Here is a 57,671-nt window from a genome sequence, read left to right as displayed (position 1 = left end):
GAACTCGCGGCCCGTCTCGCCGGGCTTCCCCGCGTGGGGCTCGCTGCCGTCATCGAACAACTCCTTGGGTTCGGTCTCGCCAAAGAACATTCCGCCGCAGACTGGTCCACCCGGCCGTTGCCGGAACCGTGGCTGCGCTACGCTGCCCTCGACGTCGAAGTCCTGGCCGAACTACGCGAGGAACTTATCGAACTTCTGGAGGCCGACGGCAAGCTCGGATTCGCCGAGGAAGAATTCGCGGGAATCCTGGCTGCGGGCATCGCACCCCCGCGGGTGGATCCATGGCGGAAGACATCCGGACTCCACCAGATCCGTGACCGCCGCCAGTTGGCCGCCGTTCGGGAACTGTGGCAGGAGCGGGATCAACTAGCCCGCAAGCGAGATGTCGCTCCCGGCCGGCTCATCCCGGATTCCGCCCTCGTCGCAGCAGCCAAGGCTCTTCCCACCACCGTTCCACAGCTCCTGGCCACCAAGGGCTTCCATGGCAGGTCCGCCCAGCGCGAAGCCCCCAGATGGCTGCGGTGCATAACGACCGCCCGCACGCTCACCGAACTGCCTCCCCTGCACTTGGCTACCAACGCCCCGCCCCCGCCACGCGTGTGGGTGGACCGGGATCCGGCCGCTGCGGCACGCCTCGCCACGGCCCGCCCCGCGCTCCAGGAGAAGGCCGACGAACTGAAACTTCCCATTGAGAACCTGCTCACCCCGGACTACCTGCGGCGCGTGGCGTGGCGCCCGCCGTCGGACGTTTCTTTGGAATCAGTGGCCGAGGAGCTACGCACCCTTGGTGCGCGGGAATGGCAAATCTCTTTCGCCGCACCCATCCTGACCGAGGCGTGCCTGAACCCGAAGCCACTCCCCGGCAAGGAGTCCAAGCCGAGGGAAGCACAGCAGTCCAAGGACTCTGACTGAACCACTACCTTGCCTCCGGGCCCGTCACGCGAACTCCGGTTCGAGGTGGCGGGCCTTTTGCGTCCCAGGACCCCCTGGCATTCCCTTGCATATTCCAAGCCCAGCACCTCGCAGGCCAGCACCATGCAGACCCAGCACCTTGCACCCTAAGTTACTGGCGAGTAACATTGCATCAATGCCAGCCGGAGATCCGCTCTGCGGGATCCGGCACCATGTCTCAACGAGGAGTTAACACATGAGTCCATCACGCAACGCCCAGAGGAGCGTCCGCGACGTCGTGTTCGTGGATGGTGTGCGGACCCCCTTCGGTAAAGCCGGCGAGAAAGGCATCTATGCGGGGACGAGGGCTGATGACCTGGTAGTGAAATGCATCCGGGAACTGATGCGCCGCAATCCGTCATTGCCTGCTGACCGCATTGATGAGGTAGCCATCGCCGCGACAACCCAGACAGGCGATCAAGGGCTAACCATCGGCAGGACGGCTGCCCTCCTGGCGGGCCTTCCCCGCACGGTGCCCGGCTTCGCAATAGACCGTATGTGCGCCGGAGCCATGACGGCAGTGACGACGACGGCGAGTGGCATCGGCTTTGGCGCGTACGACGTCGTCATTGCCGGCGGCGTGGAGCACATGGGCAACCACCCCATGGGCTCAGGCACTGATCCCAATCCCCGGTTCATGTCCGAGCGGCTCGTAGATCCAGCAGCGCTGAACATGGGCAACACGGCCGAGAACTTGCATGACCGCTTCCCGGCCATCACCAAGGACCGAACGGACGCCTACGCGGCCGCGTCGCAGGCGAAACTGGCCGAAGCCTATTCCCGCCAGCAGATCCAGGACGACCTTGTCCCGGTCGCCACCATGAAGCCAGGCCAGGGTTGGGCACTTCACACCCAGGATGAGCCGCCCCGCCCAGGAACCACAGTGGAGGATCTCGCCGAACTGCGTACGCCCTTCCGGGCCCATGGGCGGGTTACGGCGGGCAACGCAGCAGGCTTGAACGACGGCGCGACGGCTGCGGTGCTCGCTTCGGCAGAAGCCGCGGCGGAATTGGGCCTACCGGTCAAGATGCGTTTGGTTTCCTATGCCTTCGCGGGAGTAGAACCTGAAGTCATGGGAATCGGTCCCGTGCCAGCCACGGAAAAGGCCCTCAAGAACGCGGGCCTCGCAATCGAAGACATCGGGTTGTTCGAGATCAACGAGGCCTTCGCAGTCCAGGTCCTGAGCTTCCTTGACCACTTCGGCATCGCGGATGACGACCCCCGGGTCAACCGCTACGGCGGGGCGATCGCCGTCGGACATCCGCTCGCTTCCTCAGGCGTTCGGTTAATGAACCAACTGGCGCGGCAATTCCAGGAAGACCCCACTGTCCGTTATGGCATCACCACCATGTGCATCGGCCTGGGCATGGGTGCCACAGTGATCTGGGAGAACCCGAACCACGCTGACTTCGAATCCTCCGACCCGGCTTCAAGCCACGCCACCACAGAAGGAGCCGCCGCATGAGCGCCGCAGAATTCCAGAAGCTCGCCTCCCTCTTCCCTGACGAGATCGTGACGCATTCCTATGTCCAGGACATCCAGCTTCCAGGCGGTGCAGGCACCTTCGCCCTCATCACTCTGGACAACGGACTGGACCACTCCAAACCCACCACCCTGGGTCCAAACACCCTGGTGGAATTGGGACAGGTCCTGGAAGGGCTCAAGGACCGTGCCGCCAAGGGCGAGATCGTCGGCGTCGGCGTAACCGGCAAACCCTACTTCCTGGTGGCCGGCGCAGACCTGTCTGCAGTGAAGACCCTCAAGGAACGCGAACATGGCTTGTGGATGGCCCAGCTTGGACACGCGGTGTACTCCACCCTGGCCAACCTCGGCGTGCCCAGCTTCGCCTTCATCAATGGCCTGGCCCTTGGCGGAGGACTGGAGATCGCCCTGCAATCCACCTACCGTACCGTCTCCACCGGCGCCGGCGCCCTCGCACTGCCTGAGGCGTTTATTGGCCTTGTTCCGGGCTGGGGCGGCGTATACATTCTCCCCCGCTTGATCGGACCCGAAAATGCCGTCAAGGTAATGATCGAGAACCCGCTCAGCAACAACCGCACACTCACCGGCCCGGAGGCCTTTGAGCTCGGCATTGCCGATGCCCTCTTCGAGCCGGCCGACTTCGTGGAGCAGTCCCTGGCATGGGCTGCCCGTGTCATTGCCGGCGAAGAAACACCAGCACGGAAGAACGCCGTCGACCCCTCGGACGAGGACGTCGCCCGCCGCTGGGCTGCAGCGGTCTCAGCAGGCCGTGCGTTTGTGGAGGCGAAGACGTCCAATGCCTCTCCCGCGCCTGCCAAGGTGCTTGACATCATGGAAGCAAACCGCACCATGAGCCAAGGCGAATCGGCCGAACTGGAATGTGAAACCCTTGCCGGCCTGATGCAGACGGATGAGTTCCGCTCCACCGTGTACGCCTTCCTGGACCTCGTCCAGAAGCGCTCCAAGCGGCCTGCAGGCGCACCGGACCGCAAGCTGGCGCGTCCGGTCACCAAGGTGGGCGTGGTAGGTGCAGGGCTCATGGCAAGCCAGTTGGCGCTACTTTTCGCGCGCCAACTCAAGGTGCCTGTCGTGATGACAGACATCGATCAGGCCAAGGTGGACAAGGGCGTTGCGTACGTCCACGCAGAGGTCGACAAATTGCTGGCAAAGAAGCGGATCAAGGCCGACGCCGCCAACCGCACCAAGGCGCTGGTCACCGGTTCGGTATCCAAGGAAGTCTTCGCCGATGCCGACTTCGTCATCGAGGCCGTGTTTGAAGAACTGAATATCAAGAAGCAGGTATTCGCCGAAGTCGAAGAGATCGTCTCCCCCGAGTGCATCCTCGCCACCAACACTTCCTCGCTGTCTGTTACCGCCATGGCCGAGGACCTCCGTTACCCGGAGCGGCTGGTGGGCTTCCATTTCTTCAACCCTGTTGCCGTCATGCCCCTCGTGGAAATTGTCAGGGCGCCGAAGACTGACGACGCCGTTCTTGCCACGGCTTTTGAACTCGCCAAGGGCCTGAAGAAGACCGCGGTCCTCGTTAAGGACGCGCCGGCGTTCGTCGTGAACCGCATCCTGCTCCGCCTCATGGGCGAAGTTATCGCAGCCTTCGACGAAGGCACCCCCGCCGAAGTGGCAGACACCGCTTTGCGGCCCATGGGCCTGCCGATGACTCCCTTCACCTTGAGCGCCATGGTGGGACTGCCGGTCGCACAGCATGTGCAGGAGTCCCTCCACAATGCCTTCGGAGACCGTTTCCCCGTTTCACAGAACCTGCAGAAGCTCATCGACAACGGCGTAAAATCCCTCTGGGTCCCAGGTCCGGATGGACAGCCAATCATCCCGGCTGAGACCCTGGCCATCATGTCCTTCGGCAACACTCCCTCCACACGCGAGGACGTGCTGCGGCGAACCCAGGATGCACTGGCCGAAGAAATCGGACTGATGCTCGAGGAAGGCGTAGTTGCCGGGCCTGAGGACATCGACCTCTGCGTCATCCTGGGAGCGGGCTGGCCCATGTTCCTGGGTGGCATCACTCCATATCTGGACCGTGTTGGTGCCTCCGAACGCGTCAATGGCAAGCGTTTCCTGGCACCGGGCGTCGCCTCCGCCCCAGCCTAAATCGGCATCGGGGCCCCAGCCTGAATCGGCATCAGGGAGGGCAGTGGCCGGAGCGAAGGCCCCCGCCACTGCCCTTTCCTGTTTGAGCCTTTTGCCGTCTAGAAGAGAGCCACTTTGGGAGCACGCGGGAAGATGTCGTCCAGTTCCTCGCGCTCCTCCTGGCTCGGGACCCAGCACACTGCTTCAGCGTTCTCACGAATCTGCTCCGGACGCGTCGCCCCGGCAATAACACTGCTGACGCCGGGTTGGGCTGCCAACCAGGAGAACGCCAGCTGGAGTTCGGTGATGCCCCGCTCCTTGGCGAACTGGCCAAAGCGGCCCAGCTGCTGCCAGTCGGCGTCATGCACCAGATTGGTTCGCGTGTGGCTCAGGCGGGAGCCCTCGGGGGCATGACCTGCGGAGTACTTGCCGGTGAGCAGGCCGTTGGCCAGGGGGAAGTAAGGAAGCACGCCAAGCGCGAAGGCGCCCGCGGCAGGCAGTACTTCGAGCTCGGCGCGACGGTCCAGCAGGTTGTAGTGGTTCTGGGTTGAAATGAAGCGAACCCCTCCAGACTGCCGCCCAACGTACTCGGCCTCGGCGATCTGCCATCCGGCGAAGTTGGAGTGTCCGATGTAGCGGACCTTGCCGCTGCTGACCAGGACATCCAACGCTGCAAGGGTTTCCTCGATGGGCGTCTGTGGGTCCGGGGTGTGGAACTGGTAGAGGTCGATCCACTCCGTGCCCAGCCTGCGCAGCGAGGCTTCCACCGCTTTGAGGATGTAGCGCCTGGAACCGCGCGCGCCAAAGTCCTTGCCATTGGCCCCGCGCATGTCCATACCAAACTTGGTGCCGATGACGACGTCGTCGCGATGTCCCTTCAGCGCTTTGCCCAGCATGGTCTCGCTGAGGCCAGGTTCCCGGCCGTAGACATCCGCGACGTCGAAGAACGTGACCCCGGCATCGATCGCGGCGTGGACAACGGCGTCCGTGCCTTCCTGCGACTCCGTGGGAGTGTTGGCGCGCCCCAGATTGTTACAACCCAGCCCTACAGCTGAGACGGTCAGTCCGGAATGGCCAAGGCGTCGATATTCAGTCATGGAACCCAGCCTATAACGCCACTCCGGGGCCCATGGCCGACGTTTAGCGCAAGCCGAAAGTGATGCCGGATTCCTCCATTGCCTCCTCGAGCTGGGCTATGGCCACCGGTCCCATGCCGTGGAGCTTGGAGGCTTTCTGTTCGCCGAACTCGGCCAGCTGTTCCAAAGTTTCGATGCCTTCGTGGGCCAGCGCGCGTTTTGCCGGCGCCGCAAGACCCTTGGGCAGCGGCGTATGTCCGGGCCAATTGCTCTTGGACGACATGGAACATCCCTCCTGAGTGCGTTAGGTCCTACTTAGAGGGTAAAGCCCACACCTTGCTTGGGCGAGTGCTTCAGGCGGAATGCCGTGGGGTCGCTGTGCGGAGCCGCTGCGATGGAGAGCTTGGTGAAGTCCAGGTCCTCATTGCGAACGCAGATCTTGATGGCATTGACGGCCTTGTTGACATCCGGGCAAAGGCAAAACACGTTCAGGCGCGAGTTTCCGATCTCCGTGCGGTCCACGATTCCCAATCCCCGCCAAGCCAGTTCACCAGTCAGCGCCGCCTTCGCCTTGCGCTCGAAGTGACGGTCACGTTCCGTGCCGTCCTTGGTCTTCAGAGCGAATTGTGCCACTACCCAAAACTGCTCGGACTCGGGGATCTCAGCGAATCCGTCCTCTTCACACTGGGCAGCGAAAGCCGCCATCAAGCCGTCTACGGAAGAGTCGTCGTCGACCCCTGTTTCATCCGTCTTGCTTTGGTGGCCCACCACCCCGTGATTGATCACGAACTGGTGGTCGTCGTCGTCGTACCAGGCCTCACGGAAGTGAAGTACTCCCTCGTCGTCGCGCTTGTATGTGCGGATAATGCCGCTCATGTTCGTCCTTTCCTGAACCACTCTGCACTGGTGTTGCTGGTGCCCTCGACGTCGAATGGAGCCTTCATGGCGTCCACTGCTTCACGAAGGGCTGCGCACTCCGCGCGCATGGTTTCCACGGTTTCTGCGGGATATCCCATGCCTACCCTGTGGTCCTCAAACTCATCCTCGTCATCGACGAACACACCGTGAAGGGTGGATCGGATGACGTCCAGGTCCATATCGATCATGTGGAACTCGGTGACGCCTGGCCTGATCGTGTTCCACCCATGGCCGGTTGCCAGGTCTACGTAGATCCGGAAGTCACCCGGGTACGTGTCGTCATAGAACGTGGCTACGAATTCGCCGGTCCGCGGTACCAGCAGGACGGCATCCGAAGCTGTGTAGAAGGCAGCACCGGGACGCGAACAGAACTCCCCCGCGCCCTGGAAAATCCACCACCCGTGGATGTCCTCACCCAGGTAGCGGCCGGGCACAACCCAGTGTGCCTTGCCGTTCCATTTCCTGTTTCTCGCCACCACGAGGTCACCGGGCTGCAGCGAGCCCGGCTCGCGATCGGGACTCACAGCTTGGGCAGACTGCCGGTGGTGGGGTGTTCCTGACCTGGCAGGGGCCGCGCAAAGGGGACCTTTGTACCCAGGACCTGGGCTACGACGTCGTGGGCTATTTTCTGGGCCGTCAGTCCGACGCGTTCCAGGACCTGGCTCCTGGATCCGTGCACCAGGAACTCAACAGGCAAGCCCACCTCGTTCAAAGCCGTATCAACACCGGCTGCGCGCATTTCCTGGCGGATGCGCGAACCCACGCCGCCGGCCCGGACGCCGTCTTCGATGCAGATGACCAGACGATGCCTGGCGGCAAGGGCGATGATTGACCTGCGGACAGGCAGGAGCCAACGGGGATCAACCACCGTCGAGCTGATTCCCTGGGCGCCAAGTCGGCCGGCGACATCCAGGGCGAGTTCGGACATGGCGCCAACGCTGATGATGAGGACGTCGTTTTCGCTGGAACCCTCGGGACGTCGTGCGAGGATATCCACGCCATCGTGGAGCCGCTCAATAGCCTCCACTTCAGAACCGACGCTGCCCTTGGAGAAACGCACCACCGTGGGGGCGTCATTGATGGCGACCGCCTCGCGCAGTTCTTCCCTGAGCCGGGTGGCGTCGCGCGGTGCGGCCAAATGGAGTCCGGGGACAATCTGGACCATTGCCATGTCCCACATACCGTGATGGCTGGGACCGTCCGGCCCTGTAACGCCTGCACGGTCCAGGACGATCGTGACCCCTGCCTTGTGGAGTGCCACATCCATCAGGAGCTGATCGAAGGCACGGTTCAGGAAGGTTGCATAAACCGCCACCACCGGGTGCAGGCCACCGTAGGCCATCCCCGCAGCAGACGTGAGTGCATGCTGTTCGGCGATACCGACGTCGATAACGCGTTCAGGATGGCGCTCCGCGAATTTATGCAGACCGACCGGTATCAGCATTGCCCCGGTGATACCGACAATGTCAGGACGTTCATCAGCGATGTCGGCGATTTCCTCGGCGAAGACCGAGGTCCAGGATCTGGCGCCGGGCCTTTCGGTCGGCTCACCTGTCTCTGGATCAATGATTCCCACAGCGTGGAATTGATCGGCCTCGTTGGCAAGGGCGGGGGCATAGCCATGGCCCTTTTCGGTCATCGCATGCACGATCACCGGGCCACCGTAGGCCTTGGCCGTTGTGAGGGCGTGCTCCATGGCCTGGAGGTTGTGGCCGTCCACCGGACCGATGTACTTCATGCCCAGGTCTTCAAACATTCCCTGGGGCGCCCACCAGTCCTTGATGCCCTTCTTCATGGCGTGCAGGCTCTTGTAGGTGAACTGGCCTACGGGACCACCGTTCTGGAGCTTCTTCTTCCACCAGTCAAGCATCCGCTCATAGGCCGGCGTCGTCCGCAAAGTGTCGATGGTGGGACGCAGCGATGCCAGGTAGTCGGCAAAACCGCCCACAGTAGGTGCATAGGAGCGGCCGTTGTCGTTGACAACAATCACCACGCGGCGCCGCTTATCAGCGGCAATATTATTGATTGCTTCCCAGGTCATGCCACCCGTGAGGGCACCGTCCCCTACAACCGCGACGACGAACCGGTCGCCTTCGCCTGTCAGCTGCCGGGCGCGGGAAATGCCGTCCGCCCAGGACAAAGACGACGATGCATGGGAGCTTTCGACGATGTCATGCTCGGATTCGGCGCGGTCAGGGTAACCGGAGAGGCCACCCTGCTGCCGGAGCGTACTGAAGTCCTGCCTGCCCGTGAGGAGCTTGTGGACATAGGACTGGTGCCCGGTGTCAAAGACGATGCTGTCCCGGGGAGACTCGAAGATTCGATGCACGGCAAGCGTGAGCTCGACGACGCCGAGGTTGGGACCCAGGTGTCCACCCGTGGCGGCTACGTTGGTAATCAGGAAATTCCTGATCTCGCCGGCCAGCTGTTCCAGCTCTTGGCCGGACAGTTTTGCCAGGTCCTGTGGATCCTTGATGGTTTCCAAGAGTCCCAACGGCCCTCCTTAGGGTGAATGACGTGCTTGTTAACTCTAGCGCGTGCCCGGGGCAGGCGTTTTCGCGCCTGTGGAGGATGAATAGTCATCCACAGACGCAGCAGCCCCGGCTGGTCGGGCGACCAGCCGGGGCTGCCTGCATTGGAGAATCAGCTGGAAACCAGCAGGTTCACTATGCTGCGGAGATCTGACGCAGGACGTACTGCAGGATGCCGCCGTTGCGGTAGTAGTCCGCTTCACCCGGGGTATCGATGCGCAGGACAGCGTCGAAGGACTTGGACGTGCCGTCCTCGGCCTTTGCCGTGACCTTGAGCGTCTTGGGCGTGGTGCCGTTGTTCAGCGCCGTGACGCCTTCAACCGAGAACGTCTCCGTACCGGTCAGGCCCAGGGTTGCCGCAGACTCGCCAGCGGGGAACTGCAGGGGAAGAACGCCCATGCCGATGAGGTTGGAGCGGTGGATGCGCTCGTAGCTCTCGGCAATGACGGCCTTGACACCCAGGAGGGCCGTGCCCTTGGCTGCCCAGTCACGGGATGATCCGGAACCGTATTCCTTGCCTGCAAGAACAACCAGCGGCGTTCCCGCAGCCTGGTAGTTCTGCGCAGCATCGTAAACGTACGCCTGGGGTGCACCTTCCTGGCTAAAGTCGCGGGTGAAGCCACCTTCGACGCCGTCCAGGAGCTGGTTCTTGATGCGGATGTTGGCAAACGTACCGCGGATCATGACTTCGTGGTTGCCACGGCGCGAGCCGTAGGAGTTGAAGTCCTTGCGCTCCACGCCATTGGCGAGGAGGTACTGTCCTGCCGGTGTGTCCGACTTGAAGGAGCCGGCCGGGGAGATGTGGTCCGTGGTGACGGAATCGCCGAGCTTGAGCAACACGCGGGCACCCTGGATGTCCTTGACGGGGTCCGGCTGTGCCTTCATGCCCTCGAAGTATGGGGGCTTGCGGACATACGTGGAGTCCTCGGCCCAGGCGAAGGTGTCGCCTGCAGGAGTGTCCAGTGCCTTCCAGCGCTCGTCGCCGTCGAAGACGCCCTCGTAACCCTTGGCGAACATGGCCTTGTCGATGGAGGAGTCAATGACTTCCTGCACCTCGATGGGGTTGGGCCAGATGTCCTTCAGGAAGACTTCGTTGCCCTCGGAGTCCGTGCCCAGGGCATCGGTATCGAAATCGAAGTCCATGGAACCGGCCAAGGCGTAAGCGATGACCAACGGCGGGGAAGCCAGGTAGTTCATCTTGACGTCCGGGTTGATACGGCCTTCGAAGTTGCGGTTGCCCGAGAGGACAGCCGTCACGGAGAGGTCGTTGGCCTGGATGGCTTCCGAGATTTCCGGCTCCAGAGGGCCGGAGTTGCCGATGCACGTTGCGCAGCCGTAGCCAACGATGTAGAAGCCCAGCTTTTCCAGGTACGGGGTCAGGCCGGACTTCTCGTAGTAGTCCGTAACGACCTTCGAACCCGGAGCCACGGAAGTCTTGACCCATGGCTTGGACGTCAGGCCCTTGTCAACGGCGTTGCGTGCAAGGAGGGCTGCAGCCAACATGACGGACGGGTTGGAGGTGTTGGTGCAGGAAGTGATCGAGGCGATCGATACTGCACCGTGGTCCAACTCAAACTCGCGGCCGTCAGCGGTCTTGATGTGCACCGGAGCGGACGGGCGGCCCTGCGCGCCGTTGGCGGCGGAAGCAACGCGTGCGGTCTCCGTGGTGTGCGAATCAGCGTGCGTGAAGGAAGGAGCATCCGAAGCCGGGAACGATTCGTCCAATGCCTCGTCAACGCTGCCGTCTTCAATGGCGACGTAGTTGTGGATGTCCTTGCGGAACTGCTCCTTGGCATCGGTCAGCTCGATGCGGTCCTGGGGACGCTTCGGGCCGGAGATGGAGGGAACAACCGTTGAAAGGTCCAGCTCGAGGAACTCGGAGAAGCGCAGCTCGCGGGAAGGATCGTGCCAGAGGCCCTGTTCCTTGGTGTATGCCTCCACCAGGGCGACATTCTCTTCGGAACGGCCGGTCAGGCGCAGGTAGTCCAAGGTGACATCGTCAATCGGGAACATGGCAGCCGTGGAACCGAACTCCGGGCTCATGTTGCCGATGGTTGCACGGTTTGCCAGCGGCACAGCGGCAACGCCTTCACCGTAGAATTCGACGAACTTGCCAACAACACCGTGCTTGCGCAGCATCTCGGTGATGGTCAGCACAACGTCCGTTGCGGTGGCACCGGCCGGGATGCTGCCGTTGAGCTTGAAGCCCACGACGCGGGGAATCAGCATGGAGACGGGCTGGCCAAGCATGGCAGCCTCGGCTTCGATGCCGCCGACGCCCCAGCCCAGGATGCCCAGACCGTTGACCATGGTGGTGTGGGAGTCGGTTCCGACGCAGGTGTCCGGGTAGGCACGAAGCACGCCGTCGACCTCACGGGTCATGACTGTGCGGGCCAAGTACTCGATGTTGACCTGGTGGACAATGCCGGTTCCCGGGGGAACAACCTTGAAGTCATCGAAGGCCGTCTGGCCCCACCGCAGGAATTGGTAGCGCTCACCATTGCGCTGGTATTCGATCTCCATGTTGCGCTCCAGTGCGCCGGAGTTACCGAAGGCGTCGATCTGGACGGAGTGGTCGATGACCATTTCGGCGGGTGCCAGGGGGTTGACGCGCTTGGGGTCGCCGCCAAGTTCTTTCACGGCCTCGCGCATGGTGGCGAGGTCTACAACGCAGGGTACGCCGGTGAAGTCCTGCATGATGACCCGGGCAGGGGTGAACTGGATTTCCGTGTCGGGCTCCGCATTGGGGTCCCAACCGGCCAGGGCGCGGACGTGGTCAGCCGTTATATTGGCGCCATCCTCAGTCCGCAGGAGGTTTTCAAGCAATACCTTGAGGCTGAACGGAAGGCTGTCTGCGCCCTCTACGGAGTTCAACCGGAAAATTTCATAATCGGTGCCGGCTACATTCAGTACGCCTTTGGAACCGAAGCTGTCCACAGTGCTCATGGCAGGACTCCTCTCGCAACAGTTTCATCTTTGTCGCGTGGTTGGCCGCTAGCCAGTTAGGCGCACCTTACTTAGCCGGGCGGCACTCTCAGTTGGTCAACCCCTGCCCCCGCGCGGAACAATGCGGAGTGGGGCTGCTATGTGGGACTACTATGCCCATCGTAGTGGCTTCGATCACGTTCAAGCACCGCTGCCAGGCAGCTCCGTCAAACGCGGCAACCCACGCATCGCCCGCCATCGGTGGCGTGACGGGCGATAACCGGCCTAACCGGCGGGAACGATGAGGCTGACGGTTTCCAGGTGATGGGTGTGGGGGTACAGGTCAAAGGCCCTCAATGACTCCAAGCGCCAACCCCCTTGCTGGAAGTAACCCAGATCACGTGCAAAAGAAGCCGGATCACAGGACACATAGGCAATTGCCCTGGGATGTGAGGCCATGAGTTGGTTTACCACTGCTTTTCCAGCACCCACGCGCGGTGGGTCCAGGACCAGGGAATCGAAGTTCCGTGGTCGCTGGTGCAATACCCGCTCCACTCGTCCCTGGACGATCTCGACATGGGATTCTCCATGCAGGTTCTTGCGCGCATCACGGCTGGTGCCAGGTGATCCTTCAACGGACAAAACCGAACCGGTAACGCCCACCGCATCAGCCAAAGGAGCAGTAAACAGGCCGGCACCGGCATAGAGGTCGGCCACCGCCGCACCGGGTTGGAGATACCCGCCGCCTGCGAGGTAGCCCGTCACCGCGTCCACCAGGGTGTCCGGCGCGTCCTTATGAATCTGCCAGAACCCTTCGCCCGTCACACGGTATTCATGCCCTGCCGCCGATTCCTGCACCCAGGTCCTCCCCCGAAGCTGCAGCACCTGGCCCTTGCCGGGATCGAAGCTGGCTACGGAGAGATCATGCGGCAACTGCGAAAGGACGCTGTGCAGCCGCTTGGGACTGGTCGTTTCCTCCGGCGCCAGCAACACCAGCGGCCTGGAGCCATTGGCAGGTGTCGCCACTTCCACGCGCGCTATCCCGCTGAGATCGAGGTCCCACAACCTGAGGTCGTTGATTCCGGGAAGTGCCAAGGGCATCTCCCGGATCGGCACCACGACGTCGGAACGGTGGGCATGCATACCCAGCCGCCCCTTGGAGGTCACGGCAAAGCTGGCGCGCGTACGCCAGCCGAGTCCGCCGTCGTCGTTGGCACCTACGCCCTCAACCTCGACCGCAAGGTCCAGGCCGGCGAGTCTCTTGAGCTGCTCCGACAACACTTCAGCCTTCAGGGCGCGCTGCCGCTGCAGGGAAATGTGGCCGAGCTCGGCACCTCCCACGGGCGGATTTCCGTGCTGCCAGGCCGCCAGCGAATCTGCCGGCTTCCAGAAGTGCGGCACGCGGTCCGGCGAGGCTTCCAGGACCTCCACGACGTCGGCACGCCAGAAGCGCGACGAGTCGCCGGAGTCGGTCAACCGGATCCGGACCCTCTCCCCCGGAATGCCGTGGCGTACGAAGATGACGCGGCCCTCATGGCGTGCGACGAAATGCCCGCCATGCGCGATGGGGCCAACGTCAACGGTCAGTTCGGTGCCGGCTGTACCTTGGCCTCCGCTGTTGTCAGTAAGGGGTGAAATGCTGTGGGAGGTCATTGGGTATCCTGCAGTGCCTTTGCTTCTTCGGAGGACTTCAGCTGCCACGGAACGCTGGCAACCATGACTCCAGGTTCAAAGTGGAGCCGCGTCTTGATTCTGAGGGCCGTCTGGTTGTGGACCAACTGCTCCCACCATTTGCCCACGACGTACTCGGGGATATACACCACGATCAAGTCGCGGGGAGAGTCGCGTCTCATGTTCTTGATGTACTCCATGATGGGAGTCACGGTCTCACGGTAGGGGCTGGCCAGTACGGTGAGGGGTACTGGAATTTCCAGCTTCTCCCAATCCCGGACGGTATGTTCTGTCTCTTCGGAGTTGATATCCACGGTGACCGCGTCGAGCCGCGAAGGCCGCGACGCCCGGGCGTAGGCCAGGGCACGCAATACAGGCTTGCGGACGTGGGACACAAGCAAAACGGCGTGCACCCGGGTGGGCAATGCGCGTGGCGATGAATCCTCGTCAACTGCCAACTCCTTGGCAACATTGTCATAGTGCGCCCGGATACTCCACATGATGAGGAACAGCACGAACATGGCCAGGAGTGCGATCCAGGCACCTTGCTCGAACTTGGTGATGAGGACGATGACCAAGACCAACCCCGTCATGCCGAAGCCCACCATGTTGATGGTCCGGGACTTGATGATCCTGCGGCGTACCGACTTGTCCCTGGCCAGTTTCAGTTCCCGGCCCCAGTGGCGGACCATGCCGAGTTGGCTGGCGGTGAAGGAAATGAAGACACCCACGATGTAGAGCTGGATGAGCTTGGTGACATCGGCGTTGAACGAAAGGATGAGGACCAGCGCTCCGGCAGCCAGGGCCAGTACGCCGTTGCTGAAGGCCAACCTGTCGCCGCGGGTTCGGAGCTGGCGGGGCAGATAGCCGTCCTGCGCCAGGATGGATCCCAGCACGGGGAAGCCGTTGAAGGCAGTGTTGGAAGCGAAGACAAGGATGACGCCAGTGGCGGCCACCACCACGTAAAAGGGAATGGAACCGGCCCCAAAAATGGTGTCTGCGATCTGGCTGATGGCCGGGTTCTGGATATAGCCCTCGGGCAACGGCTTGCCGTCAAGAAGGAATTCCTTGGCGGGATCCAGAACAATGTGGACCTTGGTGGCGTTGGCGAGGTAAAGGATGCCGGCCAGCATGGCCGCCGCGATCGCGCCCAGCAACAGCAGGGTTGTGGCAGCATTCTTGCTCTTGGGCTTCTGGAAATTGGGCACCCCGTTGCTGATCGCCTCCACACCCGTCAATGCCGCGGCGCCCGAGGAAAAGGCACGCAGCAACAGGAATGCGCCGGCAAGTCCAACGAGACCTTCATCGAAGCCGGCCTCGGGCACGATGGTGAAGTTGGCGGATGGCGCCTGGCCAAGTTGTCCCGTCAGTGCCTGGAAGATGCCCACGAGGGTCATGCCCAGGATGGACGCCATGAAAATATAGGTGGGAACGGCGAAGACCGTGCCGGCCTCCTTGATGCCCCGCAGGTTGACCAGGGCGAGAATGATCACGCCCACAGTCGCGATCATCGCCTGTTGGCCGTGCAATGAAGGGATCGCCGTGGTGAGGTAGGCGGCTGCGGAGGACATCGATACCGCAACAGTCAGGACGTAGTCCACCAAGAGCGCGGAAGCAACGGTGAGCCCGGCATATTTGCCCAGGTTGACGTTGGCGATCTCGTAGTCGCCCCCGCCCGATGGGTAGGCGTGCACATTCTGCCGATAGGAGGCAACCACTGTGAGCAACACCACCATCACGGCCAATCCGACGAACGGGGAGAAGGCCACGGCGCTGACACCGGCGAGAGCCAGGGTCAGCAAGATTTCATCGGGCGCGTAGGCCACTGAAGACAGGGCGTCCGAGGCGAAGATCGGCAAAGCGATGCGTTTAGGCAAGAGGGTGTGGGATAAGCGGTCATTCCGGACTGGCCGGCCCACAACCACACGCTTCGCAGCATTCAGTATTGTCAACACTTTCGCAAAACTACTCTGAATCCCCGGCGATGTCATGACGGCGGTCGCCGCCTTACGTCCGCCGCACCGGTAAAGTCATACGCAGCGGCACGGTAAACACACATAAGGAGACACGGTGGCTCACTTCGTGATCATGGGTTGCGGCCGTGTTGGCGCAACCCTGGCACACACTTTGGAAGACGCCGGCCATTCGGTGGCCATCATCGACCAGGACGAGCGGGCGTTCCGTCGGCTTCGCAACACGTTTACCGGCCGCAAGGTCACCGGCGTAGGTTTCGACAGGGACACGCTCAAGCAGGCCGGAGTGGAAGAGGCTTACGCCTTCGCCGCAGTTTCCAGTGGTGACAATTCCAATATCCTGGCCACCCGGGTAGCACGTGAGACATTCCATGTGGCACACGTCGTGGCCCGTATTTACGATCCCGGACGCGCCGAAATTTACCAACGCCTCGGCATTCCCACCGTGGCCGCCGTGCGCTGGAGCGCCGACCAGGTCCTCAGGCGCATTCTCCCCGAACAGCATCTCGCCGGCGATTACCGGGAGCCATCAGGGCGGCTCGTCCTGGCAGAAGTGGACCTGCATGAAGGATGGATTGGCCACAGCCTGACGTCCATTGAAGCTGCCGCGGGCATTCGTATAGCCTTCCTGACGCGTTTTGGTGAAGGCCTCCTGCCCCTGCCGGGAACGGCGTACCAGGAAGGCGATACCGTCCACGCAATGTTGAGCCTGGACAGGACCTCGGAGATCAGCCGGGTCCTCGCCAAAGCACCGGCCAAGGAGTCTTAGTGAAAGTTGTCATCGTTGGCGCAGGCAGCGTCGGCTCGTCCATTGCCCGTGAGCTCCTGGCCCACAACCATCAAATCCTGCTCATCGACCTCAAGCCTGAAGTCATTGGCCGCAGCGGCCTTCGGGGTGCGCGCTGGCTGGTGGGCGATGCCTGCGAACTCAGCACGCTGCAGGACGCCAAACTTGAGGATGCCGACGTCGTGGTTTCAGCGACGGGTGATGACAAAGTGAACCTGGTGGTTTCCCTGCTGGCCAAGACGGAATTCGCCGTGGGCCGCACTGTTGGGCGCGTCAACAACCCCAAGAACGACTGGATGTTCAACGACTCGTGGGGTGTGGACGTCGCCGTCAACACTCCCCAACTCATGACTGCGCTGGTTGAGGAAGCCGTAGAAATCGGCGACATCGTCCGGCTGTTGACCTTGCAGACCGGCGTCGCCTCGATCGTGGAATTTACCGTTCCGCACGACTCCCACGTCATTGGGAGCACAGTGGGCGCCATTGAGTGGCCGGAAGACGCCACCTTGGTAGCCATCCTGCGCGACCAGGCACCCATCACCCCAAGCCGGGACGATGTCCTCGATGGTGGCGACGAACTGTTCTTCGTCACCACCATCCAGGCAGAGGACGGCCTGCGGGCACTGTTGTCGCCGGCGTCGATGGCAGGCCAGGGACCCCGCGACGGCGATGCCGGCGTTGCGGATCAGGCCGAGGACGACGGCTTCGACGGCTGAGGTGCCGGCTTGGTCACAAGCCAGGCCACCCAAAGGCCAAGGATGTACAGCGGTGCACCCATGAGGAGCCGGGTAGTCGCCAACGCCGTCAAGCCTGGTTCACCCAGGAAGTACAGGGGCACCTGCACCACCAGCCGCAGCGCAAGCACGGCCACAACAATCCAAGTACCAAGCTGGTACGCCCGCAGGCGTTCGGGATCCTTGCGCCATTCGAGACCCTCGTTGCGGACGAATCCGAACAGCAACCCTGCAATGGGCCATTTGAGGACGATGGAAAGTACCATGCCCGCGATGTAGGCAATGTTGGTGAAGAAGCCGAGAACGTAGAAGTCCTCGGCCTTCCCTGTGGTGTTGGCCAACCAAGCAGAAATCCCGACGCCGACCACACCGGCAAGTGCCTGCGTCAACGGGCGTCGTTGGATCAGGCGGACAACAGTGAAGATTGCTGCCGTCGCCAACGCCGCGACCAGGGAAACCGTCAAGTCCCGGCTTATGGTGAAGGCCACGAGGAAAACGAGGCCCGGCAGGATACTCTCCGCGATGCCTTGCACTCCCCCGGCAGACTTCAACATGTCTACATGGCCGGCACTGTTGCGCTGAAGCCCTGCCTTTTCTGCATAGCCCGCAGCCAACTCCGCCACCCCCGGGGTTTCGGCCGCCGGGGTCTTGGCTGACCCAGTGGCCGGGGTTTCAGTCTTGCCTGGCGTCGGCTGTGCGGAATCCTTCGGCTCTGATCCGTTGGCCACGGTCATAGGTGCTCCTGACGGGAAAGTATTTCGTAGCGTGGATTGAACATCGCAGGCAAGCCGTCCAGTTGCGTCACCATGCCGTTCAGGCGCAGCTCAACTCCTGCTTCAATCCCAGGTACACGGTTCCTGCCCAACCAGATGACGCGCAACCGCGCATAGGGCCTTTTCACTCCCCCGCCACCAACCGACGGCTGGAAACTGTGCTCCAACGCGTCCACCACCACTGCTGAAAAGAAGGGTTGCTCACTTGGCGGCTGATGCGTGACGGACTCGATGAACCCAGTGCAGGTGGCCCTGCCGCGGGAAGGGAGATCACGGATAGCGACTTGCTGGGACTGCTGGCTGGACGGTCCTGTCGAGCCGGGCGTATCAGCCAATCTGGGTGATCTCCGGTCCCCGCTCCGGCTGCTGCATGGCAGGACCGGCCTGCTGCGCATCGGGATCGGGAACCTGGGCTTGGGCTGGGGCTTGGGCGGCAGCGTCCTTGGGCAGGCGCAGTTGCAACAGTTCCCGCGGCGGCATCGGGTTGTCGCCGCGGACAACAACTACACGCCGGAAGAGCTCCTCCAGGGCGCCGGCGGCCTCCCGGTCCAGTGCGGCTTCGCCACCGAGGACTCCCCGCAGGAACCAGCGGGGGCCGTCCACACCCATGAAGCGGGCGGCGCGGAAACCCCGGCTGCCGTCGGTAGCTTCCGCGGGAAGCTTGGCGATGAGCTCTGTGCCAAACGTTCCGGATACTTCTTCTGTCTCGCCACCCTGGCTGGCTACCGATTGGCCGATCTGCTCGCGGATCTCGTCCCACAGGCCCTCCGAACGCGGAGCGGCGAACGCCTGGAGCTGAAGGCTTGAGCCGGCCAGGTCCATGGTCACTGCCACCACGCGCTGGGTAGCTTCTTCTACTTCCAGCCGCAGCTGGAGTCCGTCGGCGGGTGCGATCAGCAGTGCGCCGAGATCCACGTATCCGTCGCGGTCCTCGATCTCATCGATGTCCCAGGGACCTTTGCCAAGCCGGAAATCACCCTTGGTACCGGACGCGCCGGTTGCAGGGGCTGTTGCCTCAACGGCGTCGTTTTCCTCGACGGTGCCAGCGGTTTCCAGCCGCTCGGCCTTGGACTTTTTGCCGCGCCCAAAAAGCATTGGGTTGTCTCCTTAGTAGTGGTCTATCCCCAAGTAAACCGCAACCCCGTGGGTTATCAGGCCACCGGTGCGTTGAATCCGCCAGTGGAACCAAAGCCGCCCGTACCGCGGGCGGAGTCGGATAGATCATCAACCATCACGAAGCGCGCGTACTCGACGCGCTGAATCACCATTTGGGCAATTCTATCGCCGCGCTTGAGCTCAATGGCGTGGTTCAGGTCAGTGTTCAACAAGGTGACCGCGATTTCGCCGCGGTAACCTGCGTCCACAGTCCCGGGTGCATTGACAACGGTGAGGCCATGTTTGGTGGCGAGCCCGGACCGCGGGTGGATCAGTGCCACAAAGCCATCCGGGAGGGCAATCGAAACGCCCGTAGGAACCAATTTCCGTTCACCCGGGGCAAGTTTCACGTCCTCGCGGGCCCGCAGGTCCGCGCCGGCATCGCTCGGGTGCGCGTAGGACGGTGCTTCCAGCCCGGCGTCGAGCATTTTCAGCTGAACGTCCAAAGTGGGCGCGCCATACGCTGCGGTGGTGTCATTACTGAATACTGCGGTCTCGTTGCTCACAGTGGACCATTCTACGTGGGGCACATCCCTGCGGGCACTCCGGGCAGATAGCCGGCCCAAGGGCCGATAAGCTGGACCCATGCCTACGCCTGACCAGTCCGTCCCCATGCCTGCCCGGAACAGTCCCTCCGCCTCCCAGGTGCTGTTCACCGAGAAATTATGGCCGACCATCTGGATCTGGGTTGTCGTCGTGGGCCTCTCGAGCGCCGGAATCCTGATGTTCGCACCCATCAGTGCCGCCGCGGGTATCACGGCCGCCCTGGTGCTTCTGGCCGTCATGACCACCCTGCTGGTGGTTTCAACACCCACCATCACCGTTACGCGGGACAGCCTTAGGGTGGGACGGGCCACTATCGACCGTAAATTCGTCGGCAGCGTCGAGGCCTTCAAAAAAGAGGCGGCCACCGCCGAACGTGGAACCCGCCTCAATGGCCTCGCCTACATGTGCTTCCGCGGGTGGATCGATGCCGTCGTGAAAATCGAGATCACCGATCCCGCCGATCGAACACCCTACTGGCTGGTGTCTTCGCGCCGCCCGGACGAACTCGTCGCTGCGCTGGGCGCGCGCTAGCTGCTAGCTCTCACATTCCGTGCAGTACAGGTGCCCGTTCCTCTCAGCTGCAATCTGGGAGCGGTGCTTCACAAGGAAGCAGTTGTAGCACGTGAATTCGTCAGGCTGTGGTGGCATGACTTGAATAAGGAGCTCTTCTCCGGAGAGGTCCGCGCCGGGGAGCTCGAAGCCATCGGCAAGATCGGTCTCATCGACATCCACCGCAGAGGATTGCTTCCCCGACTGGCGCGTCTTGAGTTCCTCAATCGAGTCCTCGCTGACGTCTTCCTCGGTCTTTCGAGGGGCATCGTAATCCGTGGCCATGGTCCTTCTTCGTCCTGTCGTACTTGCTCCGGGTAGGATTCCGGCCTGGCGGATTTCCTGCCCGCCGCCGGTCTAAGGGTGTAACGCCGGACGCCCCGGATTTGTGCCCGATATCGGCCAGATTGTCCTCCCCTGTCCAGCGATTGTCCAGAGGCAGCAATTTGAGCTCGGATTGCAGGGACGGAACCGGCCGGTAATCTGCCATTTTCGCCGGAATATCACGGCACGCCCTTTGTCCTAGTAGGAAAAGGGCAACGGGGGTGGCAGAGTTTCGAATGTCAGTTATGCCATGTGGTGGAGGGTGTTATGCAGGATCTACGGCTGGTAGGCGTCCACGACGACGGCGGGCATCTGCTCCTGAGCGGACCCGGCGGTGCGATGTTCCAGCTTCCGATCGACGAGGCACTTCGTGCCGCGACGAGCAGGACCCCCGCCCAGGTTGCTGCGCGGGCGTCAAACACCCCGATTGCCATGTCCCCGAGGGATATTCAGTCCAGAATCCGCAGTGGAGCGACGGCGGCCGAGGTAGCGGAGTTGTCCGGGCTGCCCCTTGCCAACGTGCAACGTTACGAGGGCCCCGTCCTGGCAGAGCGTGAGTACGTTGCGCAGCAGGCCAGGAACATTGAAGTAGCTTCCCCGGCCCCGGGCCAGGACATCTATCGTTCCGCCTTTGGCGACAATCCAGCGACACTCGGCGAAATGGTAGCCCACCGCCTGTCCGCGCACGGCATCGATTCTTCAACGGTTGAATGGGACTCGTGGCGCCGTTCGGATGGTTCCTGGACCGTCGTCGCGCGCTTTGAGGCGGTCCCCGGTACGCACGGCAGCATCGGCGAGGAGCCGCCCGCTATGTGGACGTTCAGTCCGCAGCGGAAATCCCTGCAGAACGCCAACCGCTGGGCCCAGCAGCTCAGTGAACTGGAGCCACTGGACGGGCCCGTTCCTACGCGCCGGCTTGCCGCTGTCTCGGATCGTCCTTTTGACTTTGAGACGGACGCCGAAACCGCGGCACGCGCGTCTGCGAAAGAGTCCGACAGCCTCTTGGAAATGCTCCGCTCACGCCGCGGGCAGCGCCTGGGCGTGGACGAGGACGGCGATGACGCCCTGGCCGTCCTGCTCAGCAACGTCCCTGCAGCCCACCCGCGTTCAGCCGGTGAAGATCAACACCCGGCCGAGGAACCCGCCGCAGATCAACCGGAACCGGAAGCTTCTCCCGTGGCCGAGCCTGCGCGGAAGGACGGACGCCCGTCCATGCTGTCCCGGCTTAGCCTCGCGCCCCGGAACCATGACTCAAACGACGACGACTCCCTGAAGCTCCACGACGGCGTCAGCACGGAGACGCGGGAAATAACCGTTGTCGCCAGCCCACTGAGGCCCGTGACGTCCTTAACCGACCGCAAGCCGGGGGCGGCCAGCGCTCCTGATCCCAAGGATGCGGATCGAATTGATTCCGGGGCCAACCAAACGCAACGGGCAGGGCTGGACGAGCTGCTTGGCGGTGCCACGACCCCGCAAACACAGTCCGATCGTGCTGTCTCGCGTACAGAGCCAGCCGCGCAGGACAAGGCAAGCCTTGAGGCCGGGGACCATAACACGCACAAGGATGCCGAGGCACCCGTAGAGCGCCAGCCCTCACGTCCAAAACGGTCAAGCATCCCCAGTTGGGACGAGATCGTCTTCGGCGCCCGCGGCGACTAGCATCCAGCGCGGCGACCAGCACCCAGCGCGGCGACCAGCACCTAGCTAGGCTTCAGGTCGGAGCCAGTGCCGGAGCCCGCTCCGGGCCACAGGCAGGCATCGACGTCGAACGGCAGAGTTTGGTCTCCGCCGGCCATCAGGTTGGCCCCGTGGGCTGTCACGCGGCGCATGTAATGGCGTCGGCACAACGTCTCATAGCCAACCACCGGTTCATGGCCGGCAGCTTCCCCTGTCCGAACTTCATTGCTCATGGCCTGGGCCTCGCCGGCGGTCTGGGGAGCAACATCGCCAACCATGACCTGGTCCCCTTCCACCACCATGATGCCGTCCACGGTTCGGGCATTTTGAGTTGCCCGGCGCCCGCACCAGCACAGTGCCTCGACCTGTAGCACCTGTACTTTGTCAGCGAGTTCGATCAGACGTTGGGAGCCGGGAAACAGGGTGGTTCGAAAGTCCGAGGTGATCCCGAAGGCGAAGACGTCCACCTCCATCTCATCCACCAGGCGTGCCAGTTGCTCCACCTGGGCAGCGGAATAGAACTGGGCTTCATCGCAGATCAGATAGTCCACACGGAGCCCACTGGTCCGGCGTACAACCACTTCGTCCCAGAAGTCCGTGTCCGCACGGACTTCAACGGCGTCCGTCCGGAGGCCCAACCTGCTGGAAATCGTCGAATCACCTGCGCGGTCGTTGCAGCTGAAACGTGCCCCGCCCCTGCCCCGCGCGCGGTGGTTGTAGTCCATTTGCAAAGCCAAGGTGGACTTACCGCAGTCCATGGTGCCCGAGAAGAAGACGAGTTCAGCCACGTTTGCCCTTTTTGCCGGCCGCCGGGAAGCAAAGGAATGGCACTTCGCGCTCCGCCTTCGTCAAGGAACCATGTTGGCCGACTACTTCCAACGATGCCGGACGGACCCTGCGGGTGTCGTAAAGGGCAAGGGTATCCCGGGCGGCGATCATGACATCGCCGATGCGCGGCGCCACCTCCGGCTGGACGTCACCGAACAATCCGGCGCCTATCGCCTGCTCACGGGTGAAAGCCCAGATGCGTTCGCCAAACCTTGCCCGCCAGGCAGAGATCAGTAGCTCGCGCTGGGTTTCAGGAAGGCCGGGCTCAAGGTAGAGATGCACCATGCGGGGCTCGCCTGCAGTGTGGCGGACCCCGGCGACGAGTGAGGCATCAGCTGAGAAGTCAATCCGCTGGGACTCGGGAACGTCCAGCATTCCGTGATCCCCGGTCAGCACGATAGTGGTTCCCGGGGGCAGCGTCGCGGACAGTCTCTTGACGGTGGAGTCGAGCTCTTCAAGTTGGTGTTCCCAGCGGTCGGACTGGCAGCCGTAGCGGTGACCGGCTTTGTCCAACTCGTTGACGTAGAAGTACATCAGGGATGGGCCGCCGCCGGACATTGCCTCTGCTGCGGCGGCTGTGCGCGCATGCAGGCTTGTGCCGCCTACGAAACGGCTGCCCCGGAGGGCTGCTTGGGTCATGGGGGAATTGCCGAACTGCGGGAGGCTCACGGTAACGACGTCGGCTTCGGCACCAATGCGTTCGAACACGGTAGCGTGCGGCTGCCAAAGCGCAGGGTCCACGTGGGCGTCCCAGTTGCCAAGCAGGTTCACTACTTTGTCCTGGGAAGGATCCAGGACGTCATAGCCCACCATGCCGTGCTGCCCGGCAGGAAGCCCTGTGCCCAGGCTGGCGAGGGAAGCCGCTGTGGTGCTTGGAAAAGCGGAATCAATCCAGTTGGGGACGCTGCCCTGTCCGCTGGACAGGATGGACCGCAGGAATGGTGTGTGCGAAGCCTTCTGTTTGAGCAGGCTGCGGCCCAGCCCGTCGGCGAGGACTACACAGACACGCTGCGCGGCAGGCAGGTGAAGCTGGTTGGCAAATCCGGGGATGCCCATGCTCGCGGCCGCACTGGTGAAGACTTCGGCGATCGATCTGCTCCCAAAGAGCGGGGGCGAAGGGAGGTCCAGGGCCGGCGTCGTACCGGACGTTGGCTGCGTGTGCTCCTGTGCAGTCACCCTCAACGCTGGTGTCCGCGGCTCAAGCGGTTGCTGAAGACCCCCGAACGTGGCCGCGGCGCGGGGATGCCGGTGTGTGGGACGGGTGTGGGATTTGCCGTGTTCACGGCACGAAGGGCGCGTGCGAAGACCTTGGCATCCTGGACCGCTTGGAGGCCGTCCGCTTCGGCACTGATGCGCAGGACGATGTCCTCCTGGGCGATGGTTCCGCTGTAGCCGTGGTCCGCTTCGCACTGCGGATCACCGCAGCTTGCCGGGCCCATGTCCAGGCGCTGCCCCCCGGACCAGGCAATGGACACCGTCATTTCCCGAACGGGATCCGACGGCTTGTAGTCCTGCGGCTGCGAATACATGTAGCTGAGGACAACGGAACGGATCTGTGCCACGGGTACGGACTCCGTGGAAATCTGGGCGACGATCTGCTCCCCGGCTTCATCCAGTTGCTGATCGTCAACGTGGGTGATCACCAGCATGTCTTCGGTGAGCACCAGCACTGTGATGTGGCGGCGAACCTCGGCGCGATCGAAGTGCGTCTCAAGGTGCACCAGGTGTGACAGGCAGTCGCGGCCATCCAAGGCGTCATCCACGACGTCGGCCACCAGCCGAGGGTAGAAACCAGCCTGTTGCAGCGCCTGGTCCAGGCTCTGTCCCTGCAAGCTGTGGTTATGGGCGCTGTGGTGCCCGGCGTTGGACGGACGGGACTGAGGCGTCGGAGACTGGGTGCTCATTCCCCCATTTTCACAGATCCACTGGGGACTTCCTAACTGCGTGCCCGGCCACTGGGCCTGTCGCCGGCGTGCAGGAAGCGCCTAGCCGCGCATTGCCCTGCGAGCGCTATCTGTGCGCCTGGCCGCGTTGCCGATCCACACATCGGCACCCAGAATCGTTGCACCTTCAGGGCCTCCGAGCACAGGGTTGAACTCCACCAGGGCAATTCCGGGGTGGTCATCCTTGAGTTTGGCCAGCCTGGCAGCGATGTCCTCAAGGGCAGGAACATCCACTGCGGGGAGCCCCTGATAGCCGAACAGTTTCCTCGACGCCCGCGGTGAGCGGATGAGGTCGTGCAGGTCTGCCGCGGACAACGGTGGGACCCGGTGTGCCCAATCGTCCAGCAGATTCACTGCGTCCCCTGCCAAGCCGAAGGACACCACTGGACCCAGCAAGGGGTCCTCCATTGCGCGGAAGGTGCAGGCCTGGCCTACCGGGGCCATTGCCTGGACTTCGAGGGACGGCGAACCGTAGGGTTCCAGTGCCCGCTTCATTTGCGCGATGTTCTGCAGCAAGGACTCTGCATCCTGGATGTCCAGACGGACGCCGCCCAGGTCCAGGCGGTGCCTCAGGGTGGGGTCGGTGGTCTTCAGAACCACTGGCCAGCCCACGCGTTCGGCTGCTTCAACAGCTTCCTCCGGCGTCCCGAAGCCGATTGTCGGCACCACGGCGATACCGTAGCCGGCGAGTAGTTCCGCGGCAGCACCGGCGTCGAGCTTGCGGAGTTTCTCGCCCGTCACGCCGGTCAGCATCCTGGCCAGTGTTGCCTTGGTCCCTTCGACGTCGCAGCCACCGGGCTCGACGAAAAGACCTTGGTCGCGATCCAGCCATTGGGCGTAGCGGACGATCGCGGCCATGGCACTGACTGCGGCGCCTGCATTGGAATAGCAGGGCAGTAACGGACCATCGGAGCCGCCTACCATTCCTTCCACGGGGATGGAGGGGTCCAGAATGCCTGTGAATACAGCCACCACGGGCTTGCCGGCCTCCGCCGCACACTCGGCCAGGACACCGGCGAGCGCTTCTACCGTGAGTCCGCGTGCAGGCAGGAGTGCGGCCACGATGGCGTTGACGGATTCGTCCGCGAGGCTTGCCTGCAGGCTGGCCCGGAGCGCCGGAAGGGCGATTGACATGCCGGCGTCGAGGTCGACGTCCGTTACCAACCGGTTGACATCCAGCCCAAGGGGCCCGGCACTGTCAGCGACGACTTTCGCCAAGGCGACTGAATTGGAGTAGACAGCCAGGCCGGGGCCTGCGGGCAATGCCTGGGAGGAGACGATCTGGGCGATGTCCATCAATTGCTCAATGGTTCCCACCCTGATGACCCCTGCCTGCCTCATCATTGCGTCCACTGCTGCGGCGGGTGCTTGGGTGGTCCGGACTTCGTGTCCGGGCGGAAGGCGGAGGCCCGTGACGTCGGATTTGGCGACGATGACCGGTTTGCTCCGGGACAACCTGCGGGCAAGCCGGGAGAATTTACGGGGATTCCCGATTGACTCCAGGTAGAGCCCTACGGCGGAAGTATCGGCGTCGTCTTCCCAGTACTGCATGGCGTCGTTGCCCGAGACATCTGCGCGGTTCCCGGCGGAGAGAAATGTGGACAGGCCCAACCGGCGCCGCCTGGCCGCGGCATAGACGGCCACGCCCACGGCCGCTGACTGGCTGAAAAGGCCCAGGCCTCCTCGGGGCGGCATGCTCGGCGCCATGGAGGCGTTGAGGGATACGGCTGGATGGGTGTTCAGTATTCCCAGTGACTCCGGCCCGATAACCCGCATGCCATTGGCCCGGGCGCGCCGCACCAACTCGTGTTGGCGCGCGAGGCCCCTTTCGCCGTCGTCGGCAAATCCGGCGGTTGCCACCACGATGCCCTTGACGCCTGCTGCTGCGCAGTCGTCCACTACTTTGGGCACTTCCTCGTAAGGCACTGCGATGATCGCCAGTTGAACGGGCCCGGGGATTTCCGATAAGCGGGCAAAGGAGATCATGCCGGCGAGCTCGAAGGCCTCCGGGTTCACCGCATAGACCGGGCCCTCAAAGCCACCCTCAATAATGTGTTCCAGGAGTTGGTAGCCTACTGTCCCCCATTTGCGGCTGGCACCGATCACCGCCACCGACGACGGCGCCAGCAGGTCGCGCACGCTGCGGGCCTCTGCGCGGTGTTCGCGGGACTCCATCACCGCCCGCGATTTTTCGGTGGGGTCGATATTGAACTCGACGCTCACAACGCCGTCGTCAAACCCGCGCTTGAGGTCATAGCCGGCATCGGCGAACACCATGAGCATCTTGCGGTTTTCGGGCAGGACCTCGGCGATGAACCGACGAATACCGTTCTCGCGGGCGGCTGCGGCGAGATGCTCCAGGAGGATTGAGCCAATGCCGCGGCCTTGATGGGCGTCCGAAATGTTGAACGCCACCTCGGCTTCGTCGGGGTCCTCCAGCCGGTCGTAGCGGCCCACTCCCATGATTTCGCCACCGATAGTGATGACGAACGCCACCCGGTTCACATGGTCGACTTCAGTGAAGCGCCGCACTTCTTTTCCGGACAGTTTGGGCTTGAAGGAGAAAAACCGCATGTAGATGGAAGCCTGGGATTGACCGGCGTGGAAGGCCTGCAGGGCATCTGCGTCCTGGGGGCGGATGGGGCGGAGATGGGCTGTCCCGCCGTCACGCAGGACGACATCGGCCTCCCAATATTCCGGATAAATGCCGACGCCGGGCTGATCCACCATAGGCTTAGCCTAGCTAAAACATCCGCAGTACATCTTTAAGGATCCACCGACCCCATGGCCCGCAGCCAAACTCCCGCACGCAAAGGCGAGCCTCTCGGCGATTTCACCGAGAACATCGTCGACATCGACGTCACTTCCGAGATGGAGGGCTCCTTCCTGGAGTACGCCTACTCGGTGATCTATTCGCGAGCCCTTCCTGACGCACGTGATGGCCTCAAACCGGTTCAGCGCCGCATCCTCTACATGATGGCGGACATGGGCTTGCGCCCGGACCGGGGCCACGTCAAGAGTGCGCGCGTCGTGGGCGAAGTCATGGGAAAACTCCACCCGCATGGCGATGCCGCGATCTATGACGCCATGGTCCGCATGGCCCAGGACTTTTCCCTGCGCCTGCCGTTGATCGATGGCCACGGCAACTTTGGATCGCTCGACGACGGCCCTGCCGCCCCGCGTTACACCGAGGCGCGCCTGGCAGCGGCTGCGCTGACCATGACGGACCACCTCGACGAAGACGTTGTGGATTTCGTCCCCAACTACGACAACCAGTTGACCCAGCCTGACGTCCTTCCTGCAGCGTTTCCCAACTTGCTGGTCAACGGCACTACGGGCATTGCAGTCGGCATGGCAACGAACATGGCTCCGCACAACCTCGTTGAGGTCATTGCCGCCGCACGCCATCTGATCGCGCATCCGGACGCCACTCTGGATGACATCATGAAGTACGTTCCCGGCCCGGACCTTCCCACGGGTGGCCGCATCGTGGGCCTGGACGGCATCCGCGATGCCTATGCCACGGGCCGCGGTTCCTTCAAGACCCGCGCCAAGGTGGAAGTGGAGCAGCTGTCTGCCCGCCGGACCGGCCTGGTGGTGACCGAGCTGCCTTACATGGTTGGCCCGGAAAAGGTCATCGAAAAGATCAAGGACGCCGTCAACGCCAAGAAGTTGACCGGCATCAGCGACGTCGTGGACCTCACGGACCGCAACCATGGCCTGCGTCTGGTCATTGAGCTGAAGAACGGCTTCAACCCCAACGCCGTCCTTCAGCAGCTGTACCGCTATTCGCCCATGGAAGATTCGTTCGGCATCAACAATGTCACCTTGGTTGACGGCCAGCCGCAGACTCTTGGCCTGCTGCAGCTCCTCCAGGTTTACGTGGACCACCGTCTCAATGTGGTTCGACGTCGGACGGCTTTCCGGTTGGGCAAGAAGAAGGACCGCCTCCACCTGGTGGAAGGCCTGCTGATCGCGATCGTCGATATCGATGAAGTCATCCAGATCATTCGTTCCTCTGATGAAGCTTCCGCAGCCCGTGAGCGGCTGATGTCCATCTATGACCTCACCGAGATCCAGGCCAACTACATCCTGGAACTGCGCCTGCGGCAGCTGACCAAGTACTCCCGCCTTGAATTGGAGAAGGAGCAGGACGAGCTGCGCCGCGAGATCGAAGCCCTGGAGGCCATCCTTGGCTCCGACGAGCTGCTCCGGGACCTCGTTTCGGGTGAGCTGGCCGAAATCGCCACGAAGTACGGTACTCCCCGGCGCACCGTGCTCCTGGAGTCCGAGGCAGTCTCCCCCACTGTCGCCGCAGCCCTTGCCGCTGCTGTACCTGGACCCAAGGGCAAGGCCGCGGCCCTTCCGTTGGAAATCCCGGACGACCCCTGCTGGGCCCTCCTCAGCGTGTCGGGACAGATCGCACGGACAACCAACCAGGAACCGCTGGCGGAGGCTGGTCCGCGGGCGAAGCACGACGTCTTCCGTTCAGCGGTGAAGACCACGGCCCGTGGTGAGATCGGCGCCGTCACTTCCCTGGGCCGGATGTTGCGCCTGCAGGTCATGGATATGCCCGCCTTGCCCCCTGTCGGCGGCCTTCCAAACCTGGCCGGTGGAGTGCCGGCCAAGGACTTCATCACTCTGCTCAAGGGCGAGACGTTGGTTGCGTTGGTTCCGCTGGATGCCATTCTTGCCGTTGGTACCGTGCAGGGCGTAGTGAAGCGTGTTCAGCCGGAGTATCCGCTGAACCGTGAGGACTGGGAAATCATTTCGCTCAAGGACAAGGACACCGTTCTGGCCGTGGAACCCGCGCAGGAGGACGACGTCGAACTCGTCTTCGTGACAAAGCAGGCCCAATTGCTGCGGTTCAGTGCGTCCAACGTGCGTCCGCAGGGACGAACGGCGGGCGGTATGGCGGGGATCAAGCTCGCCGCTGGCGACGAGGTGATTCACTTCGGCACCGTGCGCACCGACGATCCTGCCGCCGTCGTGGTGACCATTGCCGGTACCAACGGCGCCCTGCCAGGCACCGCGCCCGGAACCGCGAAGGTGACGGCTTTCGACGAGTATCCCGCGAAGGGCCGGGCCACCGGCGGCGTCCGCGTCCACCGATTCCTCAAGGGTGAAGACACACTGCTCCTTGCGTGGGCCGGGCACGGACCAGCAAAGGCGTCATCGGCTGCCGGTGTAGCCAGGGCACTGCCCCACGAGCACGGCCGCAGGGACGGCTCCGGCGTGCCGCTGTCCCAGCCGGTTGAGGCGATCGGGCCGAGCATGGCCTGGGACGAAATGGCTGTGTCCACCGAGTAGGCCACCGCCGAAAATAGCGCAGGGAACAACAGCAGGGCCGGCGGTTGCAGACCGCCGGCCCTGCCTGTTGCCCTGGCTTGGCAGGCTGCCCTGTCAGGCCGTGTCCGGCTGGGTTAGCCGTTTTGGTTGATGCTCAGAATGTTTCCCTCTGAGTCCAGGAACCAGGCTGCTGCGGTTCCGTCCGGCATCGTTGCAATGCCGTTTTCAGTCTTCAGGCCTGGGAAATCGTAGTCCTCGAACTTGACACCCTTCCCGCGGAGTTCCTCCATCGTGGCGGCGACGTCACTGACCATCCAGCCCATCTGGGTATTCTTGGCGGTCCCTGCATTGGATGTTTGGTAGATGAAGAATCCGGTCCCGTCTCCGCACCTGTACTGAAGGTTGTCGTCGGCGTCTGGATTTTCTGGTTCGAGTCCGAGTTTCTCGCTGTAGTAAGCGCGGGCCCGGGCAATATCCGATGCCGGAAGAACGGCACCCACTTGCTGATCCTTGAGCATGTTTTTCTCTTTCCGACTCTCTCCCCGGAGCGAACTTTACTCCTGGGCGGCAACGAAGTCAGTGGCAAACAGACGCAGGTTTTAGCCCTTGCCTGAGATTGCCGGCGGAGACCCCTTAGACTGGCGGCATGCCGATCATCCCTGACGAAAAAGACTGGACGTGGGTGCTTTCAAAGCCCTGCCCCGAATGCGGCTTTGACGCCTCCACCGTGACGCCGTCCACGGTCCCGGGCACTGTGCTCAACATGCTTCCGAGGTGGCGCGCCGTTCTGCGCCGCGAGGACGTCGCGGTACGCCCGAATGATCACACGTGGTCGCCCTTGGAATATGCATGCCACGTGCGAGATGTCTTCAGCCTTTTCGATAAGAGGCTGAACCTGATGCTGAGTGATGACAACGCCGAATTTGCCAATTGGGACCAGGACCAAGCGGCCATCGATGGCGAATATGGACGTTCGGACCCCCGCACCGTCGCTGACGAGTTGATCGCGGAAGGGGAGCAGATCGCTGAGTCCTTCGCACGGGTGGTGCAGGATGAATGGCAGCGGACAGGGCGGCGAAGCAACGGTTCTGAATTCACCGTGCTCACGTTCTCGCAGTACTTCCTGCATGATGTTGTCCATCACCTCCACGACGTTGACGGCTAAGCGCGCCTGGCTATAGCGTCTTTTCCCACGTCATGCTCCGGTTCACCGGGCTGTATCCCATGCCGAGGTAGAGTGCCAGGGCCCCTGTCGGATTTGCAGAATCGACGTCCAAGGATGCAACGTCCATCCCGGCGGCGGTGAATCGCCGAAGGGCGTCTGCCAGCAGTGCTTGCGCTATTCCCCGGCCGCGATAAGCCCGCCGGACTCCAAGCAGCTCGGTGTAGCCCTCCTTGAAGCCGCGGACGGCTGCTGAGTCGGGATCATGGCTGGCCAGCTGATATCCAGCCACTTCACCCGTGGCGGCGTCAACCACTACGGCGCTCCAATCAGGCCTTGCCGTGGGTTCCTCAACGGTGAACCGCCAGGTCTCTTCGTCGCGTGGCTCGCTTCCCCAGTGGTCCCTGAAGGCATCGTTGTGGGCCAGGCGGACAGCCTCGTGCAGGGATGGGTCAAACGTGGATAGTTCCAGTCCGGGCTCAAGCGGTGCTGCTGGAGCAGGCATGGAAGCAGGCCCTGACAACGGCCGATGCATTTCGTTGAACCAGCGCACAATGTCATAGCCCCTGGCCCGGAGCAGCGCCGCCTGGTGCGGGTGTTGTTCTTCCGTTTGGATGCGGAGGAGGGGCCGCGCAGTACTGCGCCCTGCTGCGTTGTCGGCGTCAAACCTTCTCCGGGTCTGTGCTTCCTGCCACGCGAGCACAGCCGACCCCACGCCGCGGCGTTGCCAGTCCGGGTCTACGCAGCCCATGCCTGTGGCCTTGTCCCCTTCGGGGTTTTTTGTGATTCTTCCGTACGCGCGGGCAACTCCATCCGCATCGAATCCCAGAAGCGTGTTGGTCCCGGGATCATTTTTGGTTGACTCCAGGACGTGGACAAGGTCGCCACGCTTTTCGAACCAGACGGGATGCTCGACGGCGGCAGTCCGGGCGATCAGGTCCGCCCAGTTGCCGAGGTCCGCAGTTGTGGCAGGCCGCCACTGAAGGCCCGTTTGGCTGGCATCGGGTTGGATCAGGGGTGGAACCTCAGAAGGCATGCCAACAGGCTACTGGGGAGTAGGCACTCTCACCAGCCCAGCCGCGCTGGGGAGCTCCAGCCTGGCATCTGCTGGATCGATGTCCTCCGGGTTGTGCGTCACCAAGACCACCGTGACGTTCCGCAAACCCCGGCGAAGGGTGGCCATCATTTCACGAGCGGCAGCAGCGTCCAGGTGCGCCGTAGGCTCATCCAGCAACAGCACCCGCGCGCCGGTCAGGAGTGTCCTGGCCATGGCGAGGCGCTGCCGCTCACCACCGCTGAGGAATGCCCCGGCTGATCCAATATGCGTGTCGAGCCCGTCGGGCAAAGTCTCCACCAACACGTCAAGCCCCACGTCGCGCAGGGCCTCATGCATTTCCTGTTCGTTGGGCTTCTTCCCTGCGGGCCTCGCCAGGAGGAGATTGCCCCGGATGGTGGAGTCGAAAAGGTGGGCTTCCTGCGGGCACCACGCCGCCGTCCCCGTGAGCAGGGCCCTGCCTTCCTTCACGGGAAGGAAGCCAAGGAGGACGGAAAGCAGCGTCGATTTGCCGGCTCCCGACGGGCCAGTGACTGCCAGCCATCGCCCCGGCGCTGCCTCAGCGGTAACCCTTGAGAACACCGTGGGGCCACCGGGCCATGCAGCCGCAATTCCGTTCAACTCCAGCCCCGCCTTGCCATCGCGGTCAGGCAAAGGGTGCGTACCGGCGTCGTGATCTGCGTTGTCCGCATCGGCGGAGGCGGACAACGCCCCGGTAGCTGCTACGCGACCCAGGATGTCTGCGAGAGCAGGGCCTTGGCGGACGGCGGAAACGGTTGCGGAAAAAGGCTCCACGAGGGCCAGTTGCATGAGTACGATCACGGCAACCAAGGCAGGAGCGGCGGAGCCATCCTGAACGGATTCAGCGCCCAGGAGCGCCGCCCACAGGGCGGCGAGCGAGCAGGCGAGGACGGTGACGGCCTGGCCGAGACCTTCGGCCCAGGCAGAACGTTGCGCCGAAACAGTAGCGGCACGGTCCTTGTCGCTGAGTGCGGTCAGGATGCGTCCGGCCACGTCGTTGGCGGTTAGTTCGGCGCGGGCATCGAGGGCGGCCGCAACACCGCGGAGCACCACCGAGCGCAGCTGTTGCTCTGCCTTGGCAGCGTTCCGGTCAGCAAGTACGGCAAGGAGCGGCGCAACAATGAGTCCCACCAAGGTGGCAGAGGCAACGGCGGGCACGGCAACGGGCAACACCATGGCAGTTGCAGTGATGGCCGCAGCGCCTACGCCCAAGGCAGTTAACGGAGGGAGGGCGACCCTTGGGAGGAGGTCCCTGAGTGTGTCAACGTCGTCCACGATCGAGCCCAGGACGTTGCCGCCCTGCAAAAGCCGGCGAAGTGAGAGTGCACGGCGGCTCAGCGTGGCCCAGAGCGCCCCGCGCAGGCGTGTCATCGCAGCAAAGATGGCGTCGTGGGTCAGGAGCCGCTCGCAGTAGCGAAGGACGGCCCTGCCGATGCCGAAGAAACGCACACCAACGATCGCTCCCAAGAGGTAGAGGATGGGTGGCTGTTCGCTGGCCCGGATGATGAGCCAGCCGGACAGGCCGGAAAGGGCAACTGCGAAGAGTGCGGCGAGGACTCCGACCACGCCCGCCGCGGCGAACTTGGCCTGGACCGGCCGGAGGACCAGCGCGAGGCGTTGCACGTTGGGAAGCCATCCCTGGTTCACGGATGTGTGGAGGGCCGCGTTCTGCGCTTCCGGATTGGGTGCGTTCGCCCCGGCTTTGACAGCAAGGGCGGACTGGTAGGCGGGGGTTGAAACGACGGTGGCGGTAGAGGCAGCACTTGGTTCCGCCACGGCGGCGGGCCGCTTCGCTGCAGGTAAGTGCTCCACCCGGACTACATGGTTGGCGAGCGCCCTGGTGCCGGAGTCGTGTGCTATCAGGAGTACGGTGGCAGAGCCTCGAAGGGACGTGATGGCCGAGCGGACAACGCTGGCTGAGTAGTGGTCCAAATGTGCGGTGGGCTCGTCCAGGAGCAGCACGGTGGCACCGGACTCGAGCCGGGCCAGACCCCGCGCAAGAGCCACACGGCGCAACTCCCCCGGGCTGAGCTCGGCAGGGTGCTTGGCGGCGAGGTGGTCAGCCGAGACTCTCCGCAGGATGTTGACTACAGTATCCGCTGTCCCTTCCCCGCCAAGGTACAGCTCCATTTCCTCCTGCACGGTGTCGGCCACCATCACAGGGTGTTGCGGTACCCAGGCCACGGTACCCGTTGATACGCCAGTTACGGTGCCGGTCACGGATGCGCCGGGGCCAGGCCCGATAAGGCCCGCCAGGACACCCAGGATTGTGCTTTTTCCGGCGCCGCTCTCTCCGTCCAGCGCCGTAACGGAGCCTGCCGGGGCGGTAAAGCCCAAACGTTCGACGGCGGGTGCGGACCGTCCGGTGTAGGTCACCGTGAGGCCTGCGACCACAATGTCAGCCAGCCCGGCCCGGTAGGCCTGGTTCTCGGTAAGTAGCTCGGTATCGGTAAGACGATGGTGCGTGGGCGCCTTCAATACGGTGTTGGCAGTTTCCAAGGCTGCCCTGCCGTCATCGCTGGCATGGTGGGCGGTACCGAGTTCACGCAGGGGCAAGTAGCAGTCAGGAGCAAGGATCAGTGCCAGAAGCCCGGCTTCCAGGGCCATGTCTCCGGCAACCAGCCGCACGCCGATGAAGACCGCTACGACAGCCACCGAGATGGTTGCTATGAGTTCCAGGGCAAGGGCGGAGAGGAATGCCGTCCGGAGCGTGACCATGGTTCGGCTGCGGTATTGCTCGGAAATGTCCTCAAGTGCTGCGCGTTGCTCGCTGGCCCGTCCCAAACCCACCAGCACAGGCAGGCCTTTGGCAAGTTCAAGGATGTGCCCGGACAATCTGCGCAGCGTGGTTTGGGCGTCCCTGACGCTATCTTCCGTGTGGCGGCCTATCAGGATCATGAACAGCGGCACCAAGGGAACGGTCAATACGATGACCACGGCGCTTACCCAGTCGGCAAACAGTATCCGGGCACCGATGAGCAGCGGAACGGTGGCGCAGTTCACCAGGGCCGGCAGGTATTGGGTGTAGTAGTCATCCAGTGCGTCCAGGCCCCGTGTGGCGAGGATAGCCAGCCCGCCGTCGTTCGTGCCCTCAACCGCCGTTGTACCGCCCTCGGCCAGTGAGCGTTTGAGGAGCTGCGCCCGCAGTTCCTCCTTGACCCCCAGCGCGGCACGCCGCGACGCAACGCCCTGGCCCCAGACAGCCAGGGACCGCAGCACCGCGCCGACGGCGCCCCACACCAGCCCGCTGGCCCAATCGGACGGACTTCCGGCCAACCCGGCCAGCGCACCCGCCACAGCCTGCGCCATGAGAACCAGCGAAAGTGCCTTGAGGGCTGAGAGCAGGCCTATTCCGTAGAGGGCGGATCGAGTGGCCGGGCCGGAGGGGAACACGGGCTTCATGGCGCGGCTATGCTCCCGGGTTGGAAGGGCCGGTGTTTTCCTTGGCAACCAGCACCTTGGCGGCGATGGCCGGAAGGAAACCGTGGGCTTGGGGAATGTGCGCTGCGCTGACACGGCGCCGGAACACCCAGTATGTCCAGGCCTGGTAGGCGATAACCAAGGGAAGGCCGACCGCCGCCACGATGCTCATCAGGCCCAGCGTGTAGTCGGAGGAGGAAGCATTGGAAATAGTCAGGCTGAACGCGGGATCCATGGTTGAGGGGATAACCACCGGGAACGCGGCCCCGAAGATCGATGCCGTGGCGCACAGCACGAAAGCTCCGATCGCGGCGAACGCCCGGCCCTCGGAACCGTTGCGGGCCCACTGCCATGCCAAAACAACTGCCGCGACTCCTGCCACCACAATGACCCAGGTCCAGGCTTTGCCGCTCAGGAACTGCACTGCGACCATCCAGGCGAGCATGGGCAGGACGGCAACCGGCACCAGCCGCACAAACCAGCGGCGGGCACGCAGCCGCACCTCGCCGTCGGTCTTCAACGCCAGGAAGGCCAGGGCATGAACCAAGGCGAACGCGACAACACCGAAACCGCCCAGGAGTGCGTAACCGCTGAACCAGGCGAACGGTCCACCGCTTCGGTCCCCGTTGGCGTCCAGCGGCAGCCCCGTGGTGGTGAGCGCCAGCGCTGCGCCGATGCCAAAGGCGGCCACGAAGGATCCAACAGCGATTGCCCAGTCCCACGTGGTGCGCCAGCGTTCAGTGTCCACCTTGCCCCGGTATTCGAAGGCGACTGCCCTGAAGATCAACGCCACCAGGACGCACAGGAGCGGTAGGTAGAGCGCCGAGAACAAGGAGGCGTACCAGAGGGGGAAAGCTGCGAACGTGGCTCCGGCTGCTGTGAGAAGCCAAACCTCGTTGCCGTCCCAGACAGGGCCGATGGTATTGAGCAGTACGCGCCTGTCCGTGTTGTTACGCGCAAACAGCTTCATGAGCATGCCAACCCCGAGGTCAAAGCCCTCAAGGAAGAGATAGCCGGTCCACAGCACTGCGATGGCCACGAACCAGATGGTTGGCAACAATTCCATTGTCTATTCCTCTGTTTCTAGTAGGCGAACGCCAGGACGTCGTCGGCTTTGTCGGGGCCGGGTGCGCCGTCGTCGTTCTTGTCGCGGGGCTGCTTCTCCTGGCCGTGCGCAAGTTCGGGCATGGCTGAGGCAACACCACCACGGACGTACTTGACCAGGAGCTTGACTTCCACCACCAGCAGGACGGCGTAGATTGCGGTCAGGACAACCAGGGAGGTCATGAGCTCGCCGGCACTGACACCGGGTGAAACGGCAGCGGCGGTGAACATGAAGACCTGGTCAATGCCGTTCATGTCAGGGTTTGGGGCTACGACGAAGGGTTGCCTGCCCATCTCCGTGAAGATCCAGCCGGCGGCGTTGGCCCCGAACGGTGCCAGGATTCCGAAGACGGCAAGGCGCATGAGCCACTTTGACCCAGGGACGACGCCCTTGCGGGTGACCCACAGGGCTATCAACGCGGCCAAGGCGGCGACGCCCCCGAAGCCGATCATCATCCGGAAGCCCCAGTAGGTGACCTCCATGACGGGCACGTACTGGATTTCCTGGCCGGCGCGGTCGCCGTACAGCGGGTTGTCCGGCAAGTGCGTGCCGTACTTCTCCTTGTACTCCCCAAGCAGGCTGTTCACGCCCTTCACCTCGGTGGTGAAGTCGCCCTTGGCGAGGAAGGAAAGGATCCCGGGCACTTCGATGACCGCCACGATGTCGTCGCAGTTCTTGGCACCCAGGTTGCCGACGCTCAGTACGGAAAAACCGGTGCCATCGTGGCACGCTGCCTCCGCTGCAGCCATTTTCATGGGCTGCTGTTCGAACATGAGCTTGCCTTGCAGGTCTCCCGTGAGGGCGGTGCCGGCAAAGGAGATCATCGCCACCACGGCGCCGATCCGGAGGGAACGCATCCATACGGTGTAGTCGCCCTTGTCGCGGCCCGGGATGTCGGCCTCGCCTGCGACCAGCCGGCCGTCCGCGCCAACCACGTCAATGCCGTCATGGCGGCGGCGCCACAGGTGATACCAGGCGATGCCGAGCAGGAAGGCGCCGGCAACACCAAGGGCACCGAAGAGGGTGTGCGGCACGGCAACCAATGCAGTGTTGTTGGTGAAGACCGCCCAGGCGTCCGTCATGACGGGCCGGCCGTCCACCATCTCAACGCCCACCGGGTGCTGCATCCACGAATTGGCCACGATGATGAAGTAGGCGGAGAAGACAGAACCAATCACGGCAATCCATAGGCATGCCAGGTGGACACCGCGCTTCAGTTGCTTCCAGCCAAAGATCCAAAGCCCAAGGAAGGTGGACTCGACGAAGAAGGCGAGGAGGGCTTCGAGGGCAAGCGGTGCACCAAAGACATCGCCAACGAACCGGCTGTATTCGCTCCAGGCCATGCCGAATTGGAATTCCTGAACGATGCCGGTTGCCACACCCATGATGAAGTTGATGAGGAAGAGCTTGCCCCAGAACTTGGTCATCCGGAGATACTCCGGCTTTCCCGTGCGGTACCACAGGGTCTGGATCACGGCCACCACCAGGCCGAGGCCGATAGTAAGGGGAACCATCATGAAGTGGTAGACGGTGGTGATCCCGAATTGCCAGCGTGCGATTTCCAAGGCGTCCATGGCTGTCCTTTGTCCGGCGGCCCGAAGTGCGGTGTACTTACTTCTACATTGTGTAGAAATCTATTCTTCTACACAGTGTAGAACAAATAGCCCAGCCACATGCCCATTCTTCAAGTGGCGTTACGCACCTGCAAGGGTGAATCGGCATCCGCGGCGCGCCGATAGTTCTACCTCACGTAGAATGAAGGGCTGAAAAGCGGTAGATTTATTGTGGAATGTTGGATCATCGCTCCCGGGTTGCGGCTTATGCCACCGGGACGCGGAAGGTAGGGACGTATTGATGGCGAGTCTTGGGGAACTGGAACGGGCAGTGATGGACCTGCTCTGGGCGGGCCAAGAGGCTGCAACTGCCAACACTCTGCGTGATCTTCTCGCGCAGGACTCCGAAGCCGGCGACGGCACAGCAGGACACCAGGGCAAAGACCTGGCAGTGACCACAGTCCTGACCGTGCTCTCCAGGCTGGAGAAGAAGGGCTTGGTGGAACGCGAACGCGGAACCCGGCCGCACCGTTACCAGGCTGTTTCGAGCCGCGCTGACCACACTGCGGAACTGATGCACGAAGTCCTTGGCTCGGCTCCCGACCGCGAAGCGGTCCTGGCCCGCTTCATTGGCTCCGTCTCCGAAAGTGAAGCCGCTACCCTGCGCAAACTGCTCGGCTACAATTAGCCAGTATGTTCTGGACCTCATACTTCCTGGCGGTCCTGGCATTGATACTGGCGTGGCCGGTACCCGTTCTTCTCTCGCGGGCGCAATGGCCTGCCCGGTCCCCTTTCACGGCCATGGTCCTGTGGCAGGCGATTGCCCTCGCGGGTGGTTTGTCCATGATCGGCGCCATGCTCGTCTACGGACTGGAACCGATCGGCGACAACCTGATCGCGGGGCTCAGGAGCCTGGCGGGAATGGTTTTCAACAACGAGCCAACCACCGCGCTTGGCTTCTGGCACCTTTTTGCCCTCTCCGCGGCCGCACTCCTGACGGCGCACTTGGTGTTCACGCTGCTTTTGACTTACTACAAGATTGAACGGCAACGCAGGCGACACCGCGAACTGCTCACGCTTCTGGCATCGCCCTCCGACGACGGCCCTGGCACCGTAGTGATCAACCACGACTCCCCTGTGGCTTACTGCCTGCCCGGCGGCGCACGTTCGGTGACAGTCTTGTCCGACGGCCTCATGGCTGCACTGGAACCTGCAGAACTGCGGGCGGTGCTCATCCATGAAAACGCCCACCTGTCGCAGCGTCACGATCTCCTGCTCTGGGCGTTCGCTGCATGGCGGCAGGCACTCCCCTGGTTCCCCACCACACGGCTTGCTCAAACAGCCGTGAACTCCCTGATCGAAATGCTGGCGGACGACGTCGCGCTCAGGACCGAAAGCAAAGGCACGCTGATCAAGGCCATCGCCATAGTCTCCAGCGGGTCCTCAACGCCAGAGCCGGGCGGCCATTCACTCAGCCCGCGGGCGCTCAGCGGCGGGGGCGCCGTCGTCGAGGGCGGCAGCATCAGCGCCACCGGCGGGGCAGATTCACCGCGCACGACGGCGTCACGCGTCAGCCGCCTGCTCTCACCACAGCCCCCACTCGCCACCGCTCTTCGCGCCCTGGTCCTGGCCACCTCAGCCTTGCTCCTCGCCGTGCCCACAGGGCTCCTCATTGTCCCCGGGTTGCTCGGCTAGAATCCCTTGGCTTGGCTAAGGCCGAAAGTTGCCCGTGGAACGTGCTGATCCTTAGGGAAGAGTGGCGTCATAGACCAAGGACGAATACTCCTCCAAAGCGGTCACGCAGTAAGCCAGGCGCTCTGAAGCTTCACTGGCTTGCGGGAGTCGTAATACATCCCTGGATTTCAACCCGCGATACCAACGCCGCAAGCGCTCCAGGCTCTGTTCTTCCTCCTCCAGCTCTGCGAATGTGAACTTCTTCCGCGAAATCTCCTTGGCTATCTCCTGCTCAAACTTCGCGCAATCCGCCATGAATTCCGCCCACTCCTCGGCGCGGGCCGTCTCGAACGCCGCCCGGAAGGTGTCCGCGCCATCTCGAGGCGAAGCATCTATCAAGGTCCACTTGCCCTCGCTTTTGGCAACAAGGGAACGGGCCTTGGCCAGGCCGGCGTCAAAAGCGGGGTGGGCCGGAACCAGCCATGTTCCGGGGGACAACGGAACCGCCCCCGTCCGCCGAAGCTCCCGCCACACGGCAACACGGTGCTTGGAGGGTTGCGATGGCACGTGGACCAGGATCAGCAACCATCCCAATTCGTCATCAGTCACAAGATTGAATGTAGCAGCTGTTACATTGAGAAGCGTGAACGACCACAAGTCACGCTTGAGTGCAGACATCTCCCCGAGCCGCCGATGGCCCCTCTATGCGGCCGGCTTCACCACCGCATTTGGAGCCCACGCAGTAGCCGCCGGACTTGGCGCCGAAAGCGCGGACATCGGCTTGAGCCTGCTTGGCCTGGGCATCCTGTTGGCCCTGTACGACATCGCGGAAATCTTCCTCAAACCGGTGTTTGGGGCTGTCAGCGACCGCATCGGGCCCAAACCGGTGATCATCGGAGGGCTCCTTGCCTTCTCCGGTGCGTCCCTGATCGGACTGTGGGCCGATGAACCGTTCATGCTGGCCGCAGCGCGTCTTGGCCAAGGCATGGCTGCCTCGGCATTCTCGCCGGCATCTTCTGCCGGCGTTGCCAGGCTGGCAGGCAAACACACCGGGCGCTACTTTGGCCGTTACGGCTCATGGAAAGGTCTTGGCTACGCGATCGGTCCCCTTTTGGGAGCTGTCGCGATCATCGCAGGCGGATTCAGCCTGCTCTTCCTCATCCTCTCCTTGTTGGGCTTGGCAGTAGCCGTCTGGGCGGCCATTTCGGTGCCGCGACTGGCTCCCCTGCCCCGGCCCAGGTACACCATCGTTGATGTCTGGAAGCAAAGTACCGAGCGATCATTCCTTGGACCTACCGTGGTGCTGGCTGCGTCGACCGGCGCCTTGGGCGCGGCAGTGGGCTTCCTCCCTGCGCTGGCGGCAAGGGAAGGGATGGGCACCGCCGGCAGTGTCGCCGTCGTTACGGTATTGGCCGTGGCGTCATCCCTCGTCCAGCCAAGGATCGGACGATTGCGGGATCGCGGAGTCCTGGCAGACCGGCCCGGCATGGTGGCCGGTTTGCTGGCCATAGTCCTTGGCGTACTCATCGCGGGCCTTCTTCCCGCGGCATTGGCCATGGACGGCGCCGTTTCCATCTATCGCGCCGTGCCGATCTACTGTGCTGCCATTTTTATCGGCTTGGGAATTGGCGTTGCCACCCCACTGGCCTTCGCGCACCTGGCCGATGCGACTCCCGCCGAACGCCTCGGCCGCACGATGGGTTCAGCTGAACTTGGCCGGGAGCTTGGCGACGCCGGCGGGCCATTGTTGGTGGGCGGGGTTGCCGTAGCGGCGGGTCTCCCGTGGGGCCTGGGAGCACTGGCCCTGGCCGTAGGAGCAGCGGCCTTTGCTGCACCAGCTTCCGCGGCTTCCGGCTCCGTCACGAAGCCAGGCCGGAAACCGCGGGTCTGAACGCTATTACGCAGTCTCCTAGGCGTCGATGCGTTCCCGGTCCAGGGTCGCTGCCCCTGCGATGATGAATTCCTTGCGGGGCGCGACGTCCGAGCCCATGAGGAGATCGAAAACCTCTTCGGCACGCTGGGCGCTGTCGATGCCGACCTTCCGAAGGGTACGGTGACGCGGGTCCATGGTGGTCTCGGCGAGCTGCTGTGCATCCATTTCGCCCAGGCCCTTGTAACGCTGGATGGGCTCCTTGTAGCGCTTGCCTTCCTTGGCCAGGTTGGCCAGGAGAACATGCAATTCTGCCTCGGAGTACGTATAGATCATCTCGTTGGCCTTCTGCCCCGGGTTGATGACCTCCACGCGGTGCAGGGGCGGAACTGCCGCGAACACCCGGCCCGCCTCGACCATGGGCCGCATGTAGCGGAAGAAGAGCGTCAGCAGCAGCGTGCGGATGTGCGCGCCGTCGACGTCGGCATCTGTCATCAGGATGACCTTGCCGTAACGCGCCGCATCGAGGTCGAAACTCCGGCCTGAGCCTGCGCCGACAACCTGGATGAGTGCAGCACATTCTGCGTTGGAGAGCATGTCCCCTACCGACGCCTTCTGGACATTAAGGATCTTGCCCCGGATAGGAAGCAGGGCCTGGAAATCCGAAGACCGGGCCAGCTTGGCGGTACCGAGGGCGGAATCACCCTCAACGATGAAGAGCTCGGATCGCGCCACATCATCAGTACGGCAGTCGGCAAGCTTGGTGGGCATCGAGGAGGTTTCCAGTGCGTTCTTCCGGCGCTGGGTCTCCTTGTGCACCCTGGCCGAAATGCGCGACTTCATCTCCGCAACGATCTTTTCCAGCAACAACGCCGACTGCGCTTTGTCATTGCGGTTGGCCGAGGACAACCTGCTGGAAATTTCCTGCTCGACCACCTTTGCGACGATGGCGCGAACAGCGGACGTGCCAAGGATTTCCTTGGTCTGGCCTTCGAACTGTGGCTCGGCCAAGCGGACGGTGAGCACAGCGGTCAGGCCGGCCAGGACGTCGTCTTTCTCGATTTTGTCGTTGCCTGCCTTCAGCTTCCTGGCATTAGTTTCCACGGCCTTGCGGAAGGTTTTCAGCAGGGCTGCCTCGAAGCCCGCCTGGTGCGTGCCACCCTTGGGCGTGGCGATGATGTTGACGAAGCTGCGCATCGTGGTCTCGTAACCGATCCCCCAGCGCAAGGCGATATCGACTTCGCAATCGCGTTCAACTTCGGCGATCTTGCTGTGCCCGTTTTCGTCCAGGACCGGGACGGTTTCCTTGAACTTCCCAGAACCGTGGAGACGCCACACGTCGGTGACTCCGGAGTCGGCCGCGAGGAACTCCACGAATTCCGAAATACCGCCGTCGTGGTGGAAGACTTCCTCGTGCACACCGTTCTCGCCAGGGGTGCCCGCGAGCTTGCGCTCGTCGCGGACAGTGATCTTCAACCCGGGGACCAGGAACGACGTCTGGCGTGCGCGCGAGGCGAGGTCATCGTAAGAGAATCTGGCGTCCGGCGTGAAGATCTGGCGGTCGGCCCAGTAACGCACCCTGGTGCCGGTGACCCCGCGTTTGGCCTTGCCAACCACGTCCAATACAGAGTCTTCAACGAAAGGCTCGAAGGGCGCGTTGGGGCTGGGCTTGGCGCCGGCATCAATGAAACGTCCCGGCTCGCCACGGCGGAAGGACATCTGGTACGTCTTGCTGCCGCGGTCGACCTGGACATCCAGCCGGCTGGACAGCGCGTTGACCACGGAGGCGCCCACACCATGGAGGCCACCGGAGGCGGTGTAAGAACCGCCGCCGAACTTGCCGCCTGCGTGCAGCTTCGTGAAGACAACCTCGACGCCGGAAAGTCCCGTCTTCGGTTCGACGTCAACAGGGATGCCCCTGCCGTCGTCATGGATTTCGACCGAATTATCCGCATGCAGGATGACTTTGATGTCATGGCCGAAGCCCGCCAGTGCCTCATCAACAGCGTTGTCGATGATCTCCCACAGGCAGTGCATAAGGCCACGGGAGTCGGTGGAACCGATGTACATGCCCGGGCGCTTGCGAACGGCCTCCAGGCCCTCCAGGACAGATAGATGCCGGGCGTTGTATTCAGAACTCGGTGCCACTCGCGGTGTGCTCCTTCGGGGTATATCTCAAGGCAAACACTGCCCATCTTAGGCTAGTCGCGGTCCCCCATCGGCACCGGTTGCCACTCCCGGAAACCGGCATTCTACTTCGTTACGTTACGCACATGTGATACGCGGACAGCGAAAGTGATCCATCCTTGCCATGGTTCTGCTCCGAATACTGGTTATATGGATGTACAGAACTACTAAGGAGGCCGACATGACAACAGCAGTTGCAGACCGCACACTGAACGCAGCTGACCGATGCGATCGTTGCGGGGCTCAAGCATATGTCCGCGTTGTACTCGAGTCCTCCGGCGGTGAGCTGCTGTTTTGCGGCCACCACGCACGCGCAGTTGAGGCCACGCTCCGGCCCCTGACCTCCGACTGGCACGACGAGACCGAGCGCCTCAACGAGAAGGCACCCGTCCCGGTCGATTAGACAGGACTGGCGGTAAGGCCGGACACTATCCAGCCACATCACTTCGAGCAAGAACAGGGCTCCTCCCATCCGGGAGGGGCCCTGTTTCGTTTGAAGCCATTGATCCGCATTAGTGACAAAGTGCCCGAAACAGCATTGGCCCGGTCGGATACTCCGACCGGGCCAATACCGTTGTCAGTGGACCTCTTTAGTCCACCAGGACCTCTTTTTAGTCCAGGTAGTCCCGCAGGACCTGCGAGCGGGACGGGTGCCGCAGCTTGGACATGGTCTTGGATTCGATCTGGCGGATGCGCTCACGGGTAACGCCGTAGACCTTGCCGATTTCGTCTAAAGTCTTAGGCTGGCCATCGGTCAAGCCAAAGCGCATTGCTACGACTCCGGCCTCACGCTCGGACAGGGTGTCCAGAACCGAGTGCAACTGCTCCTGGAGGAGCGTAAAGCTCACGGCATCAGCCGGGACAACAGCTTCAGAGTCCTCGATGAGGTCACCGAACTCGGAGTCGCCATCCTCTCCCAGCGGCGTGTGGAGCGAAATCGGTTCACGGCCGTACTTCTGGACCTCCACGACCTTCTCAGGCGTCATGTCCAGCTCCAGCGCCAATTCTTCCGGCGTAGGTTCACGGCCCAGGTCCTGAAGCATCTGCCGCTGGACACGGGCGAGCTTGTTGATGACTTCCACCATGTGCACCGGGATGCGGATGGTGCGGGCCTGGTCAGCCATGGCGCGTGTAATGGCCTGGCGGATCCACCACGTTGCGTACGTGGAGAATTTGAAGCCCTTGGTGTAGTCGAACTTCTCCACGGCGCGGATGAGGCCCAGGTTGCCTTCCTGGATGAGGTCCAGGAAGAGCATGCCACGGCCGGTGTAGCGTTTGGCCAAGGAAACAACGAGGCGAAGGTTGGCTTCGAGCAGGTGGTTCTTGGCCCGCTTGCCATCGTGGATAACGAATTCAAGTTCACGCTTGAGCTTCGGGTCCATGGAACCGTCGTCGGCGTTGATCTTTTCTTCGGCAAACAGGCCGGCTTCGATGCGAAGCGCCAGATCGACTTCCTGTTCAGCATTCAGCAGGGCGACCTTACCGATTTGCTTCAGGTAGTCCTTTACGGGGTCAGCCGTGGCACCGGCCGACATGACCTGCTGGACAGGGGCGTCGTCGTCATCGGCGTCCGAGTAGACGAATCCGGATCCGGAGGGCGCTGCCTTGTCCTTGCCGGTTCCGGCGCCGTCCTCGACATCGTCGTCTCCGACTTCAACTTCCTCAGCTGCTGCGGGATCGAAATCTTCGTCCTCGACAACCACTTCTTCGGCGTCGGCCTCGGGGTCCGAAGACTGGTTCGCGGCTTCGGCCGCGGCCTTGGCGCCGGGCTTGGGTCCACGCTTCTTTGGTGCCGGCTTGTCAGAGGTGTCCTCTGAGGCCTTGGTGGCAACACGTGTCGCCGCACGCTTTGCCGAAGTGGCCGCCTTGTTTTCCTCAGCGGACAGTTCGGCCTGGGCGGCGGGTTCCTTCTCGACGGAAGACGGGGTCACAGAAAACCTTTCTAGCGGCGGTCTGTGGAATCACCATGCGGGCAACACCACTATGACCCTGTCAAGTCCGCGATCAATTTCAAATGCGATCGCCGTCTGCAGAGTCACTATGTACAACTGCCAACGACACCGTAATGTTCCCGGATTCCGGGCTCATTACAGGCATTCAAACGCGGACCCAACCGGGTCTCGGCATCCATTGTCTCACGGTTTTATGAATCCCACGCTTGATGAAGCGTAATGGCTACCGAAGGGATCCTTTGTAGGTTCCCCATGCGGACTCTGGACGGCTTGCCCAAGCGCAGATGCTTCCTTGCCCGAGAACCTCGTCCAGCAATTCGGCGAGCCTGTAGCCAGGGCTGGCCGAATTGGCGCGCGTCAGGCAGGCGTGTGCGACGGATCCACTGCCCTTGCACCAGGCAATCCAGCCTTGCAGGGTCAAGGCAGCAGCAGCTACGTCCCCCATTTCTCCCTGGACACACAAGTACGACAGGACGCGGTGCAGGGCATCAAGCTGCCCCCAGTCAGGAACAGCTGGTTCAACACCTAGAAGGACGTCTGCGTAAGCAAAGATGCTGAGCACCCCTTTTGCTTCATAGGCCTTGCCAGCCCCTTCCCGGGTGTCCGTCGGCGGCAATGCCAGCTCTCCGGCGTCGAAAGGAAGTGGGTCGGAATCATCGTTCCTGCTGCATAATCCGAACGCTGCTGCCCCGGCCTTCGCGGAACCGATGCCAGCAGCCGCCATGATCATTACGGCGTCCCGCCATCCGGGGACGCCGAGGGTCGACCTGAGGAAACCCGCGAGTTGCGGGGTTGGCAAATCTGCCGGTTCACTGTCGGGATGGATCCGGGCGTCATCCAGCACCTGGCTCCACACCTCCAGTACGGCATCAAGGCATTTCCCACTTCGCCAGGACGTCCTCATGCGCTGTGCAAAATCCGATTCGGCTTCCGACACTGCGGGGTCCAGGGCACCGGGACGTCCGGGAACGGGTGGATTTTGCCTGCTCCTCGGAGAAGCCCCGATGGTGCTGCCTCGATAGACCATCTCTGCACTGAGCCGGCTGTTCCTGATGCGTTCTATCGGCAGGCCCGGCACCGGGCAGCACTCCTGGTCGGCGCAGAATGCGCCGCGCCAATACTCAGGACCAACCAACCACGCATCCCGGACAGGCAAATCAGCGTGGTCAAGTGTTTCGTGAAGTTCAGCCAGCAGCGGGAGTGTTCTGTGGACAACCATGCCGTCGTCCCAACCGTCGTCGGTGTAAAGGGCAAGCACCACGCCGTCGGCAAGGGTGTCCGACGCCAGGTAACGACGTACATGCTCCGCAAAGGCAGCAAGCACGCGGCCCGAAGCCCGGGCCGGCAGGTCGACGCGGAGAGCGGCCCCGAGCGTATTCCCCTGCATCGTGATAGCCACAAGGCTGTCCTCGGGCCAATAGCCCAACAAATGCGGGATGTAACCCAGGATGTCCTCTGGTTGATGGATGCTCAGCGTCTCTTTGGTGGTCATGGTTCAAGCTTGGGCAACGCCAATGGTTGAAAACAGGGACCATCACGCTTATGTGGATAAAGGTGGCCACATCCGGGCAAACACAAAGCTGCCCCGTACCGTAGTTTGGTCCTTGCCGTTATGCCTTGTTTCCTTCATCCGGCTGTGCACGGGCGGCACGCCGGCGCTCAATCCTTTCGCGGCGCTGCCGGGCCAGGGTTGCAGCCAACGGGGGCACATGGACGCCCTGCTCGGCCATCTGCAAGCGCACCTTCCGGCGGGTCAGCATAATGAGGACCGTCCCGATGCCCAGCAGGACAAACTGGACGCTGAGGGCTACACGGAAGGGATCAAGGCCGTACAAATCCCCGCCTGAGAATCCGCTCGCGTTCAGGACGTCCAGGACCAGGCCAATGAGGTAGATCGCCACCAAGGCAGCGATGAACCCACCCACGTTGACGATCCCTGTCGCGGTACCAATACGGTGGGAAGGATTGAAGGTCCGCGCGAAGTCGAAGCCAATCATGGAGCCCGGGCCGCCAACTGCCAACACCACCACCAGGATCACGAGGAGCCACAGCGGCGCCCGGTCAGGAAGGATGAGGACTGCCGCCCAAGCCAGCGCAGTGGACGCCGTGATCAGCAGGACCATAGCTGAGCGGCGCATTGGGTGTTTGGAGACGAACCGCCCAAATCCAGGCCCCGAGACGATGGCGGTTGCTACGAACAAAGCCATCAAAGCTGAGACCGTTCCCGCATCAAGTCCCTGGGCGGAGAGAAGGAACGGATAACCCCATGTCATCGCAAAGAGGTTGCCACTGAACTGGACGGTGAAATGGCTCCACAAGCCAAGCCGGGTGCCTGGCTGCTTCCAAGCGCGGGAAAGGGAAACTCCGGTAGCCCGAAGACCCTGCCCGGTTTCCCGCGGCGGATGACCGGGAGGCTGGTCCCGCAACAGCACGAGGACCAGGATGACAGCCAGCACGGACATCGCCGCAAGTGACATGAATGCCGGCGTCCAGCCGGCAGAGTGTAGAAGCAAGGCGAAAGGCACCACGCTGAAGAGCTGGCCCAACTGCCCGCACATTCCGGTCAGCTGGGTAACCACGGGGACCCTGGCCGGACTGAACCACAAGGGAACCAGACGGATGACGGAGATGAATGTCATAGCGTCCCCGGCTCCCACAAGGACACGCCCCAAAACACCTCCAGGGATGCTGTCGGCGAAAGCGAGCTGCAATTGCCCCAGTCCCATCAGGATGGCACCGCCGGCAATCATGACCCGTGATCCAAACCTGTCCACCAGGACGCCTACCGGAATTTGCAAGCCGGCGTAGACAAGCAACTGCAATACGGTGAAAAAGGAGATGGCCGAAGCACTGGCATGGAAGCGTTCTGTTGCTTCCAAACCCGCGACACCAAATGAGGTTCGCTGTGCTACGGCCACCAGATAGGCAAAGACGCCGATCGTCCAGATGAGCCAGGCGCGGGGAGCAGTCACTCCTCAATTATGCCCGCCAACGGTTCAAAGCTGATTTATTGAGGCGAGTCTTTACGCGCCAGGTATGCCTCCACTGCCGCCCCGATGTCCTCCGCGTTGGGCAGTTCGTCGTTCTCATCGGCGAGCAGCGAACGCCGGACGATGCCCTCGGATTTCTCGTCGTACCGGGCCTCCAGGTTGGCGACGACAGCCTGCACTTCCTCCGAGGCTTCAATCTGTTCCGCAATCTGGCGGCCTACTTCCCTGCCGGCCTCCCGGAGCCGGTCAGTGGGAAGCATCAGGGAGGTTGCCGCCCCGAGGTACTCCAGCCCCGCCACCGCCGCTGGAGGATATTCGGCCTCGGCGAGGTAGTGGGGCACGTGAATGACGTAACCAGCCACATGGCGTTCGGCCTCGGTGAGCCGGAGTTCGAGGATATGGCCAATGGCGGCCGGAACTTCGACCGTTGGCTTCCAACTCGAAATGCCTTCGATAAGTTCGGGCCGGTTGCCGTGGACGGTGACTCCCACTGGCCGCGTATGCGGTACGGGCATGGGAATGGAATGAATCCACGTGACCAGGTTGACGTCGAGCTTCTCCACGATTCCGACGACGGCACGGGAGAACCGCTCCCACTGCAAGTCGGGTTCGAAACCGGCGAGCAGGAGGAACGGTTGGCCCAGCCCGTCGGCGAGCTTGTAGAGCGCCAGCTTGGGTGCCTGATAGTCCTGCAAATGGTCTTCGACGAAGCTGATGTGGGGACGCCGCGAGCGGTAGTCGATGAGCTGGTCGGCGTCGAACATGGCTACCACTTCAGCGTCGAGCTGGTCCAGGAGTTCCGCGTTGATCTGCCTGACCACATGACCGGCATCGGCAAAGCCCGTGAAACCCATGACCATATTCAGCCCCCGCAGTTCCGGGCTGTGGAATATCTCGATGTTGCTCGCGTAGAGCGCCTCGGGGTCCAGGAGGGAGCCGGATATCCGTTCAAACACGGCATGTTCCTTTCGCAGTGGCAAAGTTCGGTGCCCCCATGCGCCACTGGTCATGGCGTCGCTGACTCCATGAATGTGGTGTGGGGACTCTGTGTCTCTTTGTACAACGCTGCACCTCCAGTAGGCATTCCTGCCCTTGGTGTGCCGCAGCTCTCATTTAATTGCTGTCAGCAGCCTGCGAGAGACTACGATCGAAACGGGCCGACGTCCTTTGCGACGCTGGACCTGAAGACCAAGGCCGCCGTCGGTACAGGACGTCGGGCGCGTACCGGGGCAGGCCCGCCAAACATGCGGCCCCGCCATGCAATGCAGAGAGAAGTGAGGAAACATCCTCGTGGTCAAGACTACTGACATCATCCTCGGCGTCATCGCCAAGGACCTGAAAAAGTCACCCAGCGACGCACTTGTGATCGGAGTTGCCCAGGGCTCGGACGGGCCAGTGCTGCTGGAGAACCCGCTGAGTGCCAAGGCCGCCGAATCCGTGCAGGGATCACTGAAACTCCTTGGAGTTTCGGGTGCCCCCGACCAATCGCACCGCCTTCCGGGTCTGCCGGAAACGGGCTCGGGGATCCTGGTCCTGGCAGGTGTGGGCAAATTGTCCGAGGACGGCACTATCCCGGAAGAAGCGCTGCGCCGGGCGGCAGGGTCCGCGGTCAGGCAACTTGCCGGAGTCCCCTCAGCTACCTTGGCGTTCCCGACGGCGTCCGTCACGGACGTCGCAGCAGTCGCCGAAGGTGCCGCCATGGGCGCCTATTCCTACACCGAACACCGTTCCAGCAAGGACGGGCTCAAGGACCCGGTTGCCAAGGTTCTGATCTTCACCGGCGTTGACGCCAAAACTGCCCAACCTGCACTTGACCGGGCATCAGTACTGGGCAGGGCCGTCAACGCAACGCGTACGCTCGTGAACCAGCCGCCCAGCCATCTGTACCCCGAGTCGTTCGCCGAATCTGCCAAGGAACTCGCAAAGGGTCTTCCCGTAAAGGTGACCGTCTGGGACGAAAAGCGCCTGGAAAAGGAAGGCTTCGGCGGCATCCTCGGCGTTGGAAAGGGTTCAACCCGCCAGCCACGCCTGGTCAAGGTCGAATACGCTCCGGCGAAGGCCACCCGGAAGATCGCGCTCGTTGGCAAGGGCATTACCTTCGACACCGGCGGTATCTCCATCAAGCCCGCCCTCGGCATGGGTGACATGAAGAGCGATATGGCCGGCGCCGCCGTCGTTCTTAATACGGTCCTTGCGATCGCCTCGCTCGGCCTGCCCATCAAGGCGACCGCGTGGCTCTGCATTGCGGAGAACATGCCCTCCGGCGCCGCCCAGCGGCCCGCCGATGTCCTCACCGTTTATGGCGGAAAGACAGTCGAAGTCCTGAACACCGATGCCGAGGGCCGCTTGGTCATGGCCGATGGCCTGGTGGCCGCGAGCCTGGAAATGCCGGACGCAATCATCGACGTCGCAACACTCACAGGTGCCCAGCTCATCGCGCTCGGATTGCGCACGGCAGGAGTGATGGGTTCCGATTCCGTGACATCAGCGTTGAAGTCCGCCGCTGACAGGGCAGGCGAGCTTGTCTGGCCGATGCCGCTGCCCGAGGAACTGCGCCCCAGCCTGGACTCCCAGGTCGCGGACCTTGCCAACATCGGCGAACGTAACGGCGGAATGATGACGGCCGCCGTCTTCCTGCGTGAATTCGTGGGTAAGAACGGCGACGGCCAGCAGATCCCCTGGGCCCACGTCGATATTGCCGGCCCATCGTTCAACAACGGCAGCCCCTACGGGTACACCCCGAAACAAGGAACCGGATGCACAGTCCGTACCTTGGTGGCCTACGCAGAGGATCTGTTGGCAGCCTCCGCGTAAGCAACCCACTCCACTGCGGTTAAGACGGACAGTGCGGGTAGGGCGGATGGGTCCGCGCTACCCGCACAACCCCGGAATTATGCGGTGTGTAGCGCTGTGTCACAAGTGAACGTGAGTCTGGACACAAGCGCTCCACAAACGCCCGTGGAGGGTGGAGCATGGGTAGGTGGTTCGCTAAGGTGAACTCGATAGTCACAAATGCAAGAGAACTTAGGTGCTGGCATAATCACGGCAGAACAAGTTCCAAAGACCCGATGACACGCAGTCCCGTGTCATCATTCACGCGAGGGAGCGTTTTAGTGGCCGATCAGGCAACTGCGCAAGAATTCGACATCCTGGTACTCGGTGGCGGCAGCGGCGGCTACGCCACGGCTTTGCGGGCCGTACAGCTTGGGTTCACCGTTGGCCTTGTGGAAAAGGCAAAACTCGGCGGAACCTGCCTGCACAACGGCTGTATCCCCACCAAGGCACTCCTGCACTCGGCTGAACTGGCCGATCACGCACGCGATTCCGCCAAGTATGGCGTGAACGTCACGCTCGACGGCATCGACATGTCGGCCGTGAACGCGTACAAGGACGGCATTATTGCCGGCAAGTTCAAGGGCCTCCAGGGACTCATCAAGTCCAAGGGCATCACCGTCATCGAGGGTGAAGGCAAGCTCCAGGGCAACAACACCATCGTCGTGAACGGCACCGCGTACACGGGCAAGAACATTGTCCTGGCAACCGGTTCGTACTCACGCTCCCTCCCGGGCCTGGAAATCGGCGGCAGGGTCATTACGTCTGACCAGGCCCTCACCATGGACTACATCCCCAAGAGTGCGATCGTCCTGGGCGGCGGAGTAATCGGCGTCGAATTCGCTTCCGTTTGGAAGTCCTTCGGCGTGGACGTCACCATCATCGAAGGCCTGCCGTCCCTGGTTCCCAACGAGGACGCCTCGATCGTCAAGAACCTCGAACGCGCCTTCAAGAAGCGCGGCATCAAGTTCACCACCGGCATCTTCTTCCAGGGCGTGGAACAGAACGACGACGGCGTCAAGGTCACCCTTGTGGACGGCCAGACGTTCGAAGCCGAACTCCTGCTCGTTGCAGTCGGCCGTGGTCCCGTCACCGCGAACCTTGGTTACGAAGAAGCAGGTCTGACCATCGACCGCGGCTTTGTCATTACCAACGAGCGCCTCCACACAGGCGTAGGCAACATCTATGCAGTCGGCGACATCGTACCCGGCGTCCAGCTCGCACACCGCGGCTACCAGCAGGGCATCTTCGTTGCCGAGGAAATCGCCGGCCTGAACCCCGCGATCGTCGAAGACATCAACATCCCCAAGGTCACCTACTGCGAGCCTGAAATCGCAACAGTCGGCTACACCGAAAAGGGCGCCAAGGAAAAGTTCGGCGACGACCAAGTGGAGACGCAGGAATACAACCTGGCCGGCAACGGCAAGAGCTCCATCCTCGGTACCGGTGGCATCGTCAAGCTCGTCCGCCAGAAGGATGGCCCCGTCGTCGGCATCCACATGATCGGTTCCCGCATGGGTGAGCAGATCGGTGAAGCCCAACTCATCGTGAACTGGGAAGCCTACCCGGAGGACGTGGCCCAGCTGGTTCACGCCCACCCCACCCAGAACGAAAGCCTGGGCGAAGCCCACCTCGCCCTCGCGGGCAAGCCGCTCCACGGCTAAGTCTTTACCCAAGACAAACGGATAGGGTGCATGCGGCGGAATCTGCCGCATGCACCCTGCCCGGACCAGCAGAATTCATCCGCACAAAAGATCAATAAGGAGAACGGGGACGACATGTCTGAATCCGTTAACTTGCCCGCCCTCGGTGAGAGTGTCACCGAAGGAACCGTCACCCGCTGGCTCAAGCAGGTTGGTGACCGGGTAGAGATCGACGAGCCGTTGCTCGAGGTTTCCACCGACAAAGTAGACACCGAAATCCCTTCTCCGATCGCAGGCGTCATCGAAGAAATCCTCGTCGCTGAAGACGAGACTGCAGAGGTTGGTGCCCCACTGGTACGCATCGGCGACGGCTCCGGCTCCGCCGAACCGGCTGCTGAGGAAGCACCCGCCGCTCAGGAAGCACCCGCTGCTGCCGAGCAGGCTGCCCCCGCCGAAGAGGCTCCGGCTGCGCCGGCTGCTGAGGAGGCCCCTGCTGAGGAAGCCACTGCTGAAGCTCCTGCCGCCTCCGGTGGCGAAGGCCACGAAGTAACCCTCCCTGCCCTGGGCGAGAGCGTTACCGAAGGCACCGTCACGCGCTGGCTCAAGGCTGTTGGCGACACCGTGGAGGTCGATGAGCCGCTTCTTGAGGTTTCCACTGACAAGGTCGATACCGAGATTCCTTCCCCGGTTGCAGGCACCCTGCAGGAGATCCGCGTCAACGAAGACGAAACCGCCGAAGTGGGATCGGTTCTGGCAGTTATCGGTTCCGGCGCGGCAGCCCCCGCTGCGGCTCCGGCTCCCGCCGCTCCTGCCGCTGAAGCTCCGGCCGCACCCGCCGCACCGGCACCTGCCGCCGCACCGGCACCTGCCGCTGCACCCGCTCCGGCTGCTGCCCCGGCACCAGCTGCCGCACCCGCTCCCGCCGCCGCACCGGCACCTGCTGCTGCACCGGCAGAAGCAGGCTCGTCCTCCGAGTCCGGTTACGTCACTCCCCTGGTGCGCAAGCTGGCAAACCAGCAGGGCGTGGACATCGCGTCCGTGTCCGGCACCGGCGTCGGTGGCCGCATCCGCAAGCAGGATGTTCTGGCCGCTGCCGAAGCCAAGCAGGCCGCCGCAGCAGCGCCGGCCGCGGCTCCTGCTGCAGCTCCTGCCGCCAAGTCTGCTGCACCCGTTGTTGCTTCCTCACTGCGAGGCACCACCGAAAAGGCGCCGCGTATCCGTCAGGTCATCGCACGCCGCATGCGCGAGTCGCTGGAAGTCTCCACCCAGCTGACCCAGGTGCACGAGGTCGACATGACCAAGATCGCCAAGCTCCGCCTCAAGGCCAAGAACTCGTTCCAGGCCCAGAACGGCGTGAAGCTGACGTTCCTGCCGTTCATCGCCAAGGCTGTGGCTGAAGCACTGAAGCAGCACCCCAAGCTGAACGCTGCCTACGACGAGTCCAAGCAGGAAATCACCTACCACAACGCCGAACACCTGGCCATTGCGGTAGACACCGACAAGGGCCTGCTGGTTCCGGTCATCTCCGACGCCGGCAACCTCAACCTCGCAGGCCTCGCCGGTAAGATCGCCGACGTCGCAGGACGCACCCGCGACGGCAAGATCGGCCCGGATGAGCTGTCCGGTGGTACGTTCAGCATCACCAACATCGGTTCTGTTGGCGCACTGTTCGACACCCCGATCATCAACCAGCCGCAGGTAGGCATCCTGGGTACGGGCGCAATCGTCAAGCGCGCAGTAGTGGTGGCCGATGAAAACGGCGACGACTCGATTGCCATCCGCTCCATGATGTACCTATCCCTCACCTACGACCACCGCCTGGTGGACGGCGCGGACGCCGGCCGTTTCCTCCAGACACTCAAGGCCCGCCTTGAGGAAGGTGCTTTCGAAGCAGATCTTGGCCTCTAGGCCAAAGCGTTAGCAGGCGCCCTCCGTACGGAGGGCGCCCCATCAACCAAACGGGGCAGGCTCCGGGGAAACCCGGCGGCCTGCCCCGCTTCGTTGTCCGTTGTGTCAGTCGCGCTGTTTGCCCACCTAAGCGTGGCTTTGCTACGGGACGTAGAACCAACTGGATAAGCTGGGGCCATGAGTATTCTCTTCAGCATCCTGGTGTTCCTGCACATCGTCGGCGCAGCCATGATTGTGGGCTACTGGATTGCCACCATCAAGACACCTACCGTCCACCCCCGCCAGCGGGATGGCGCATTCCTTCAGCTGCTCACAGGCATTGCCATGATGGGCCTCCTGCCACTGATGCCGGATGCGGATCCCAACTACTTCAAGCTCGGCATCAAGTTCGCCATCGGCGTGGCTGTTGCTGTTCTTGCCGTGATCGGCTCCCGCAAGGTCAAGAACGGCGAACCCGTCTCCACCGGCTTGGCTCACGGTGTTGGCGGACTGGCCCTGGTGAACATCGCCATCGCAACACTCTGGAACTGAACCTACGCAGAAGCAGCCTGCCCGCCTTTGTCGGGCGGGTAGGCTGCTTTCTTCAAGGCAAGCCAGGGGTCACAATCCACTCTCAGCGGAATGACAGTGCAGCGCAGCCGGCAAATCCATAGGATTGATCCCGGTGGCACCCGGCGATGGCTGGTTGCCGACGCACAAACGACCCCAAGGAGTGGACATGGCAGCAACACGCACCGCACACACGGTTTGGAACGGCAACCTGATCGAGGGTGCTGGAAACACGACGCTGGATAGCTCAGGCCTGGGCACGTTCGATGTCACCTGGAAGGCACGTACCGAGCAGTCCGGCGGCAAGACCAGCCCGGAAGAACTGATCGCTGCAGCGCACTCCGCGTGCTTCTCCATGGCCTTCAGCAACGAGCTCGCACAGGCGGGCTTTACCCCTGAGGAAATCCAGACCAAGGCCGACGTGACCTTCGTTCCCGGCACCGGTATCACCGGCAGCCACCTGACGATGACCGCCAGGATCCCCGGCATTTCCGAAGAGGAATTCCGCCGTATCTCCGAAGCGGCAAAGACCGGTTGCCCTGTTTCCGGTGCGCTGGCCAGCATCGACATCACGCTGGACGCAACGCTCGAAGCATAGCCTCGGGCTTCGCTTCACAGCACAAAAACCTCATTACAAGCAAAGGCCCCGCGACCTCCCTTCAGGGAAGGCTGCGAGGCCTTTGCTGTTGCCGGCTTAGTGCAAAGCCAACCGGATCTAGCAGCGCGCTGCTAGCCCTCCTGCGGACGGGCGGGCAACGGCGCGGGCCGCACCTGACGATAGCCTTCACGCAGCGGCGGGCGGTCAGTAGGCAGCTCCTGGATCATCTCCTTAAGGGCACCAATGCCATACTCGAGTTGCGGATCGCTGCCTGCGGCATAGGCGTGCGGCGGGAAGACCACCTCGATGTCCGGCTCCACACCGCGGTTTTCAACATCCCAGCCGATCCCACCGCCAAACCACGTAGCGTAGCGGGGCTGCGTCACCCCGGTGCCGTCGGCCAGCGCAAAACGGTTGTCAATGCCCACCACGCCACCCCATGTCCGTACCCCAATGACGGGACCGATGCCCCTCAGTTTGGACACTTGGGTGATGATGTCGCCATCTGATCCGGCAAATTCGTCTGCCAGGATAATCACTGGACCCCGCGGAGCATGGTGGGGATAAGTCCGTGGCTTCTCGCCACGCGGCATACTCCACCCAGTGACCTTCCGGCCAATGAGCTCAGCCACGAGTTGCGAGGTGTGGCCCCCACGGTTACGCCGTACGTCTACGATCAACCCGTCCAAGGCCGTTTCGGTGTCGAGGTCACGATGCAACTGTGCCCAACCATTGGCCATCATGTCCGGGATGTGCAGGTAGCCGAACTTGTCGCCGGATGCCTCACGCACCGTGCGCCGGTTGGCCCGGACCCAGTCCTGGTAGCGCAACCGCTCCTCGTCCGGGATGGGGACAACGGCAACGCGGCGCTGGGCACCCGCAGCTCCGCCATGTCCTGGCCCATTCAAGAGTGTCAAT

Annotated in this window: 47 protein-coding genes (2 of these 47 only partly in view); 18 read left to right on the top strand and 29 right to left on the bottom strand. The window is 62.8% G+C overall.

What is annotated here, in order from left to right; genetic code table 11:
* The 3 genes from AC6I99_RS09200 to AC6I99_RS09190 form a co-directional block, all read left to right on the top strand.
* Positions 1–912, top strand: partial view of an HRDC domain-containing protein gene (locus AC6I99_RS09200; protein ID WP_224089632.1) — the 3' portion only. Its footprint begins 432 nt before the window's first position; 912 of the gene's 1,344 nt are visible here — the last part of the coding sequence; its start codon lies off the left edge, out of view; it ends in the stop codon at positions 910–912.
* A 235-nt stretch (positions 913–1,147) separates the two neighbouring features.
* The gene (locus tag AC6I99_RS09195; RefSeq protein ID WP_497960813.1) at positions 1,148–2,416 is read left to right on the top strand and encodes a thiolase family protein; all 1,269 of its coding nucleotides are present in this window, start codon (positions 1,148–1,150) and stop codon (positions 2,414–2,416) included.
* On the top strand, positions 2,413–4,557 hold the full coding sequence (locus tag AC6I99_RS09190) for a 3-hydroxyacyl-CoA dehydrogenase NAD-binding domain-containing protein (protein ID WP_497960811.1): 2,145 nt from the start codon (positions 2,413–2,415) through the stop codon (positions 4,555–4,557). Before AC6I99_RS09195 ends, AC6I99_RS09190 begins: the two co-directional genes overlap by 4 nt.
* 98 nt (positions 4,558–4,655) lie before the next feature.
* On the opposite strand, the gene AC6I99_RS09185 is transcribed toward AC6I99_RS09190, so the two are convergent.
* From AC6I99_RS09185 to AC6I99_RS09150, 8 genes are all read right to left on the bottom strand, one after another.
* Complete coding sequence (locus AC6I99_RS09185) at positions 4,656–5,633, bottom strand: aldo/keto reductase (RefSeq protein WP_497960809.1); 978 nt, start codon at positions 5,631–5,633, stop codon at positions 4,656–4,658.
* 43 nt (positions 5,634–5,676) lie between these two features.
* Positions 5,677–5,895, bottom strand: coding sequence for a helix-hairpin-helix domain-containing protein (locus AC6I99_RS09180; protein ID WP_224089628.1), 219 nt, complete (start codon positions 5,893–5,895; stop codon positions 5,677–5,679).
* 32 nt (positions 5,896–5,927) lie between these two features.
* Positions 5,928–6,488: a hypothetical protein gene (locus AC6I99_RS09175; protein ID WP_497960808.1), complete on the bottom strand. Its 561-nt coding sequence runs from the start codon at positions 6,486–6,488 to the stop codon at positions 5,928–5,930.
* On the bottom strand, positions 6,485–7,054 hold the full coding sequence (locus tag AC6I99_RS09170; RefSeq protein ID WP_224167097.1) for a DUF402 domain-containing protein: 570 nt from the start codon (positions 7,052–7,054) through the stop codon (positions 6,485–6,487). The genes AC6I99_RS09175 and AC6I99_RS09170 overlap by 4 nt, the downstream gene beginning before the upstream one ends.
* Positions 7,051–9,024 carry a 1-deoxy-D-xylulose-5-phosphate synthase gene (dxs, locus tag AC6I99_RS09165; RefSeq protein WP_224089624.1) on the bottom strand — a complete coding sequence of 658 codons (1,974 nt, stop codon included), beginning with the start codon at positions 9,022–9,024 and terminating at the stop codon, positions 7,051–7,053. Before dxs ends, AC6I99_RS09170 begins: the two co-directional genes overlap by 4 nt.
* 172 nt (positions 9,025–9,196) lie before the next feature.
* On the bottom strand, positions 9,197–12,007 hold the full coding sequence (gene acnA / locus AC6I99_RS09160) for an aconitate hydratase AcnA (RefSeq protein WP_497945359.1): 2,811 nt from the start codon (positions 12,005–12,007) through the stop codon (positions 9,197–9,199).
* 264 nt (positions 12,008–12,271) lie between these two features.
* Positions 12,272–13,639, bottom strand: a complete 1,368-nt coding sequence (locus AC6I99_RS09155) for a class I SAM-dependent RNA methyltransferase (RefSeq protein WP_497960807.1) — start codon at positions 13,637–13,639, stop codon at positions 12,272–12,274.
* A complete protein-coding gene (locus AC6I99_RS09150) occupies positions 13,636–15,612 on the bottom strand; it encodes an APC family permease (RefSeq protein WP_224089621.1) in 1,977 nt (658 codons plus the stop codon). Before AC6I99_RS09150 ends, AC6I99_RS09155 begins: the two co-directional genes overlap by 4 nt.
* A 115-nt stretch (positions 15,613–15,727) precedes the next feature.
* Here AC6I99_RS09150 and AC6I99_RS09145 point away from each other — a divergent pair, with 115 nt between their 5' ends.
* Together AC6I99_RS09145 and AC6I99_RS09140 are read left to right on the top strand one after the other, a co-directional pair.
* Positions 15,728–16,399, top strand: a complete 672-nt coding sequence (locus AC6I99_RS09145; protein ID WP_224167094.1) for a potassium channel family protein — start codon at positions 15,728–15,730, stop codon at positions 16,397–16,399.
* Positions 16,399–17,133: a potassium channel family protein gene (locus tag AC6I99_RS09140; RefSeq protein ID WP_224089620.1), complete on the top strand. Its 735-nt coding sequence runs from the start codon at positions 16,399–16,401 to the stop codon at positions 17,131–17,133. Before AC6I99_RS09145 ends, AC6I99_RS09140 begins: the two co-directional genes overlap by 1 nt.
* On the opposite strand, the gene AC6I99_RS09135 is transcribed toward AC6I99_RS09140, so the two are convergent.
* From AC6I99_RS09135 to dut, 4 genes are read right to left on the bottom strand one after another with little or no spacing between them, the layout of a single operon-like run.
* Positions 17,103–17,885, bottom strand: a complete 783-nt coding sequence (locus AC6I99_RS09135; protein ID WP_497960806.1) for a DUF3159 domain-containing protein — start codon at positions 17,883–17,885, stop codon at positions 17,103–17,105. The genes AC6I99_RS09140 and AC6I99_RS09135 overlap by 31 nt on opposite strands.
* Positions 17,882–18,259, bottom strand: coding sequence for a hypothetical protein (locus tag AC6I99_RS09130; protein WP_224089618.1), 378 nt, complete (start codon positions 18,257–18,259; stop codon positions 17,882–17,884). Before AC6I99_RS09130 ends, AC6I99_RS09135 begins: the two co-directional genes overlap by 4 nt.
* The gene (locus tag AC6I99_RS09125) at positions 18,252–19,019 is read right to left on the bottom strand and encodes a DUF3710 domain-containing protein (protein WP_497960804.1); all 768 of its coding nucleotides are present in this window, start codon (positions 19,017–19,019) and stop codon (positions 18,252–18,254) included. Before AC6I99_RS09125 ends, AC6I99_RS09130 begins: the two co-directional genes overlap by 8 nt.
* A gap of 56 nt (positions 19,020–19,075) precedes the next feature.
* Entirely contained in the window at positions 19,076–19,585 is a 510-nt protein-coding gene (gene dut, locus AC6I99_RS09120) for a dUTP diphosphatase (RefSeq protein WP_497960802.1), read from the bottom strand.
* A gap of 79 nt (positions 19,586–19,664) precedes the next feature.
* Here dut and AC6I99_RS09115 point away from each other — a divergent pair, with 79 nt between their 5' ends.
* Entirely contained in the window at positions 19,665–20,156 is a 492-nt protein-coding gene (locus tag AC6I99_RS09115) for a DUF3093 domain-containing protein (protein ID WP_497960800.1), read from the top strand.
* Positions 20,157–20,159: 3 nt separating this feature from the next.
* Here AC6I99_RS09115 and AC6I99_RS09110 read toward each other — a convergent pair whose 3' ends face one another.
* Positions 20,160–20,459, bottom strand: a complete 300-nt coding sequence (locus tag AC6I99_RS09110) for a DUF4193 domain-containing protein (RefSeq protein WP_224089614.1) — start codon at positions 20,457–20,459, stop codon at positions 20,160–20,162.
* A 306-nt stretch (positions 20,460–20,765) separates the two neighbouring features.
* On the opposite strand from AC6I99_RS09110, the gene sepH reads away from it, so the two are divergent.
* On the top strand, positions 20,766–22,157 hold the full coding sequence (gene sepH / locus AC6I99_RS09105) for a septation protein SepH (RefSeq protein ID WP_497960799.1): 1,392 nt from the start codon (positions 20,766–20,768) through the stop codon (positions 22,155–22,157).
* A gap of 41 nt (positions 22,158–22,198) precedes the next feature.
* Here sepH and AC6I99_RS09100 read toward each other — a convergent pair whose 3' ends face one another.
* From AC6I99_RS09100 to AC6I99_RS09085, 4 genes are all read right to left on the bottom strand, one after another.
* Positions 22,199–22,963, bottom strand: a complete 765-nt coding sequence (locus AC6I99_RS09100) for a thymidine kinase (RefSeq protein WP_497960797.1) — start codon at positions 22,961–22,963, stop codon at positions 22,199–22,201.
* Positions 22,956–24,185, bottom strand: coding sequence for an alkaline phosphatase family protein (locus tag AC6I99_RS09095; protein ID WP_497960795.1), 1,230 nt, complete (start codon positions 24,183–24,185; stop codon positions 22,956–22,958). The genes AC6I99_RS09100 and AC6I99_RS09095 overlap by 8 nt, the downstream gene beginning before the upstream one ends.
* The gene (locus AC6I99_RS09090) at positions 24,182–24,907 is read right to left on the bottom strand and encodes a DUF5998 family protein (protein WP_224089611.1); all 726 of its coding nucleotides are present in this window, start codon (positions 24,905–24,907) and stop codon (positions 24,182–24,184) included. The genes AC6I99_RS09095 and AC6I99_RS09090 overlap by 4 nt, the downstream gene beginning before the upstream one ends.
* 81 nt (positions 24,908–24,988) lie before the next feature.
* Entirely contained in the window at positions 24,989–27,676 is a 2,688-nt protein-coding gene (locus AC6I99_RS09085) for a bifunctional acetate--CoA ligase family protein/GNAT family N-acetyltransferase (RefSeq protein WP_497960794.1), read from the bottom strand.
* A 54-nt stretch (positions 27,677–27,730) separates the two neighbouring features.
* Between AC6I99_RS09085 and AC6I99_RS09080 the strand changes: the two genes are divergently transcribed.
* On the top strand, positions 27,731–30,256 hold the full coding sequence (locus tag AC6I99_RS09080) for a DNA gyrase/topoisomerase IV subunit A (RefSeq protein WP_497960792.1): 2,526 nt from the start codon (positions 27,731–27,733) through the stop codon (positions 30,254–30,256).
* Between the two features lie 113 nt (positions 30,257–30,369).
* On the opposite strand, the gene AC6I99_RS09075 is transcribed toward AC6I99_RS09080, so the two are convergent.
* Positions 30,370–30,753 (bottom strand): VOC family protein, encoded by a 384-nt coding sequence (locus AC6I99_RS09075; RefSeq protein WP_224089609.1) that lies wholly within the window; start codon positions 30,751–30,753, stop codon positions 30,370–30,372.
* Between the two features lie 128 nt (positions 30,754–30,881).
* On the opposite strand from AC6I99_RS09075, the gene AC6I99_RS09070 reads away from it, so the two are divergent.
* A complete protein-coding gene (locus AC6I99_RS09070) occupies positions 30,882–31,400 on the top strand; it encodes a DinB family protein (RefSeq protein WP_224089607.1) in 519 nt (172 codons plus the stop codon).
* Between the two features lie 10 nt (positions 31,401–31,410).
* On the opposite strand, the gene AC6I99_RS09065 is transcribed toward AC6I99_RS09070, so the two are convergent.
* From AC6I99_RS09065 to AC6I99_RS09050, 4 genes are read right to left on the bottom strand one after another with little or no spacing between them, the layout of a single operon-like run.
* Complete coding sequence (locus AC6I99_RS09065) at positions 31,411–32,433, bottom strand: GNAT family N-acetyltransferase (protein WP_224089605.1); 1,023 nt, start codon at positions 32,431–32,433, stop codon at positions 31,411–31,413.
* Positions 32,434–32,442: 9 nt separating this feature from the next.
* Positions 32,443–35,874, bottom strand: coding sequence for a thiol reductant ABC exporter subunit CydD (gene cydD, locus AC6I99_RS09060; protein WP_224089603.1), 3,432 nt, complete (start codon positions 35,872–35,874; stop codon positions 32,443–32,445).
* Between the two features lie 7 nt (positions 35,875–35,881).
* A complete protein-coding gene (gene cydB / locus AC6I99_RS09055; protein ID WP_224089601.1) occupies positions 35,882–36,958 on the bottom strand; it encodes a cytochrome d ubiquinol oxidase subunit II in 1,077 nt (358 codons plus the stop codon).
* 17 nt (positions 36,959–36,975) lie between these two features.
* Positions 36,976–38,571: a cytochrome ubiquinol oxidase subunit I gene (locus AC6I99_RS09050; protein WP_309930661.1), complete on the bottom strand. Its 1,596-nt coding sequence runs from the start codon at positions 38,569–38,571 to the stop codon at positions 36,976–36,978.
* Between the two features lie 280 nt (positions 38,572–38,851).
* Here AC6I99_RS09050 and AC6I99_RS09045 point away from each other — a divergent pair, with 280 nt between their 5' ends.
* Both AC6I99_RS09045 and AC6I99_RS09040 read left to right on the top strand, forming a co-directional pair.
* A complete protein-coding gene (locus AC6I99_RS09045; RefSeq protein ID WP_189016115.1) occupies positions 38,852–39,238 on the top strand; it encodes a BlaI/MecI/CopY family transcriptional regulator in 387 nt (128 codons plus the stop codon).
* Positions 39,239–39,243: 5 nt separating this feature from the next.
* Positions 39,244–40,245 (top strand): M56 family metallopeptidase, encoded by a 1,002-nt coding sequence (locus tag AC6I99_RS09040; protein WP_224089597.1) that lies wholly within the window; start codon positions 39,244–39,246, stop codon positions 40,243–40,245.
* A gap of 51 nt (positions 40,246–40,296) precedes the next feature.
* Here the strand turns inward: AC6I99_RS09040 and AC6I99_RS09035 are convergent, their stop codons facing one another.
* Entirely contained in the window at positions 40,297–40,833 is a 537-nt protein-coding gene (locus AC6I99_RS09035) for a Chromate resistance protein ChrB (protein ID WP_497945373.1), read from the bottom strand.
* A 34-nt stretch (positions 40,834–40,867) separates the two neighbouring features.
* On the opposite strand from AC6I99_RS09035, the gene AC6I99_RS09030 reads away from it, so the two are divergent.
* Positions 40,868–42,115, top strand: coding sequence for an MFS transporter (locus AC6I99_RS09030; protein WP_497945374.1), 1,248 nt, complete (start codon positions 40,868–40,870; stop codon positions 42,113–42,115).
* Positions 42,116–42,133: 18 nt separating this feature from the next.
* Here the strand turns inward: AC6I99_RS09030 and AC6I99_RS09025 are convergent, their stop codons facing one another.
* The gene (locus AC6I99_RS09025) at positions 42,134–44,242 is read right to left on the bottom strand and encodes a DNA gyrase/topoisomerase IV subunit B (protein WP_224089593.1); all 2,109 of its coding nucleotides are present in this window, start codon (positions 44,240–44,242) and stop codon (positions 42,134–42,136) included.
* A 220-nt stretch (positions 44,243–44,462) separates the two neighbouring features.
* On the opposite strand from AC6I99_RS09025, the gene AC6I99_RS09020 reads away from it, so the two are divergent.
* Entirely contained in the window at positions 44,463–44,684 is a 222-nt protein-coding gene (locus AC6I99_RS09020) for a DUF7455 domain-containing protein (protein ID WP_021473125.1), read from the top strand.
* Positions 44,685–44,892: 208 nt separating this feature from the next.
* Here the strand turns inward: AC6I99_RS09020 and AC6I99_RS09015 are convergent, their stop codons facing one another.
* From AC6I99_RS09015 to AC6I99_RS09000, 4 genes are all read right to left on the bottom strand, one after another.
* Positions 44,893–46,212: an RNA polymerase sigma factor gene (locus AC6I99_RS09015; RefSeq protein WP_224167079.1), complete on the bottom strand. Its 1,320-nt coding sequence runs from the start codon at positions 46,210–46,212 to the stop codon at positions 44,893–44,895.
* 244 nt (positions 46,213–46,456) lie between these two features.
* Positions 46,457–47,725 carry a DUF4192 domain-containing protein gene (locus AC6I99_RS09010; protein WP_224089591.1) on the bottom strand — a complete coding sequence of 423 codons (1,269 nt, stop codon included), beginning with the start codon at positions 47,723–47,725 and terminating at the stop codon, positions 46,457–46,459.
* Between the two features lie 118 nt (positions 47,726–47,843).
* Positions 47,844–49,205: an MFS transporter gene (locus AC6I99_RS09005; RefSeq protein ID WP_224089590.1), complete on the bottom strand. Its 1,362-nt coding sequence runs from the start codon at positions 49,203–49,205 to the stop codon at positions 47,844–47,846.
* A gap of 35 nt (positions 49,206–49,240) precedes the next feature.
* A complete protein-coding gene (locus AC6I99_RS09000; protein WP_224089589.1) occupies positions 49,241–50,179 on the bottom strand; it encodes a proteasome assembly chaperone family protein in 939 nt (312 codons plus the stop codon).
* A gap of 334 nt (positions 50,180–50,513) precedes the next feature.
* Between AC6I99_RS09000 and AC6I99_RS08995 the strand changes: the two genes are divergently transcribed.
* The 5 genes from AC6I99_RS08995 (at position 50,514) to AC6I99_RS08975 (ending at position 56,753) form a co-directional block, all read left to right on the top strand.
* Positions 50,514–52,037, top strand: coding sequence for a leucyl aminopeptidase (locus tag AC6I99_RS08995; protein ID WP_497945375.1), 1,524 nt, complete (start codon positions 50,514–50,516; stop codon positions 52,035–52,037).
* Positions 52,038–52,336: 299 nt separating this feature from the next.
* The gene (gene lpdA / locus AC6I99_RS08990) at positions 52,337–53,719 is read left to right on the top strand and encodes a dihydrolipoyl dehydrogenase (RefSeq protein WP_224089588.1); all 1,383 of its coding nucleotides are present in this window, start codon (positions 52,337–52,339) and stop codon (positions 53,717–53,719) included.
* Between the two features lie 114 nt (positions 53,720–53,833).
* Positions 53,834–55,606: a 2-oxoglutarate dehydrogenase, E2 component, dihydrolipoamide succinyltransferase gene (gene sucB / locus AC6I99_RS08985; RefSeq protein ID WP_497945376.1), complete on the top strand. Its 1,773-nt coding sequence runs from the start codon at positions 53,834–53,836 to the stop codon at positions 55,604–55,606.
* A 177-nt stretch (positions 55,607–55,783) separates the two neighbouring features.
* On the top strand, positions 55,784–56,137 hold the full coding sequence (locus AC6I99_RS08980; protein ID WP_224089587.1) for a hypothetical protein: 354 nt from the start codon (positions 55,784–55,786) through the stop codon (positions 56,135–56,137).
* 187 nt (positions 56,138–56,324) lie between these two features.
* On the top strand, positions 56,325–56,753 hold the full coding sequence (locus AC6I99_RS08975) for an OsmC family protein (RefSeq protein ID WP_497945377.1): 429 nt from the start codon (positions 56,325–56,327) through the stop codon (positions 56,751–56,753).
* A gap of 131 nt (positions 56,754–56,884) precedes the next feature.
* Here the strand turns inward: AC6I99_RS08975 and AC6I99_RS08970 are convergent, their stop codons facing one another.
* On the bottom strand, positions 56,885–57,671 hold the 3' end of the coding sequence (locus tag AC6I99_RS08970; protein ID WP_497945379.1) for a S41 family peptidase. 2,723 nt of this gene lie beyond the right edge of the window; 787 of the gene's 3,510 nt are visible here — the last part of the coding sequence; its start codon lies beyond the right edge, outside the window — the gene reads right to left on this strand; its stop codon occupies positions 56,885–56,887.

This window comes from Arthrobacter sp. TmtSoilC77 (assembly GCF_059739415.1).
This window is presented reverse-complemented; position numbering and strand designations above follow the sequence as displayed.

Bases quoted from the DNA above. Each gene is read 5' to 3' on its own strand.
- AC6I99_RS09195 (WP_497960813.1), top strand. From the start codon at position 1,148: ATGAGTCCATCACGCAACGCCCAGAGGAGCGTCCGCGACGTCGTGTTC.
- AC6I99_RS09190 (WP_497960811.1), top strand. From the start codon at position 2,413: ATGAGCGCCGCAGAATTCCAGAAGCTCGCCTCCCTCTTCCCTGACGAG.
- AC6I99_RS09185 (WP_497960809.1), bottom strand. From the start codon at position 5,633: ATGACTGAATATCGACGCCTTGGCCATTCCGGACTGACCGTCTCAGCT.
- AC6I99_RS09180 (WP_224089628.1), bottom strand. From the start codon at position 5,895: ATGTCGTCCAAGAGCAATTGGCCCGGACATACGCCGCTGCCCAAGGGT.
- AC6I99_RS09175 (WP_497960808.1), bottom strand. From the start codon at position 6,488: ATGAGCGGCATTATCCGCACATACAAGCGCGACGACGAGGGAGTACTT.
- acnA (WP_497945359.1), bottom strand. From the start codon at position 12,007: ATGAGCACTGTGGACAGCTTCGGTTCCAAAGGCGTACTGAATGTAGCC.
- AC6I99_RS09155 (WP_497960807.1), bottom strand. From the start codon at position 13,639: ATGACCTCCCACAGCATTTCACCCCTTACTGACAACAGCGGAGGCCAA.
- AC6I99_RS09135 (WP_497960806.1), bottom strand. From the start codon at position 17,885: ATGACCGTGGCCAACGGATCAGAGCCGAAGGATTCCGCACAGCCGACG.
- AC6I99_RS09125 (WP_497960804.1), bottom strand. From the start codon at position 19,019: ATGCTTTTTGGGCGCGGCAAAAAGTCCAAGGCCGAGCGGCTGGAAACC.
- AC6I99_RS09115 (WP_497960800.1), top strand. From the start codon at position 19,665: ATGCCTACGCCTGACCAGTCCGTCCCCATGCCTGCCCGGAACAGTCCC.
- AC6I99_RS09110 (WP_224089614.1), bottom strand. From the start codon at position 20,459: ATGGCCACGGATTACGATGCCCCTCGAAAGACCGAGGAAGACGTCAGC.
- sepH (WP_497960799.1), top strand. From the start codon at position 20,766: ATGCAGGATCTACGGCTGGTAGGCGTCCACGACGACGGCGGGCATCTG.
- AC6I99_RS09090 (WP_224089611.1), bottom strand. From the start codon at position 24,907: ATGAGCACCCAGTCTCCGACGCCTCAGTCCCGTCCGTCCAACGCCGGG.
- AC6I99_RS09085 (WP_497960794.1), bottom strand. From the start codon at position 27,676: ATGGTGGATCAGCCCGGCGTCGGCATTTATCCGGAATATTGGGAGGCC.
- AC6I99_RS09080 (WP_497960792.1), top strand. From the start codon at position 27,731: ATGGCCCGCAGCCAAACTCCCGCACGCAAAGGCGAGCCTCTCGGCGAT.
- AC6I99_RS09075 (WP_224089609.1), bottom strand. From the start codon at position 30,753: ATGCTCAAGGATCAGCAAGTGGGTGCCGTTCTTCCGGCATCGGATATT.
- AC6I99_RS09070 (WP_224089607.1), top strand. From the start codon at position 30,882: ATGCCGATCATCCCTGACGAAAAAGACTGGACGTGGGTGCTTTCAAAG.
- AC6I99_RS09065 (WP_224089605.1), bottom strand. From the start codon at position 32,433: ATGCCTTCTGAGGTTCCACCCCTGATCCAACCCGATGCCAGCCAAACG.
- cydD (WP_224089603.1), bottom strand. From the start codon at position 35,874: ATGAAGCCCGTGTTCCCCTCCGGCCCGGCCACTCGATCCGCCCTCTAC.
- cydB (WP_224089601.1), bottom strand. From the start codon at position 36,958: ATGGAATTGTTGCCAACCATCTGGTTCGTGGCCATCGCAGTGCTGTGG.
- AC6I99_RS09050 (WP_309930661.1), bottom strand. From the start codon at position 38,571: ATGGACGCCTTGGAAATCGCACGCTGGCAATTCGGGATCACCACCGTC.
- AC6I99_RS09045 (WP_189016115.1), top strand. From the start codon at position 38,852: ATGGCGAGTCTTGGGGAACTGGAACGGGCAGTGATGGACCTGCTCTGG.
- AC6I99_RS09040 (WP_224089597.1), top strand. From the start codon at position 39,244: ATGTTCTGGACCTCATACTTCCTGGCGGTCCTGGCATTGATACTGGCG.
- AC6I99_RS09020 (WP_021473125.1), top strand. From the start codon at position 44,463: ATGACAACAGCAGTTGCAGACCGCACACTGAACGCAGCTGACCGATGC.
- AC6I99_RS09010 (WP_224089591.1), bottom strand. From the start codon at position 47,725: ATGACCACCAAAGAGACGCTGAGCATCCATCAACCAGAGGACATCCTG.
- sucB (WP_497945376.1), top strand. From the start codon at position 53,834: ATGTCTGAATCCGTTAACTTGCCCGCCCTCGGTGAGAGTGTCACCGAA.
- AC6I99_RS08980 (WP_224089587.1), top strand. From the start codon at position 55,784: ATGAGTATTCTCTTCAGCATCCTGGTGTTCCTGCACATCGTCGGCGCA.
- AC6I99_RS08975 (WP_497945377.1), top strand. From the start codon at position 56,325: ATGGCAGCAACACGCACCGCACACACGGTTTGGAACGGCAACCTGATC.